The organism is Exiguobacterium sp. s130, assembly GCF_018619055.1.
In the GTDB taxonomy this organism is placed as follows: Bacteria; Bacillota; Bacilli; order Exiguobacteriales; family Exiguobacteriaceae; genus Exiguobacterium_A.
On record NZ_JACSNI010000002.1, the window covers coordinates 624,027 to 681,076 of the forward strand.

A 57,050-nucleotide genomic window follows, 5' to 3' on the forward strand; every position below is an offset into this window, starting at 1 on the left:
GTGATCTTTTGGACGAATCCGAGTGTATCGGACAAGAAGATACCGTTCGGATAGTATCGTTTTGGCTCTTCGATCATCCGGATTCCAGGGAGTTTTAACTTGTCGATCTTCTCTTTTTGATCGAGTGTTAAGTCATTTCCCTTTTTCCCGAATTCGATTTGCGAACGTTCTTTGTTCTCAATCAAATAGGTTTCCAGTTCCTTCGTCGTCATTCCAAGTATCGGCGCAAGACCTTCAGCCGTCTTTTTGAAGTCGACGATCGTCTCATCCGGATCCTTGACGCCACCTAGTCGGTAAATACCAATCAGGTGATACGACGGAACATTAATGGCGATTGGAGAACCGAGACGGTCAAAAATTTCACCGCGTTCTGCCCCAAGCGTCTCCTGGGACTCCCATCGCTTTTTCTCAGCATAGGCAATCATATCTTCCCCATGGAATTGTTTGGTTGTCGCTAAGTATAAAAATCTGCCAATAAACACAAAAAAGAGAGTAGCAAATATCACCATGATAAAGGCTACTCTCCAACGGGATTTTTTCAGTGGATTCATTTAGGAATCACCTTGATGTTCCCTTTACGCATATCAAGACCCTGTTCTTTTGCAATCTTATAAATCCGTTCCGGAGAGCTTAAGTTCGTGACCTCTAGTTGTAAACGTTCATTTTCTTTTTTGAGTGACTGTGTGACTTGGTTTTCTTTCGCTAAGTCACGACTGACATTGTACGCCTCGTTGTGCGTACTGATCGTCGAACTCCCAAATAACACAAGACCACCAATCATCGCACTGTATAAGAATTTTTCAAAGGGATACAAGCGATACTTCGGACGGACGGCGACGCGACGTGCGATATCTTCCGTCTTCCGTGGTTCCTGAACAGGTTGTTGACGAACGGGTTGAACCGTTTGGACCGATTTACGAAGTGGTTCTGCCATTGGAATGCTCCTCTCAAGATTCTTTCATTTTTTCAGCGATTCGTAATTTTGCCGATCGAGCGCGACGATTATCATCCAGCTCTTCGACACCAGCTGTAATCGGCTTGCGTGTGACGAGTCGGAGTTCGGGTTCCATCTCGACCGGTATCATCGGCAATCCCGGTGGAAGCTCCGGTAGTGATGATTTTTCTTTGATCGCCTGTTTACACATACGATCTTCAAGTGAATGGAACGTAATGACACATAAACGTCCACCAACCCGTAACACATCAATTGCTTGGTGTACCGCACGGTCAAAGACGTTCAATTCGTCATTGACGGCGATTCGGATCGCTTGGAACGTCCGTTTCGCAGGGTGACCACCTTTACGTCGTGCTGGTGCTGGAATCGCATCCTTGATCAATTCGACGAGTTCGAACGTCGTCTCAATCGGTTGCTCTTCCCGCGCTTTTTCGATTTTGCGTGCAATTTGTTTTGAGAACTTCTCTTCCCCGTATGTAAAGAAGATACGTACGAGATCATTGTAAGACCATTCATTGACGACTTCGTAGGCAGAAAGTGGAGAAGATTGATCCATACGCATGTCAAGACGTGCATCGTGATTGTAACTAAATCCCCGTTCCCCTTCGTCTAATTGTGGTGAAGAGACACCAAGATCGAATAAGATGCCGTCTACTTTCTCGACGCCATGTGCTGCTAATTGCTCTTTTAGATAAGCAAAATTACTCTTTATTAAAGTAAAGCGACCTTCATACGCCGCGAGACGTTCTGCTGCATGAGCAAGGGCGACATCATCTTGATCAAATGCGTATAGATGACCTGTCGTCAGTTGTTTGACGATCTCTTCGCTATGTCCTGCTCCACCTAATGTACAATCGACGTAAATACCGTCGGGTTTAATCGCGAGTCCTTCGATTGACTCCCATTTCAATACCGTTTCATGCTCAAACATGTCCTGCCTCACCTTTCACTGTCCTTGAAGGACGTTACTCTTTTTCAATGTATCACATTCTCTCATGAAAACGTTACGAAAATGAGACAGTTTCCTTGATTTATTTAACTTTTGTGTAATTTTCGCTAAAAAATCAAAAAAACCTGCTTGTTTCAGCAGGTTTAAAGGAAAATTTTCAGTTGTTCAGCCGCATTTGCCTCATAAGCGTTCCTTAAGTCCCGAACAAAATCAGGACCATGATGATTCAACCACGGTAAGATGGAGTGAATCCTTTCTTGTGGCGCTCCATCCGGTAGCAAATGATAGGCCGTTTCTTTATACTGTCGCGTCTGTCGATCAAATTGACGTCGATCTTCTGCTAACAAACTAGCAATCGATTGTTCGAGTTGTTTCTTGATTTTCTCACTCTTACTCGAAGTTCGCAGTAGCTGATGTTCGAGCGAAAGAAACTCGGAGACGAAGCTATCTTTCAGCATCGCTGCCGTCTGCAGGCGCCCTGTCATCTGCTCTTCCGAATAGACGGGAATCGGAACGCCTGACCGGACGATCTCTTCGAGCGACACGTCGAGTTTCATAAGCCGTTTTTCATCGCTATGACGCACGAGTAATCCGCCCATACGAGGAATCAATAACGGCATCGTCCACTTCAGATGGTGAAACAGTGGGCGTAAGCGCGTCCAGTAAGCTAATTCTCCCGGTCCACCAATGTAGGCAAGCGTCGGGAACAGATAATCCTGCATCAATGGTCGGGTCACGACACTGTTTGAGAATCGTTCCGGACTGGCGTACAGTAACGCGATTAATTCAAGTTCTGTATACTGCTTCCCTTGTTTCGTCTCAAATCCGCTTGCTGTCGGATAAAGCAACTGACGACCGTGATCATCGATGAAAAGATGCGCGGCCTCCTCGTTCAAGAATGTGTCGGGTAATTCTTTCGTCTGTGTTATTCCGTCCGTCAATGCCTGTCTGAATTCCGCATTGTCTTGAATCAATCGTTCAAAAAACGGAATCTCGAGTTCACGGACAGGGTGTGTATCAGCATCAAAGAAGACGATATCGAAATCGATCAATTCGCCGATTAATTGTGAGAAAAACATGCCATACGATCTACATTCTTCAACGAGTTGTTTCAGCCGCGCAACTAATCGTTTCGTGTGGATCGTCTCCGGCATTGCCCGGAACGTTTCTTCAATGATTTCTAGAAGTGCCGGCTGATCAAAAGACAAGCGACTGACCGAGCGGGCAATCGTTTCCGCAGGGGCGACTGCGATTTTTCGCGTTTGAAAATCTGCTGTCGGAACATAAACATGATTGATCTCATCAAAATCGTGATCTTCGGTCGCGAGCCAAAAAATCGGAACGACAGGGCGATCAAGTGTCGCTTCCGCCTGCTGCGCGACCTTAAGACAGGTCAACAGTTTATAGATGGCATATAATGGTCCGCCAAAGATGCCGGTTTGTTGCCCTGTGACCACAGCTTGTGCCTCACCTGTACGAAGTTTCGCGACACGCTCCCGCAATCGCTCCGTCATATTTGGATTTTGGCGTTCGAGTTCGTCCGTTAGCGCCGCAAGATGCGGATAGTGACGCTCTTCAAGTAAGCGGCTTCTCGACGCTAAACCACTCGTTCCGAGGTGATCGACATATGTTAAGAATTCTTCTCGTGAAGCACGATGCATCAGCGAGTTGTCATCATATAAGGCTTCAAATGGTTGTACCTTCAAACAAAATCCCTTCTTTCTTACCTAACTCGTCAGCTGATGAACAGTTGACGTATACCGAGCACGAACAACACGAAATGAACGGGTAACGCTAGCAAGATGATGATCCGCCAACTGTGCCGAATCATTTGTCTTAAATCGACATCAAGTTGCCGAATCCGTTGCCAGAGCGCGTTCAACGCAAACACTACCAACACGACGATGACGATCCATCCTAAGTAATTTGTTCCGGTCAAGGCAATCAATGCGACATGAATGGCATATAGAACAATGAATGTCCCAACGTCGAGTGCGAATCGGACTGCCTTCCCGTGTTTTCGAAACAGAAGTAAAAAGATGAGATACAACGCAAGTAGGCTGAATAAAGGAAAAATGATGAAGACCGTCACTGCGGACCCTCCCTCTGTTTGATCTGTTCATAATAAAAAGATAAACGTGGCGTCGCAGTCGTCGCCTGACGTAACGCGTATCCAAGTATCGGTTCCACTTCTGTTTGGCGTCCTTGCTCAAGATCTCGTAACATCGAAGAACGATTTTTACTCGTGTTCTCCATGATTCGCTCGATTTCGGAATAAGTAATGCTATGATTCGGAAAAATCGTCTGCATTTCGTCAAATAATTGACGTGCTTCTTGTCGATAAGGCATTTCTAACAAGGAGCCATTCTCAACACCGTAATATGCCGTCACTGGATTGATGACGACGTTGATGAACAGTTTCGTCAATAAGACCGCTTCCATATCCGACTCGAATTCAAAACGGAGCTGTATTGACGACAAGTTCGAAATTTCTTGATTTCCGTAGCGGATGCGTCCTTGTCCAGTATGCCTGACTTCAAACGGCGCAGTGCGCATGGCTCCATGTTCGACGACACCGAATAAGACTTGCGGCAATTGCTCTTTCCATTTCAAATGATCCATTCCATTTTGCAGGAACATGACGGGACACGTCAGCCGTTTGAGGAATGGAATCACACTTTTTATATCATACGACTTTGTCGCTACAAACACCAAGTCTTCTGACTCGAGTCGATCAATCTTCCGGATTCGTACAAGTCGACTTGCCTGTCCATCGCGAATGATCGAACGTTCCTCTTCTTGTTCTTGTCGAGTATAGAGCGTGACTGCATGCTCTTCCGATAAATAAGAGGCAAGCAATAAACCGATGGCTCCCGCGCCAATGATTCCAACGTTCATCTTCATCATTTCCCCTTTCATGAAAAAAGCGACCCCAAAACCGATTTCTCGATTCGAAGGTCGCTTTTATACCGATCAATCAGCTTACTTGCTGACGATTTCTTTACCTTTGTACGAGCCACATGCTTTACAAACACGGTGTGAAAGTTTCATTTCACCACAGTTTGGGCACTCGACCATACCTGGTACACGGAGTTTGAAATGAGTACGGCGAAGACGTTTGCGTGTTTTCGACGTTCTGCGGAATGGTACTGCCATCGTTGTCCACCTCCTTGAAAAAATACACTCGCCTTTACTTCAGAAATCAGGAATCCTGATCTTTTTTAAAGAACTGAGCGAGACCCGCGAGTCGCGGATCGATTTTTGGTTCGGTTTCCTCTGGATCCTCTTCAGAAAGAATTGTCCAGCCTTCCCCCTCAACCAACTGATTCTCTTCATCATCCCCATGCACTTGCACTGGCACATGAAGTAAAATCAATTCTTGCACGAGCGGTCGAAGATCGACCGTATTCCCGATCGGCACGTTGATGTCATCTGTTTCGTTCGAAACAGCATCAACCTCGAGCAGGAATGGCTCGATGGATTCAATCTCGAATGGATAAGCGACGTCATTTAGCGTCCGGGCATCCGGAAGCGTCATTTCGCCGGTAATCCGGAGATTGAATATTAATTGATTCGATGTAAACGATGCATTTGCACGAACGTGCACAGGTTGCACCGCCCGGATATCCGGATGGAGGGCGACTAGCTCATTGAGCTCGATCGTCTCGTTAACCTGAAGTTGACCCAGATTGCGCAATTTATTCAATTGCATCAGGGACCATTTCATCCGAATCACCTCAATTGCAACAATATGAATTATAGAGAGGACATCTTGTTTTGTCAATGTTTTTTCTTTACACTGAAATCGCTAGAGAACGAACACTTTTGGACGTCTTTATCCATATTACCGCACTTAATTCGGTTTGCAAAGGAGAAAGTTTTCATGAGGATGACAGCTATCATTTCAGAGTACAATCCGTTTCATAATGGACACTATTATCAAGCGACGACAGCACGACGGGAAACAGATGCCGACGTCATCGTCGCCATCATGAGCGGGACGTTCATGCAACGTGGGGAGCCCGCTTTTACAGACAAATGGACACGTGCTCAAGCAGCAGTCGCAAGTGGTGCCGTTGATCTCGTTCTTGAACTCCCCTTTTATTTTGCCGTCCAACGCGCAGATCGGTTTGCGCTCGGTGGGGTGACGATCGCTGAGACGATCGGTTGTGAGTCGCTTTCGTTCGGAAGCGAATGTGGAGACATCCATCCCTTTTTGCATGCGGCAGCGGAACAAATTGAAGAGATTCCTGCATATAAGCAAGCGTTACGTGACGGATTAACAGCTGGTCTTTCTTCTGCTCATGCTGCTAGTCAAGCGTTCAAGAGTGTCTCACAGACGCTTGATTTGACACAACCGAACAATACACTTGGTTATTATTATGCTCGCGCCGCGAAGACCGTTTCGCTTCATACGACCAAACGAATTGGAAGTGGCTATCATGACCTATCAACCGGAGCTATCATGAGCGCCACTGCGATACGCGCCCATTACCAGACGCACGGTCAGCTGCTCGCACTTCCCGAACAGACGGAGGACGTCCTGACAAACGCCTCTTTCGCTCATTTTTCGCACTATTATCCATGGATTCGACAACGCCTATTGACGACTCCCGTATCTGAGTTGATACGAATCGCCGGAATTGATGCTTCACTAGCTCCTCGTCTCATTGAAAGTGCCAAACAAGCAGAGACGTTCGATTTCTTTTTAAATCACGTCAAAACACGTCGTTATACGCGTACGAGCCTGCAGCGTGCCCTTGTCTATCTGTTGACTTCAACGACAACGGAAGAGATCGCACGGATTGATTATGACCATGTTGATTTCGTTCGCCCCCTCGCTTTTTCAGAACAAGGACGACTGGCACTTAAGAGTATTAAAACGCGTGTCCCTGTTTTAAGTACCTTCACGAGCCATCCTTGGCTAACGAAAGAAAGCCAAGTGACAGCTGCATACGCACTGCCCTTGGCTCGCTACGACGCGTTGCTCGAACACCGTCGTTTTCCTTATTTCGCTGGAAGTTCTTCTAAATAATCAATCGCATCTTCAACTGTCTTGATCGGAACGAGCTTCATGTTCGTTCCGAGTTTTTTAATGGATGGTTTTGCTTCTTTGTAGTTCTCTCCTGCTGGTACGAACATGATTTCAGCTTTTGCCTCGTCAGCAGCGACGACCTTTTGCCACGCTCCACCGATCGGTCCAACTTTACCACCTTCTTCAATCGTCCCTGTACCGGCAATCTTATGTCCTTTCGCCAAATCACCCGGCGTCAATTGATCATAGATTTCAAGCGTGAACATCATCCCGGCAGAAGGACCACCGACATCCTCGATCTGAAACTTAATAGTGGGGTCCGTCGTTACGTTTGAGATCGGTAATGGTTCATAAATACCAAGTCCGACACGTTTGACTTCTTTCGACAACTGATCCACCCGAATCGTCGTCTTCTTGATTTCCGATTTACGCGTGAACTGAATTGGAACAGCTGTTTTTGCTTTTTTCGATTGAATCGTCTTCATGAATCCGTCAAACGACGTAATCGGTTTTCCGTCGACGCCCGTGATTCGGTCCCCAGCCTTTAGTTTTCCTTCGGCTGGACCTCCTGGAATGACACCGGACACGTAAACTCCTTTAAAGTCGATATCGACCTTTTTATCAGCTAATTCATAGGCCTCGATCGTCGCATTATGTTGTGCTTCTTCCATGTATAGTTTCTGACGTGTTTCATACTGTGCGTCTGACTCACCGTCGTACAAATAATCACTTACACTAGATGTTTCAGAAAACGGCAGGAAGAGGCTTTCTACGAGGAAGTAAGGGGTTGCCCGACGTTGGGCGATCGTCAGCATCATCAAATCGCCTGGCTCCTTGTCACCCCCAGACACATCAATCAAATCTTCCGTCGATGTCGCATCACCTGGATAGGAGATGAAATACGGAAGTGGCACGAAAAACACGAGCAAGGCAGCAATGACCGCTGCTAAGGCCGGTTTCCAAGCTTTCATCACAGTTCTCCTCTCGTATATCTCTGACGTAGCGCCTCTTCAACGGATGGCGGTACGAGATCAACGACGGAAGCCCCGTATTTAGCTGCTTCCTTGACGATCGAAGAACTTAAGAAGGAATATTGATTGTTCGTCATCATGAACAGTGTCTCGATTTGATCATTCATCTTTTTGTTGATGGATGCGACCTGCATTTCATATTCAAAGTCCGAGACCGCTCGTAGTCCGCGGACGATTGCAGTTGCGCCGACTTCCTCCGCATAATCGACAAGCAATCCATTGAAGGAATCGACCTTGATATGTGGTAGATGCGACGTCACATCTGCAATCAACTCCATCCGTTCCTCAACAGAAAAGAGCGGTTGCTTCGAAGAATTGTTCAATACGGCAACGATGATCTCATCAAAAATCGGAACAGCCCGCTCAATGATGTCTAAATGTCCGTTCGTGATTGGATCAAAGCTCCCTGGGCAAATGGCGATTCGTTTCATACGTGGTCTTCCTCCGCTTCCATGAATTCATATAACGTGATTGAGATGACAGCGGAATAACGAAGTCGACGAACGACCTCTAGCCGTCCGATTCGGTCCGGTAATACAACAGCAGAGTCATGTTCACACACGATGACACCATTGTCTGTCAGCATGTCGTGTTGCTCTATGTACGTGACGTGTTCCGTCAATCGTTCTTTTGCATAGGGTGGGTCTAAATAAATCAATTTAAACGGCTTTTCGGAGGCTAGTTCCGTCAAGGCGATCGTAACATCTTTTTTCAACACACGTGCTTGATCCGTGTAGTGTGTCGTCCGTAGGTTATCTTGAATGGTCTGGATGGCTTTATGGTGTTGGTCGACGAATACCGCCTCATCGCATCCTCTTGAAAGAGACTCGATGCCGAGACCTCCGCTACCGGCAAACAAATCAAGCGCTCGCCCTCCGTTGAAATAAGGACCGATGACGTTGAATAACGATTCTTTTACTTTATCCGTCGTCGGTCGTGTCTGATCGCCTGGAACAGCCTTTAACCGTGTTCCCTTCCGTTCTCCTGAAATGACTCGCATTTCCTTCATTCCTTTCAACAAAGAAGCGACGAGGATGTCCTCATCGCTCCATGGATTATGCTTCTTCTTGCATTTTTCCTTTTTTGTTCGCGAACGTCTCCGTGATGAACGGTCGTTCTGATCGTTTGATCGATTCGACGAACGGGAGAGTCGAAATGACTTCCATCACCTGTTCATGCTGATCTAAATCGACATACAGATGAACGTATCGTTCACGTTTAGACGTAAAGTAGACGTTCCCGTAACGGCGCAATTGACGGGATGCTTTCATCGCATTGACATAGACGATGAGTCCCACTCGTTCCTTGATCACGCCAGCCTACCCCCTTCATCTTCGTTATCCGCTACAGCTGCAGCTGCCACCGGTTGAACAGCCTCCGGCACATCCTTGATCAAAGAATGGATTCCCCGTTGGTACTTTGATTTGCGGTGATACTTCTCCAGCGAGCTTCAGACTGATTTGCCCGAGTAACGTCTCGAGTTGTTTTTCCGCTTTTTTAAACTGCGCGACTTCTTCTTGTAAATCAAGTCGCCGTTTGACTTCGTGGACCTTTTTCGTGATCGTCTGATAGTCAGGGTGATATCGTCCGAATCGTTGTACGAGTTCGTAGTCTTCCTTGACTTGATGAAAATCGCGAATGACAGCCTGTGCCTCTACTGACTCTTGCTGTGCTTGTTTCGCACATCTATATGCTTGCCCCGTTTCACTTTGAGCGAGAGATCGAATGAGGTCTTCCGCTGCGTTGATGAGGTCAATCGTCTTATCGGTATATATCACAACGAATCTCCTCCTTAACTTTACCATCTTATCATAACATTTCTCTCCCTCCTAGCCCGTTGAATTGTGTATAATTTGTTCAGAAGGAAGGAATGAACTTTATGCAACTGCTCTCTTTTAATATGTTCCGGACGATTGGAATCAAGACGGAACATGCCAAATCAGATTATCACTTTGATTCCTTGAAAAAGATTGAACAGGCGGATGTCGTCTTGTTCCCGGAATACTGGCAAATCCACTCGATCATCTATGGAATGAAGAAGCCGATTTTTCCATCTGCTGCTACGTTCCACCTAGGTCATGACAAGATTGAGATGACTCGGATTTTTCAGACCGTCATTCCGGATAATATCCCTCGAACAGGCATCTACGGGAAAAATGAGTTCACGGTCGATCGAGTCTTACGTGAATTTTCGTTTCCGTTCGTCGCTAAGACAGTCCGTAGCTCGATGGGGCAAGGTGTCCATCTCATCAAAAACGAAGCGGACTGGAAGAAATACACGGATACCCACGAGACGTTCTACATCCAAGAGTACATTCCGAACGAAAAGGATTTACGTGTCGTCGTCGTCGGTGATCAAGTCCTCGCTGCGTATTGGCGCGTCGGTGGTGCACAGTTCTTAAATAACGTTGCTCAAGGTGGCGTCCTTGATTTCGATGATGTGCCACAAGGTGCAATTGATTTCGTGCTCGCGCTTGCGAAACAGCTTGATATCGATCACGCTGGTTTTGATCTTATCATCCGCGACGGACAATGGTACGTTCTCGAGTTCAACGTCTTCTTTGGTGGTGAAGGACTTAATCACCTCGGCATTCATGCACCAGATACGATCCTTGAGTACGTTGAACGAAAATACGGAAGTTCATGAATTCTTCAAAATGACTTCACAACTTTTACGTCATCGTTTCATTCATTATGGTATGATAGTTTGGAAAGACTAGTATCTACTAGCAAACTGGGGTATAGGGGGATTCAAACATGAAGTTTGAACAATATGGCATCGAAGGCAAGGAACTGAAGTTCGGTCTTCTTGAAACAATTATGGATCATCACCGTTTCGTTCGCGAAGGACAATGGGATTACGAACGTGCGATGTACGACATGAAATACGAAAAACAATCAACAGGCGAAGTATTCTATCTCCGTGTTCCTGTCTATGCGATCCAAGGCGAGATTGAAGACCGCCATGCTGTCGTCCGTATGATGACACCACTTCTAGGGAAACACTACTATCCACACGGTGTCGAGTATGATGAGACGTTCCCTCCGGAAATCGTCAAGGACTGCGAACGTCGTTTAGCAGCATTGCTCGAAACACTCGAAAAATAAGATCCACACGTAGAGGTTCCAAATTAAGGAGCCTCTATTTTTTGTTCTTCATTCCAAACAAAAAAGCTAACGACCTCGCATCATCCACGAAATCATTAGCTGTTCTGTCCACCTGATTGTTATTCTTTAATACGCGCGAAACCGCTTTTAACGCGCGACGAATTGTACATAAGATACGACATCGTCTCCGAGCTGAATCCCAAGCTGCTCGCGTACATGAAGATAAAGCGCGTGAAGTGACGTTGCCGGTGCATTGACCTTTACGCTAAATGCAATCTCTTCCCGGTCCATCCGTTTGATCCGGGAGTGATGGATTCCATAATCCTCGATCGCACAAGCAAGTAATTCCTCGATGGCTTGAATAGAGACGGTAACATCTCCTTGCAAGTACTCTTCATAAGTCATCTACCTTCACTCCTTTGCTAATTGTGTGACCGAAGACATGACCTCTTCTAAGTCGACCGGTTCATCCGGCGTCTTCGCCATCGAAGAGATCGCCCGTACTTTATTCTCACGGTCCAAAATGAACATTTGTGTTCCGTGAGTCACTAAGCCACTCTCAGCTTTTGAGTAATAGAAATTCAACTGACGTGTCAGACGATCGATGACGACTGGATCTCCCGTCAATACTTTCCATCCTTTAGCATCCGCTTCAAAGTTCGAAGCATACTTTTTCAGGACTTTCGGTGTATCCACTTTTGGATCAACCGTCACAGCGACGAGTTCGACGTCATTTCCGTATAACTCTTCACTCCGAAGCTTCTTCTCAAGCTTTCGGTAATCATTCAATGTCAGCGGACAAATATCAGGACAGTTCGAGTAGAAGAACGTCAACACTTTGACTTTTCCGTCTTCTGAATTGAATGATTTTCCGTCTACGGCATTCGTTAATTCAAATGGCGTCGGTTCAGCGATGACAGGTAACTTTTCTTTCATGAAGAAATAATAATATCCCCCGGCTGCCGCAACTAAGATGAGGACGACGGCAGCGACCGTCAAGTAACTGTTCTTTTTCAAGTTGGCTCCCCCTTAATGACTCCAGATCGCCCGGAATACGTTCGTCGTCTCACCCGGATCGTAGACGACATATAATAAGCAATACACGATCACACCGGTGATGGCCGTCAAAAACCAAATGATCGAAGCAACTGGTCCGATTTTACGGTGACGTGCAAAGTTCTTCTTATACGCGTGATAGAGTGCCATCAAACCGAGCACCCCACCTGATGTCGCAAGAAGGATGTGGAAGATCAAGAATCCTGTGTAGTAGGCTTTGACAGACTCTGGACCGCCAAAGGCTGTGTTGCCGAGCAGAATCGTCCGCAAGGCATACATGATGAAGAATAATAAAGCGAGTGCAGCTGCAATCGTCATCACGGTTTGGTGAGCTTTCATGTTACGACGCGTTTGGGCGATCAAAAACCAGCCAATCGCTACGAAAATCGCACTGATGACAATCAGCGATACACAAATCAACGGCAAATAAATCATGTTCCAACTTCCTCCAATTTAATCCGCTTTTGGTGTGAAGGACATGCCTTCATCCACGGCAGTACTTTTTGAACGGCGCACCCATGTAAAGAAGGTCAGTCCGAAGAATAGACCATACACGAGTTCTTGACCGAGCTTCATGAGGACACCACCAAAGCGTTGGTCCTCTAATAAGTCATCTGTCGTTCCGAGCAATCGTTCCAGGTTCAATCCGCTTAAATCATTGTTAGGCATACAGTAAGCGAGTACTTTCGCGAACGTCGCCGGATCCTGATACGCTTGATACTGAAAACTTTGACTGAAGATCATGAAGGCACAGGCAGGTGTCAACAACACACCGTTCGCGACGATATAGACCATCTTCTTCAGGTCAGACAAACTATCGTTTTCGTTGACGGGTGCAATGATCGGATACCACATCGTCATGCTCAAGAAAATAAGTGTTCCATGGAACAGACGGTGAACGGTATAGTTCGTCAGGACATAATCAAAAATAAATGGCATATGATAAAACGTAAACAAGGCATTAAAGACGACGAGTGCAATCAACGGCTTGACGAAGAAACGAAGAATCCTCCCAAGATACGGTATATTGAACAAGCGCTTATAAAGCCACTCTGGTAGTGCAATCAACAAGAGCGGCGGTGCGACCATATAGACGAATACCATCTGCAGCATGTGTGCTGAGAACGTGATATGTGCTAGCAGGTCTAACGGACTTCCAAAACCGATGTAAAAAACGATCAATGCCGCGAGCATCGAAAACTTTTGCCCAAGCGTTGTTTCCGGCTCGTCCGGACGACGCAGCTTTTCTGTCACGACAGCATATAGGATATACAATCCAACGAGTATCAACGCATAATACGGACTCCATAAGACAGTCCATTCGAATTGCGAAAGTGCTCCCCTTAAATTGCCTAACATATTTCTTCACCCCGTTCCTTTCTCTTACAAACTAAGATTACCGTTCCCCTATTTCATTGTAAAGGTTTCTCATAAAACGATTCCAAAATAAAAGACCATCCTGCTAAACGTTAGCAGAATGGTCACATTTCTTACCAGATCAACAGACGGAGTGTCGCGACGATCGTCAAGGCGACGAAGATGCCAAGACCCATCATGACTTTGATCCATGTGTTGCCTTTATTGTTCATATGCATGAACATGTAAAGCTGAAGGTAAACCTGAACGATTGCCATGATGATCAGGAAGCCACCAGCTGCCCAGTGCGGCATGAGATCAGCCATGACAGCACCGAAAGCGATGAGCGTCAAGAAAATCATGAGTGCGAAACTGATGAGTTGCAGTTGTGTCTCACGACCACGTTCTGCTTTCAACTCAAGCTCGATTTGATTGCGCGTAAGTTGCGGTTCGTGTTTTTCCATCTTATTTCACCATCCCCATGAGGTAGACGACTGAGAAGATAAAGACCCAGACGACGTCAATGAAGTGCCAGTAAAGACTTGAAACATAGTACTTCGGCGCATTCACGACCGTGATGCCACGGTTCCAGTTGCGGATGAGCAATGTCGAGATCCAAAGAAGACCGAATAAGACGTGCGCACCGTGGAAACCGACGAGAGTGTAGAAGGCAGAACCAAATGCACTCGACGTGAATGTATGACCGATGTGGTAGTAGTGATTGAACTCATAAATCTCACCCGCTAAGAATGCTAGTCCAAGAACAAGTGTGATAATCAACCACATTTTCATCTTCTTGACATCATTACGTTTCATCGCCATCATCGCAAGAACACTTGTCAACGAACTTGTCAAGAGGAGCATCGTCATGATGAAGACGAGACCCATTTCGAAGATGTCATAACTGCGTAGACCTTCTTTAGCACCGGAGTTATGAAGTCCGATGTATGTTCCGAAGAGAGAGGCGAACAAAGTCGTCTCTCCTCCAAGGAAGAACCAGAAGGCTACATATTTATTCTTACCCTCAAGTGTTGCTTTTTCAACATGATCCGGAATACCCGTGATCGGGTTGTTTGGTACTGAATGATGACCCATCTTACTTCGCCTCCTTTTCTGCTTCAAGGCGTAGATCTTCTTCGACGACTGATTTCGGGATGTAGTATCCTTCATCGTCGATCCAAGAACGGAAGAACATCGCGATGAATGTCATCGCAAGACCGATCAAGGCAATGACCAGACCGACAGTACCGTAATCTAGACGAAGAATGAATCCAAGACCTGCAAGGAACAGACCGACTGACATAACGAACGGCAAGATCGAGTTGTTCGGCATGTGGATATCACCGACTTCTTCCGAAACAGAGACTGTTTTGTTACCTGCCATTTTTTCGAGCCAGTACGTATCTAAACCTTTGACGAGTGGAATTTGTGCGAAGTTGTATTCTGGAGTTGGAACAGGAAGTGTCCACTCAAGCGTACGTCCATCGCCCCATACGTCGCGTTTTACATATTCTTTTGACATCAATGCGGCAACGATCGAGATGACGAGAATGATCGTCGACACACCCATGAAGGCTGCACCGATTGAAGAAAGTAAGTTCATTGTTTCCCAGCCTTGGTTTGGCAAGTACGTGAAGACACGACGTGGCATACCTGTAAGACCAAGAATATGTTGTGGGAAGAATGTCAAATGGAAGCCGATGAAGAACAACCAGAATTGAATTTTACCCCAGAACTCGTTGAGTTGTTTCCCGAACATGAGTGGGAACCAGTAGTAAAGACCTGCGAAGAGACCAAAGACGACCCCACCAACGATAACGTAGTGGAAGTGGGCAACGACGAAATAACTGTCGTGGTACTGATAATCGGCAGGTGCTACTGAAAGCATGACCCCTGTCATACCACCAACAAGGAATGATGGAATGAAGGCGACCGAATAAAGCATCGCGACTGGGAACGTCAACTTCCCGCCCCATAGCGTAAAGAGCCAGTTGAAGATCTTGACCCCTGTCGGTACAGCGATCGCCATCGTCGCTACTGCGAAGATCGCGTTCGCAACCGGACCGAGACCGACTGTGAACATGTGGTGAACCCATACCATGAATCCGAGGAAACCGATCAACATCGTCGCAAAGACCATCGTCGTGTATCCGAAGAGACGTTTACGAGCAAAGGTAGGGATGATTTCAGAGAAGATACCGAATGCCGGTAAAATCAAGATGTAAACTTCCGGGTGACCGAAGATCCAGAAGAGGTGTTCCCAGATGACGATGTTCCCGCCCGCTGCCGGGTCAAAGAAATGCGCTCCGAAGAGTCGCTCGAACGTCAAGAGGAACAATCCAACCGTAAGTGGTGGGAATGCGAAAACGATCAAGGCAGAAGCAACGAATGCTGTCCATGTGAAGAGCGGCATCCGCATCAGTTTCATACCTGGTGCACGCATGTTCAAAATCGTAACGAGGAAGTTGATCCCCCCCATGAGTGTACCGAAACCAGAAATCTGTAACCCGAGTGAGTAGAAGTCAACACCGAGCGACTCTGGTACTGTCGAGAGTGGTGCGTAAGCTGTCCACCCTGCGTTTGGCGCAGCGCCGAAGAACCATGAAAGGTTCAGTAAGACTCCACCAAAGAAGAACAACCAAAAACCAAGTGCATTTAAGAATGGGAACGCAACATCGCGTGCTCCGATTTGAAGCGGTACTGCTGCGTTCATGTAACCGATCAACATCGGCATCGCTGCCAAGAAGATCATCGTCGTACCGTGCATCGTGATCAATTGGTTAAAAAGTTCACCGCTGACGAAATCGTTCATCGGTTTAATCAATTGAAAACGAATCATTAGGGCTTCTACGCCACCAACTAGAAGGAAGAACAATCCAGAGATGATGTAGAGAATCCCGATTTTCTTATGGTCGACTGTCGTTAGCCAGTCCATGATGCCGCTTTTTTTCTGCGGCATACCCATAGTATGTGTCCCCACTATGATTCCCCCTTAAAAAATTATTGGAGCTTTTTGTCCAATAGATAATCTGCCAATTCGCTCAATTCTTCATCGCTGATCTTATCTTCAGAGAATCCAGGCATTTTTGTACCTTGTTTCTCTTTTTGTGGATCGCGAATCCATTTTTCGAGGTTTTCTTTATCATGCTTGAGGTAACCCGCGATACGCTGACGATCACCGAAGTTCGTCAAGCTAGGTGCGACTTTCCCGCCGCCATGACAGCTGAGACAATTCTGGGCGTAGACTTGCTCACCAGTCGTCCAGTTCTTTTCATTCTTTTTATCAAGCTGTTTTGTTTCTGCTTCTTTTGCAGATTTCATGTCTTTCAACCATTTGTCGTAGTCATCCTGCTCCATCGCAACGACTTTAAAGTCCATCAATGCGTGAGAAGGACCACACAACTCGGCACATTTACCGTAGTACGTGCCTGCTTCTTTTGCTTGTAACCACATTTCGTTATCAAGACCTGGGTTTGTATCTGTCTTACCAGAAAGAGCCGGTACCCAGAATGAGTGAATGACGTCTTTAGACGTCAAGTTAACCGCAACACGTTTACCGACTGGGATGACAAGTTCTTGTCCTGTCGAAACACCTTTGTCTGGATATTCGAATTCCCACCAGTAAAGGTTCGCTGTAACGTTGATTTGTTCGTTTTTCTTCGCTTCTTTTGCATCCGCAAGTTCAACCGTTGTTTTGATCGTCGGAATTGCAAGAACGATCAAGAGAAGGATCGGAATAACTGTCCAGATGATTTCAAGCGTGTGGTTCCCTTCGACTTGCTTCGGAACCGTGTTATCACCTGATTTACGACGGAATTTCATAAGTACGTAAATATAAATGACGGCTACGATCGCAAGGACGAACAACATGACCCACAAGCTAAGCTTGATGATCTCAAGTTGCATTTCAGCGCCTTCTCCGCGAGGCTGTAGCGCAGACAATTCCGGAATTCCACAACCTGATAACATGAGTGCCATCAAGCCGATTGGAAGAAGCCGGAAGAGCATTTTTACTGATTTTTTCACAACCATCCCCACTTTCTTTGTCCCCAATTTTGTCTTTCGTAATGGTGTACGTGAATTATGTCAAATCGTTTTAGAAAGAAACGAGTACGACCGTCACGATCCAAGCCGTGAAATAAAACAGTGAGAAGAAGAACATCTTCGACGCCCATTTGATTTCGGCTTGTTCATCTTGGATCTTCAGACCTTTCAGTCCCATATAGAGCCAATATCCACCGAGCAATGCCATGACGATCATGTAGATGATGCCATAGTGTGCTAAGAGGAGTGATGATGGAATAAGTACTGCAATCCACCATACAATTTGTCGTTTCGTGATCGCGAATCCGTTTACGACAGGTAACATCGGGATACCTGCTGCCCGATACTCCTCTGTCCGTCGCATCGCGAGTGCGAGGAAATGTGGTGGTTGCCACACGAACATGATGAGGAATAAAATCCACGCATCAATGTGAAGCGTCGGAGTGACTGCCGCAAATCCAATGATTGGTGGCACAGCTCCTGATATACCACCTACGACTGTATTGATCGTGTGTGTTCGCTTTAACCACATCGTATAAATCACGACGTAAACGAATGATCCGATCAATCCGAACACTGCCGCCACATGGTTGACGATCAACAACAATACCGTACCGGTCGCAAGAATCCCGAGTCCTAGCGCGAGTATTCGCTGTCCATCCATCTTCCCAGTAACGCTTGGTCTTCCCATCGTCCGTTCCATCTTATAATCGATGTCCCGGTCAATGTAGTTATTGAGGTAGCAACTTCCGGCAATGACTAATCCACTCCCGAGAAGCGTCCACAGTAACATCCACTTGGTTTGCCATAGATACAATAGGACATCATCCGTTATGTACGATGCCGCCACGACATACCCTGCGAAGACCGTAATCAGATTGGCACGGACGATCCCCATTTTTGCTAGGGTGACATAGTCCTTGAATGTGGGCTGATCCGCCTGCTCGATTGCCATATCCAGTGCCTCTCCAGTAACTTTCGCCATGCTGTTCCCTCCTTTTCACCATCTGCTTCCGTGTAGCACCTAGGCTTCACGTAATTTCTTCACAGAAATAACACAGACATGCCACGAAACGTCCTTTTCTCTATAAAAGATACCACATATTTAGGACCGTGACGTATGAAAATACTTTCGACATAATGAACAAAATGTGAAATCTATGTGATTTTCATCACAGTTCACCATATTTACCTAATACTAGAATAGCGTTGTTCTAAAAGATTGCAAGCGTTTCGAGACTTTTTATGCGATACTAGTCCTATGGAAATCCATGTATTTCGTATTTTTTAGAAAGGTGGTGTCCAAATCTTGAATCGAAAGCTTTCGATGTTTTCAGCCTTCGTCACGTTTACGATGATGATCGTCTTGCTGATGGGTGGGACAGTCACAAAAACGGACTCGGGAGATGGCTGCGGAACAGATTGGCCACTCTGTCATGGGGAACTCATTCCGACGAACCCAAGTGTTGAAACGATGATTGAATATAGTCACCGCGCTGTGACCGGAGTCGTTGGACTCCTAATCATCGCCTTATGTCTCTGGACGCTCGTTGCCTTTAAGGATCGATTAGATACGAAGATTTTTGCATTTCTTGCCTTCATCTTCATGTTGATTCAATCCCTCGTCGGAGCAGGAGCTGTCGTTTGGCAACAATCAGATCTCGTCATGGCGTTACATTTTGGTATCTCCTTGATTTCCTTTGCTGCCTTATTGATTTTAACGATATTGATCATGGAGCGTCCTGGTCAGGAATTCAGGGAATCTGTCCCAGCATTCTTGCGGAAGCTCTTGTACGGTCTGCTCGTCTACACGCTGATCGTCGTCTATACTGGTGCTTACGTTCGCCATGTTGGCGCTACATATGCGTGTGTGGGTTGGCCCGTTTGTTCCCAACCGTCGATGACGTTCGAAGCCTGGGTCCAAATGATTCACCGAATCATGGCTGGGCTATTATTCCTCTACACGTTGTTCGTTCATATTACAGCCATTCGCTTAAAACACCGGACGACGAAAATCGGCATGGCATTCGCGACGTTCTTCATCTCGTGTCAAGTTGCTACAGGTGCTTGGATCGTTCTCGGTGGACATGCAACATATGTACCGTTACTGCACGCCTTCTTGATTACGTGTTATTTCGGTGTCTTATCCTACTTGACGTATCATGCATTCCGAACACGTAAAGCAAATAGCCGTCTTCAATAAGGTCGTAAAAAAAGGATGTTCCTCCGCTGAGGAATATCCTTTTTTCATTACTTGAATCGAGCGATTGCACGCTTTCGCGCTTCATCATGTGCAACGATTGGTTCTGGGTATCCAGAGTCTTCTCGTTGTTGCTGCGTCGGTTCATGAATATATTGCTTCGACAGATCTTTGATTTCCGTGACATACTGCCGAATGAACTCTCCGTCCTTATCGAACTTCTTTGATTGTGTCGTCGGATTGAAGACTCGGAAGTACGGTACGGCATCCGTCCCGACCGATGCCGCCCATTGCCAACCACCGATGTTCGAAGCCGCTTCATAATCGACGAGTTTCTGTTGGAAATAACGTTCCCCTTTTTGCCAATCGATCAATAGATCTTTTGTCAGGAACGACGCGACAATCATCCGCAGACGATTATGCATCCAACCGGTTTGGTTCAATTGACGCATCGCTGCATCGACGATCGGATAGCCGGTTTTCCCTTCACACCAAGCCTTGAATCCGTCCTCGTTTTCTTCCCACTTGATTTCTCGGTACTGGGTGTTGACCGCTTGTCGTTTCGATTCCGGGAAGTGCATTAAAATCATGTAATAGAACTCACGCCAGATGAGTTCGGTGATGAATGTCTGCTTCCCTTTCGATTCTTTTGCATCTTGAATAGCTGCATAGACCGTTCGAATCCCGATCTCACCGGTCCGTAGATAACGTGAGAGTAAACTCGTACCGTCCATCGCTGGAAGATCACGATTCTCTTCGTAGTTTTCAAGCGATTGCTCGATGAATTTCTTTAAGCGTTGTTTCGCTTGCTTCTCACCCGGATGAAATGCCGCATCAGACTGTGCCTTTTTAAAATAGGCATCAATGAAACTATTAGTGTGCTGGCGCTTATGATAATGATCCCGTAGCGTTTGCCACTTCACATCATAGGGTGTTGGAATTTCTTTTTTCATGAACGCATTCTTATACGGCGTGAATACTTTATAGAACTTTCCATCCTGCTTTTTAATGTCATGTGGATGGAGCAGATGCCGGTCTAACAAGCGCTCCGTTTGTCGTTCCTTACGTTTTTTGATGATTCTCTCATCCCGCGCCTTGAATGGTTCGACATATTCCGCATTGAATAACAGAACGTCCGCATCATTGGTTGCATCTAAGAAAGCTTGTTCATCGCCTTCGATGAAGCGAATCGGCATCTCTTTTTCTTTACAATCATCTGAAAACAATTCGAGCGCTTGAAAGAAATATTGTTGCCGCGCTTCATATTCTCCAATGTAATCTGGATTGAGCCAAAAGACGAACTCGACTGTCGCTTTTGGATTTTCCTTCAGTAATTCAATCGCACGTGCCAACATGTGGTTGTCTTGTAATCGAAAATCGCTTCGAATCCAACAAATAATGTTCAACCGTATCCTCTCCCATTACATATTGAATGAAAAACAGGCAGCCCGCCGAGCGTGCGCCTGTTTTTCATTGTGACCTTATACGAATTCAATCAATAAGTCTTGACTCGCAATAGCTTCGCCTTCTTTAACATGGACGGCTTTGATCTCACCGTCTTCTGGTGCTTGGATCGTCGTTTCCATCTTCATCGCTTCCGTAACGAGAAGTTGTTCTCCTTTACGGACACGAGTGCCTGTCTCAACGAGTACCTTCAGCACACTACCCGGCATCGACGCACCGATCTGTTTTGCGTTACTTCGATCTGCTTTTGGACGGCTTGATGAACTTTCCTTAATACTGATGTCCTTGACTTCGACTTCACGAGGAACACCATTCATCTCATAATAGATTGTCCGCATCCCGTGATCGTCTGGCTGACCGATTTGAATCAACTTGAGATATAGTGTCTTCCCTCGTTCAATTTCGACCTCGATCGTTTCGCCTAGGCGCATACCGTGGAAGAATGTATTCGTATCAAGAACCGAGATATCGCCATATCGCGCGACATATGAACTGTAGTCCATGAAGACTTTTGGATAGAGCGCGTAAGCGAGAGCATCAAATTCAGTGACTGGTCGTTCAAGTTTCTCAAACAACTCATTTTTTATTGCATCAAAGTTGAGAGGTTGCATCATCTTACCAGGACGTTCCGTCAACGGAGCAGCTCCCTTCAAGATGGCACGTTGTACTTCTTGCGGGAAACCGTCCGGCGGAGTTCCGAGTTCACCCTTCATCAGTTCAACGACTGAATCCGGGAAGTCAAGTCCACTTGCTCGGTGCAGTACGTCTTCTTCCGTCAGATGATGTTGGACCATGAAGAGCGCCATGTCTCCAACGACTTTCGACGACGGTGTGACTTTAACGATATCGCCAAACAACATGTTGACACGCGCATACATTTCTTTGACTTCAGACCAACGATCCGAAAGCCCGACCGCTTTTGCTTGTTGCTGTAAGTTCGAATATTGTCCACCCGGCATCTCATGATCGTAGACGGTTGGATTTGGTGCGATCATATCAAGTTCGAATGCTTGATACAAATGACGCACGTCCTGCCAATAGTCTGAAATCTGTTCGAACTTCTGTGCTGAGACGAGTGGTTGACGTGGATGACCACTTAGGGCATGAATCAAGCTACCACCCGCTGGCTGACTCGTCAGTCCTGACATACTTGATGCCGCGACGTCAACGACGTCGACCCCGGCATCGATCGCACGCGCATACGTATAAATCCCGTTTCCACTCGCATCATGGGTGTGAAGATGGATTGGTAACGATACTGCATCTTTAAGTGCCGATACAAGCGCATAGGCTGCTTCCGGTTTCAAGAGACCCGCCATATCCTTGATGGCAATGATGTGAGCACCGCTCTCTTCCAGTTGTTTCGCCAGATTGACGTAATACGGCAGATGATATTTCGGACGATTCGCATCGAACAGATCCCCTGTGTAACAGACAGCTGCTTCCGCGATTTTACCTGTTGGCAAGACCGCATCGATGGCGAGTTGAATTGATTCCGGGTTGTTCAAGCTGTCGAAAATCCGGAAGACATCGACTCCCGCTTGCGCCGCTTCCTTGACGAAGGTATGGATGACATTGTCTGGATAGTTCTTGTAACCAACGCCGTTCGCACCACGGAGTAACATTTGAATCAGGACGTTCGGCATCTTTTCACGCAATTTCATCAGACGAACCCATGGATCCTCTGATAAGAATCGATACGCAACATCAAATGTTGCCCCTCCCCATGCCTCGACTGAGAACAATTCAGGAAGCAGTTTCGCTTCCGCCTCTGCGATCGCAACGAGATCCTTCGTCCGCATTCGTGTCGCAAGTAACGATTGATGAGCGTCACGGAATGTCGTATCCGTCAACAAAACGTTGTCTTGTGCTTTCAACCATTTCGCGACAGCTTCCGGACCTTCTGCATCAAGGATCGCTTTTGCGCCTGGCGTGTAGTCTGCCGGAAGATTTTTTGGAATTCGGACGTCACGCGCAAGTGGCTTGTCCAGTTTTCCGATTCCCGGGAATCCATTGACGGAAACCTCTCCGATGTACGTCAACAGCTTCGTTCCCCGGTCTTGACGTTTTGGGAAGATAAATAATTCTTGTGTATCATCGATAAACGATGTATTGTAATCGCCGCTGACGAACGCGTGGTGTTTCAAAACATTGCTCAAGAATGGGATGTTCGTCTTAATACCACGAATCCGGAATTCACTTAAGTTTCGACGCATTTTCGCGACCGCTTGGTCATACGTCAAACCGTGCGTCGAGATTTTAACGAGCAACGAGTCATAATACGGTGAAATTTCTGCTCCGACATAGGCATTCCCACCATCAAGACGTACACCAAATCCGCCTGGTGAACGATACGCTTTAATCTTACCTGTATCCGGCAAGAAGCCGTTTTCTGGGTCCTCTGAAGTAATTCGGCTCTGGATCGCAAAACCAAGCATCTTAATCTCTTCTTGTTGTGGAATGCCGACAAGGTCGCTATGTAACGATTCGCCTTCAGCAACACGGATTTGAGTCTGAACGATGTCAACGCCTGTGATCATCTCCGTAATCGTATGCTCGACTTGTACACGTGGGTTGACTTCGATGAAATAGAACGATTCATCTTGTGTGACGAGAAATTCGACCGTACCCGCATTTTCGTATCCGACATGTTTCATCAACGTGACAGCCGCGTCACAGATCTTTTTACGCCCTTCTTCTGAAAGCGTGACACATGGCGCCACTTCGACGACTTTTTGGTGACGTCGTTGTACGGAACAGTCTCGTTCAAACAAATGAATGATGTTTCCATGTGCATCCCCGATGATTTGGACTTCAATATGTTTTGGTCGTTCGATTAATTTTTCAACGTAAATTTCATCCGAACCGAATGCTTTTAAAGCTTCAGATTTCGCTCGTTCAATCATGTCTGAAAGCTCTTCTTCTGTCCGGACGACACGCATACCACGTCCACCACCACCAAGCGATGCTTTGACCATGAGTGGATAGCCTGCTTCTTTTGCGAACGCATACGCTTCATCAATTGATGAGATCGGACCATCTGTTCCTGGAATGACAGGAAGACCCGCTTCAATTGCAGTCGTCCGTGCCCGTACCTTATCTCCGAACTTATACAGGTGATCTTCTTGCGGCCCGATGAAGATGATTCCTTCTTCGCGGCAACGTTTGGCTAGCTCAATATTCTCAGAGAGGAATCCATAACCAGGATGGATCGCATCACATTCGGCTTTTTTCGCTGTTGCGATGATATCTTCAATGTCGAGGTAGGCTTCGATCGGTTTTTTTCCTTCTCCGATCCGGTACGCTTCATCGGCTTTATAACGATGAAGAGAACCCATGTCCTCTCGTGAATAAATAGCAACGGTACGAATACCGAGTTCCGTCGCTGCACGGAAAACGCGAATCGCGATCTCCCCGCGGTTTGCTACGAGAATCTTCTGGATTTTAGTCAACTGATGCTCCCCCTTTAGTTAATGAGCTCGTGGCACTCATCGAACGTGCAGTTTGCACTTCTTTATGATAAGCCACCCGATATTTGTTTTGCATAGAAATGTTTGCCATTACACCAAGCATCGTACTCATGACGAGTAACGATGACCCACCGTAACTGATGAATGGCAAGGTGACACCTGTACCTGGAAACAGACCAGACATGGCTGCAATATTGATACATGTCTGGATGAAAATAATACCGGAAATCCCAAGTGCGAGCATGCTCGAGTAAAGTGAGACACACCGGTTAGCGATGATCGCCCCTTGAATCATCAGGTAAAACAATAGACCGAGTACGACAAGGACCCCGATGAAGCCGAGTTCTTCCGAGATGATCGACATGATGTAGTCGGTTTCAGGTTCTGGCAGATAACCATACTTTTGAAAACTATTCCCAAGACCCACTCCGAACAATCCCCCATGGGCAATCGATATGACGGAGTTGATGAGCTGATATCCCTTACCTTCTGCGTCAAGAAAGGGATTCAAACTCGCTTGAATCCGTTGCATCTGATTATCGGAAAAATTGTTCCATGCGTACAAGAAGATGATCGGAACGGTAACGACACATAACATGATGTAACCACTCGGTAATCCTACTGCAAATAAAATCATCGCCGTGATGAGTAACAGAATGAATAATCCGCCGTCATCCGGTTGCATACGAATGATGATCGCGTAAGGTGCAAGTAATACGACCATCGGAATCAAGATCCAGTCCGAGAAACTAAGTAAAATCCGTTTTCCGGGGGACGTCGCTGGAATTTGACGATGGATGAAGTGATGGACAATCCCAATCACGCCATCCATCTTTCCTTTGTGCTTTTGATCAAAATAACTGGCAAGCCCGACGACGAGCACGAATTTACAAAGCTCGATTGGTTGAATCAAGAAGATACCGAAGTTCAACCAGGCGCGAGCTCCGTTTAGGGGAACCGAAAATAGTGTTGCCATCAGCATCAACCATGTAATCGCGTACAAGAGTAAACGAATGATTGGTCCACGAAATACTTCATGATTCACTTGCGAAACTAAAAGGAACAGCACGATGGCCATCGCATCGAACATCAACTGCTTCTCAAAGAAGGACGTATTCGCATAATCGCCACCGTTCCACACGCTGGCACTATAGACCATGACTGTACTGATCGCCATGAGGATGAGCATCGTAAAGAAGAGACCGTAGTCAAAAAATGCTCGTTTTTCTTTAAACTTCGCTAACATATGTACACGTCCTTTTTTTCGTTTTCTAAAAAAAAATACCCAAACGCCGCATTTCACGTTTGAGTAGAAAATCAGCACGTCTCCGCATCATGTAAATCAGATAATTGCTGTTCAAGTGATTCGAGCAACTGTTTCCCTTCACCCGCATCAATCAGTTCAAGACGTACCGCAAAATCAATCTGACGGGACAATCCGAACATTTGTGTATCCAATACTTCCTCGTAAAGAGGACATTGTGGCATCGTTAAATTCGCAAGCTGGACCTCGATCAACCGGCGGATTTTTTGTGCATCCGCTTCTAGTAGCTCAAGAGCGCGCTGGCGATGAACTGTCTCGATTTCAGTTGACAATCCAATCCCTCCTCATCAAATGACGCGTTCCTGTTATAGCTAAACTTTACCTTACTTTCGCCAACAATTCAACGTTTCGGTATAATGGATTTGTTGGACTTACACATTTAGGGGGTATAACAATGATTTTTCCGATTAACGGTAAAGTACGGCACCAGTTGACGATTGATCCGACAGTTTGGATCTTTGATGAACGAAAGGTTGCGATTGAGAAGATTGGCCAACCAGCAGATACGAGCGAACAAGAGGCGTACTACGCGAAAATGGGGGCAGCGTGGGATAAAGGCATCATGGAAGGCAGTCGTACGGATCATAATCGTCCGATGACACGCGCTGAAAAAGAAGCCGCGCTTCAAGGGTCATTCGCCATGGCGCTCGCACCGTTCATCCGGAATGCTGAACTCTTACCGGAAGCGACCGCTATTCGTTTCGAAGGTGAAGAAACGGTCGAACTTCCACTTGAGAAACTCGACGAAGTGTACCTGCAGTTCTCACAAGACGGCAAAGTGTTATCAGATGGACCCGTTCACCTGTTGCACGGACAACGGATCGTCAAATCTATTCACACGGTTACCGTCATATAAGGAAAACGTGGTGCGCCTGAATAGACGCACCACGTTTTTTATAATAAGTCGGCTGCGAGGCGCGCCAGATTCGAGCGTTCCCCTTTGACGAGTTTGACGTGTCCCGTCATCTTCTCATTTTTAAGGCGTTCTACGGCGTAGGATAAACCGTTCGAATATTCATCTAAATACGGGTGATCGATCTGTTGCGGATCCCCGACTAACACGATTTTCGAGTTTTCACCGACACGTGTCAAAATCGTCTTGACTTCATGTTTCGTCAAATTCTGCGCTTCATCGATAATGATGAATTGCTCCGGCATGCTCCGTCCTCGAATATATGTCAACGCTTCCAGTTGAATCGTCTTCATTCCCGCGAGAATGTTACCAAGTTCGTCTCCTGATCCCGTATTAAAGAGATGTTCGAGGTTATCATAGATCGGTTGCATCCACGGACGAAGCTTTTCCTCCATCTCACCTGGCAAGTAGCCAATATCATTTCCCATCGGCACGACTGGACGAGCAACGACCAGTTTTTTATATTTATGCTCGTCTTCTACTTGCAGGAGCCCCGCAGCGAGTGCAAGTAATGTCTTTCCGGTACCTGCCTTCCCAACGAGTGTAACGAGCGGTACATCGTCTCGAAGTAATAACTCAAACGCCATCCGTTGTTGAACGTTTCGGGGAATAACACCCCAGACTTGATCAACATCGATCGAAAGTGCCCGGATGATCGGCAAATTCTGATCAACGACAGCAATGGCAGAGGCTTTTGACATATTACTTTTTAGAATGATGAATTCATTCGGTTGCACTTTTTCCGGCAATACATCAACTGAAAGTCGTTTATCCTGATAGAAAGCATCGATATATTCCTGATCGACGGTCACTTCGATGAATCCTGTATAAAGACCAGTCAAGTCAGCGATATGATCCGTCATATAGTCCTCAGCGACTAATCCATACGCATCCGCTTTGACGCGGACTAAGATATCTTTTGAGACGAGAATGACATCTCGTGGGGTCGCTTCAGTTTGTTGTTCCCGATGAATCGACCATGCGAGCTCGATAATCTTGTTATCGTTCGATTCATGCGTAAACGGCGAACCTTCATGAATGGAGTCCCCAATATCGACGCGAAGAATGCCACCGTTTCCGAGTGGCACTCCCGCATGAAGCTGACCAGTTTCCCGTAATTGGTCTAAGATGCGAGCTGTTTCTCGTGCATTACGTCCAACCTCATCCATGTTGCGTTTTTTTCCATCTAGTTCTTCTAGTACGATCGCTGGTATGACGACGTCGTGCTCCTGGAATTGGAAAAGAGAAAGTGGATCATGAAGCATGACATTGGTATCAAGTACGTATATTTTTTTCATTCCATCGTTCGCCCCTTTAGAGTCGAGTTTGTGATGAATGTTACGCTTTTAGGATGCGATGAACGAGTTGATCCAACCGTTCGGCTGCCTGTTCATCGTATGTTTTTTCGATAGTCGGTCGTTGTGTGACAGTTGCTCCGTAAAACAAGATGTCACGCACCTCCTCAACGCGTCCCTCATAAAAAGCGAGTGGCAACGGAAGGTCTTCTTGCGGCGTAAACGCCTTGACGTCCGTACACGTTAAGCTGTACGTCGACTGATCTGCAAAAAAGATCAACGTGAAGACCGGATGTTCTCGTAATGTTTTAACGAGATGAGAATCTGCTTCGATTGCAAAACGAACCGTTTGCGAATCCGTCGCATGTACCCAACTGATTGCATGTGTGATGGGCCAATGTTTGGATTGATCATGCGTAATCAAAAAAACGAGTGGTAATTGCGATAGTGCTTCTAGTTGACCTGAGTTAAGCTGTTGTTCAACTTTATTTGCCATGACATCACCCCCTCTACGACTTAGTGATGATATTTCGAGATATACTTCTCGTTTCCCTTTTTTACATCTGAATAATCTTCTAATATGATATACTAAGAAAAAAAGGGAGGACCTGACATGCGAGTGAAATGTACGATTTGCGATAAGCGTGAAACGATTGATGATTGGTCCTTCACGGCGAAGCGATTACGCAATAAACCTGTTCGTGTCCATATCTGTGATGAGTGTCGATCACGCGTAGAAGAACGGACACTTGAACGCCACGCTTCTGGACAATTCCATTTATACCCGACTTGGGAAACGAAACGAAAACACTGGTAAACAAAAGGTCTGCGGGAAAATTCCCTGACAGACCTTTTATTGTTCATCGATTGATTCGAACCAATCGATCATCATCTGCCGATGGATTCCCTCTTCCGTCCGTATTATTTGTAATATAGTAAATCGATGTCTCGTCAATCCAGACATCGCGAATCCGACCTTGGTTTTCGACAATCGTCTTGACTTGCTTCGTCTCTAGATCGATAGTTTGTAATCGTTGCCCGACAAGTGTTGCAAAATAAAGTGTATTCTCTGCTGTTGCAACTCCACTTGGTGCAACAGATTGTTCTCCTACTTCATACCACGGCGTCACCAGTCCGTCTGCTTGCTCTTTCCCTTCAATCGTCGGCCATCCATAATTCTTTTGTTCGATTCGATTGATCTCATCGTGCCCACTTTGCCCATGTTCGCTTGCATACAGTTGATCATCGACGAAAACAAGTCCTTGTGGATTCCGGTGACCGAGACTGTAGACGTATCCTTTTTGATTCCCCTTGAACGGTTCTCCTTCAGATGTGATGCGTAAAATCTTTCCTGCCAATGAATCAATGTCTTGCGCCAGTTCAGGATTTGCTGCGTCTCCTGCTGTGACGTAGAGTGCACCTTCTGGACCCCACTCAAGTCGTCCTCCGTTGTGAATCGTCGCTCCCGGAATATCGTCGAGTAACACACGCTCTTCGACCCACTGATGGCCTTCTTCTTTGATTGCAATGACACGATTGGTCGCTTGATTTTGTTTTGCATACGTATGATAGACGTATGCCGTCTTATTGTTCTTAAAATCAGGGTCAAGTACCATACCGAGTAATCCACTTTCTCCTTCAGCAATTACATCTTTCTTCAGTTGCAAGCGCATCCTCTCATAATCACCTTGTTTTCCTTTGACGATTGTTCCTTCGCGCTCTGTAATATAAAAAGTCTCTCCTTCGCGAACGATATTCCATGGGGCGTTTAGCTCTTTAAATACGACTCCTTCTTGCGTTTGTGATGATTGCGTATCTTCTTGATTACCTGAATCCTGTTGATTGTTTTTTTGTGTCTTCTGATTGGTTTCCTTTGTTGACGATTCTTCTGACGTTTGTGTACAGCCGATCAGAATACCCGCTAACAGCAGGGGTATGACATACCTTATTTTCACTGTTTTCTCCCCCCTTTTAGTATCCCTGTTCCCGCTACGCTTTAAATCATGCATCTGAATTAGCACAAAAAAAGAACGAACCTCCGAAGAGATTCGTTCTTTTGATTCATGACATGCTTCCGTCAAGAAGCTGTCCGTTCACGTTCACGCTTGACCATCCACATCCGGAAGCGATAAATACCAAGTACGAAGACCATCGCAAGGAGTACTTCAGGAATCGGCCATGTCCAGAAGACAAGCGTCAATGCTGCCGAGAAGACGGCGAGCAAGAGATAGACGATCAGTGATTTCCACCATGCTAGTTCCTTTGCAAATCCTAACTTAAAGACGACAAGCGTCAAGATGACGACAGTGATCATTAAAGGATAAAATCCCGTTTCGATGTTATTCGGATCACTTCCGACACCGAGAAGTTTCGCGATGAACGGAATATCGTATTTCGGAAAATCAGAAGCAACGGCAGCTTGTGCATTCATTGCCAATCCCCCTATTCGTTCAAGACTCAATCTTTACCTAGACGACGACGTTTTTCTTGCTTTTCACGTTCGTTTTTGTTCAAGACTTGTTTACGGAGACGAACCGATTGTGGTGTGATTTCACAGTACTCATCTTCATTCAAGAATGTCAACGACTCTTCAAGTGAGAAGACACGTGGACGTTTAAGAACGTTTGTTGAATCTTTTGCAGATGCACGCATGTTCGTTAATTGTTTTGCTTTAACGACGTTGACAGCGAGATCGACATCACGGTTACATTCGCCGATGATCATACCTTCGTATACTTCAATACCAGGCTCGATGAAGATCGTTCCGCGGTCTTCAAGAGCTGAGATCGCGTAAGCAGTTGCTTTACCTGTTTCGATTGAGACCATAACTCCACTACGACGTCCACCGATATCCGCTTGGATGAACGGACGGTATTCTTCGAATGTGTGGTTCATGATTCCGTATCCGCGTGTAGCAGAAAGGAATTCGTTACGGTAACCGATCAAACCACGTGAAGGAACGATGAATTCCATTTTTGTTTGACCGTTGTCCATTGTTTGCATGTTCGTCAATTCACCTTTGCGGAGACCGATCGATTCCATGACAGAACCTGTGTACTCTTCTGGTGTATCGATGACGACGCGTTCGAATGGCTCGACTTTGACACCTTCTTCTTCTTTGATGATAACTTGCGGTTTAGATACTTGGATTTCGTATCCTTCACGGCGCATGTTCTCGATCAAGATCCCGAGGTGAAGCTCCCCACGACCAGAAACGATCCAGCGGTCCGGTGAGTCTGTGTTTTCGATGCGAAGTGAAACGTCTGTTTCGAGTTCTTTTTCAAGACGCTCTTCGATTTTACGTGAAGTAACGAGATCTCCTTCACGACCAGCGAATGGCGAGTTGTTGACGATGAATGTCATTTGAAGCGTTGGCTCATCGATACGTAATAATGGGAGTGGATCAACGTGTGAAGTCGGGCAAACTGTTTCACCGACGTTGATGTCTTCCATACCAGCGATCGCAATCAAGTCTCCTGCTTTTGCAGTTTCGATTTCGACACGTTTTAGACCGAAGTAACCGAACAACTTCGTGACACGGAAGTTCTTCGTTGAACCGTCAAGTTTTGAAAGTGAAACGCTATCGCCAACTTTGATTTCGCCACGGAAGACACGACCGACACCGATCCGTCCGAGGTAGTTATCATAGTCAAGCATCGTAACTTGGAACTGAAGTGGCTCCATTGTGTTATCGACAGGTGCTGGTGTATGCTCAAGAATTAAATCAAGAACGTTCGTGATTGTATCTTCTTGTTTATCTAATTCAGGTTCAAATGAACTTGAGCCGTTGACTGCCGATGCATAAACGACTGGGAATTCGAGTTGATCTTCGTCAGCGCCGAGGTCGATCAAGAGATCTACGACTTCGTCGACGACTTCAAGAGGACGGACCATCGGTTTGTCGATTTTGTTGACGACGACGATTGGTTGAAGTCCTTGCTCGAGTGCTTTTTTCAAAACGAAACGTGTTTGTGGCATACAGCCTTCACGTGCATCGACAACGAGGATGACGCCGTCCACCATACGCATGATCCGCTCAACTTCTCCACCGAAATCGGCGTGTCCTGGCGTATCAACGATGTTGATGCGTGTGTTTTTGTAGTCGATTGCAGTGTTTTTCGCAAGAATCGTGATTCCACGTTCCCGCTCGATGTCATTTGAGTCCATTGCGCGTTCTTCGACTTGTTCGTTCGTACGGAACGTACCAGACTGTTTTAAAAGCTCATCGACTAATGTTGTTTTACCATGGTCAACGTGAGCGATGATCGCAACGTTGCGTAAATCATTTCGTACTAAAGTTGTCATAGGTGTGTACCTCTTTCTATTCATTTAAATAAATCTTATCATACTTTCGGTCAACTTTAAGAGTATAGCACAGGTAGAGTCCTAATTGGCAATGACTAAGATTCGACATCATCTCGAAAGCCTTTTCATTATTCTTCATTCACGCTACACTGTTAACGTACTCACGGGTAGAGGGGGAAAAAACATGCGTCTACTATTTTTGTTACTTGCCATGCTTGCAGTAGGATCCATGGCAGCCATCGGCATTTTCATCGCGGAACAAAACGTAGCGATGACGATTGCCTCTGTCGTCTTGATGATAGTTGCGATGGGTGCCGGATTCGTTTTAAAGGCACGTTTGCGCAAACAAACATGACTGGGAAGGTTCCTTTCGTTTTTAAACGAAAGGACCTTTTTTCAACCCTCTTGTGTTTGTACGAACGTCAATACATCTTCAACGAATGTCTGGCTCCCTGCTAATACACTCGTTTGCTCGAGAAACGACATCGGCTCTCCGGTAATCGTCCCGACACGTCCACCAAGCTCTTCAATCAATAACTGACCGGCTGCATAATCCCAAGGCATGTTACGCATCGTGATATATCCATCAACGCGTCCGGCAGCCGTCCATGCGAGTTCAAGGGAAGCTGCACCAATCGCTCGTACACCTACTGCGTGTCGCACGAGTGGAGCAAGACGATCCGTGTTAATTCGACGGTTCGGCGTCACCCAGGTAGCATTCATACAGATGATCGCTTCCTTAACGCTCCGTTCTGTCAGTTGAGGTAACCGAATACCGTTTTGATAAGCCCCTTGTCCTTTGATGACATGAAATAGCTCGTCAGCCATGACATCATAAACAAATCCGTACCGTAATTCCCCTTCCATCATGATCGCAATTGAGATGGCGAACATTCGCTTTTGACGGATGAAGTTCATTGTTCCGTCGATCGGATCAACGAACCAAATCGTACCTTCGAGTGTATCGGGTCGAGCGATGCGCCCCTCTTCACCATAAATATGATGATCCGGATAGCGATCTAGAATACCTTTAATCAATAAATCCTCGACGGCTTGATCAATCTCCGTCACTAAATCACTTTTTCCGGTTTTCTGTTCAATGTGATACGACACATCAATCTTTTCGCGAATGTATTTCCCTGCTCGCTTGATCAAGTCTATCGCATCCAACTCGATTTGCATCTTCCTTCACTCCTTCATCATCGTTTCCAGCTTCTTCTATAGTAACAAAAAAAGAAAACCAGCGAACGATTCGCTGGTTGAAGTAGTGATATTTTATTATAAGGTAGAGAAAAGGACGTTGAAATCAAGCTTCAAGACGTACCATCTCTTGACGATATTTTTCGAGGCGCTCTTTACTTGCACCAACAGCTTCTGCGTCACTTGCCACCATCGCATCATGTAATGTAGCAAGCTCATAGTCGATTTCGAGACGCAATACAGGAATGCGTTTTTCTGCATCTTTTCTCTTGTATGCTTCTATCACTTGTTTCACAGTAACCACACTCCTTCGCGGGATAAACAGACGTTTAATTTGTCAGACAATTGCGACTTATCAGTGGATTGAATCAATAATAGTACGATTCAACTTAGATGTAAAGCATCTAATTTTAAAAAATACAGTTTCACATATTTGTAAGGATAACGTCTTGTATGTAGTATATAGCCGCTTCCCTTCCACTTTAAACAAATGATGATCATTTTCCGCACATTTCCAGTCCGTATAAAAGATAAGACTCCTATACGATCGCATAGGAGTCTTATCTTTTATGATGTCATTATTTTTTCATGCGCACGATTGGATCTTCTTGGCGTTTTGCCTGTTGCATCGTCCGATAACTTGAGCAACCTGTCTCTTCCATATAAAACTGATCCCACTGTTTTTCCTCGGATTTCGAGGTGACGATTTGCTTAAATTCCCGATATGCCTCGAGCAAACGTTGTCGTTCTACACCTGATTCATACGCTTGTTCGACTAAATTGAAAAAGTCGATGACTTTCACGATTTCTTCCGTCGACCAATCGGAATTGAGCGGATAACTCAATGCCATCATTCCCACTTCCTTTCTGCACTTTTCTATTTTACACGGAAAAGAAGCATAAAACAGTTGCAACCGTTCGAAAACTTGTTATAGTTAGCTTGTTTGATTGTATTTTTATTCGGTTTTAAGGGGGGAAATCTGGTGCAAACAAAAAGCTTAACACAGCTCGATACACCTTTATTCGATGCGCTACTCGCGCATGCGAAACGTCAACCAATTCAATTTCATATTCCCGGTCATAAAAATGGTCAAGGAATGGATCCAGCCTTTCGATCGTTCATCGGTCAGAATGCGCTCGATATCGATTTAATCAATATCGCTCCCCTTGATGATCTTCATCATCCAAAGGCAATCATTAAGGAAGCTCATCAATTGGCAGCTCAAGCCTTCCATGCCGACGAAACGTTTTTTTCCGTACAAGGAACGTCAACCGCAATCATGGCAATGATCATGAGCGTCGTCGGACCTGATGATAAAATTCTCGTTCCTCGGAATGTTCATAAATCGGTGATGTCAGCTATCGTTCTTTCTGGTGCGCACCCGATTTTCATTCATCCTGAATTCGATGAGACATTTGGTATCGCACACGGTATCACACCAAGCGCGGTAGAACGTGCCCTTGCACTTCATCCTGATACAAAGGCAGTGCTCGTCATCAACCCGACTTATTTCGGCGTTGCTGGCGACTTGGAGAGCATCGTCAAACTTTCCCATAGTAAGGGTATTCCGGTACTCGTCGACGAAGCACACGGCGTCCATATCGCCTTCCACGAAGATATGCCATTATCTGCGATGCAAGCAGGAGCTGATCTCGCAGCAACGAGTGTCCATAAACTCGGTGGGTCACTCACTGGAAGCTCTGTTTTAAACGTTCGCCGGGGTCTTGTCTCTCCAGATAAGGTCCAAGCGGTACTCTCGATGTTGACGACGACTTCAACATCCTATCTACTGCTTGCTTCTCTTGACTGCGCACGGCGCCATCTTGCAATCAACGGTGAAGCAATGAATCGTCGGGCACTCGAGCTCGCGACACGGATGCGTTTCGGATTAGCGAAGCTTCCTTATCTCGCCGTTTTCGGCGAATCCGATCTTCATTCAAGTGCGACGTTCGCTTTTGATCCAACGAAAGTGCTCGTTTCCGTTAAGGGACTTGGTATTTCTGGTCACCTTGTCGAAGAGTTTTTGCGTGAAGAACATCGGATCGAAGTTGAACTTTCTGATTTAAATAATATCCTTGTCATCATCACTTCTGGTGACTCGGAAGAGACAATCGATGCATTCCTACATGCGATGTCTTTACTTGTTGCACGCTATCAGAATAATGGCGCTGAAACGACTGATCACTCAATCGTCCTTCCAGACATTCCAGCGCTCGCTCTCAGCCCACGTGATGCTTTCTATGAAGAAACAGAGACAATTCCGTTAGTCGATGCGGTCGGACGGATTTCAGCTGAATTCATGATGGTGTACCCTCCTGGTATTCCCATCTTTATTCCTGGCGAAATGATCACGGCAGACAATCTTGCCTATATTAAAGAAAACATTGAAGCTGGTCTTCCGGTTCAAGGTCTTGAGGATCATTCGCTCGAGACGATCAAAGTCATTCAGCAATCGAATGCAATTCGGTGAAGACAAAACAAAGCAGTAATCCTTACTAGATGAGGATTACTGCTTTTTTAATTGGATCGTTTCATTCTGCATATTCATCGTTTGGCGAACAAGGAATGAATGCCGCTAATGCTTCACCAATTAATGCAACATCCTCTTGCTCAATTGCAAAAGTACGAACTAAAACTTCTCCATTCAACACATCCTGTTGATCAAGTAACGCTGACTGACCACCGGTTAAACTAACGACGAGTACTTTCCCAAAAAATTGTCCTGTACAGATGACAGCGAAATCATAGCGAGCGAATGCGGTCGTCCAGCCTACAAAGCGAACCTTATCCATCTCTGATACGTAATACAGCTCCTCTAAGGCAGTCACGGATTCCATATGCGTCCACCCTCTCCATTTTTTACTCTTTTCCTTTTTTGAATCAAGACAAAACAAAAAAACACCTCATACACGGTCGGCTCCCCGTGTATGAGGTGTTTCGAAATTATTTAATGATGTGAATTGGGCTACCGATTGCAACTTCAGCAGTTTCCATTGCGATTTCACCGAGTGATGGGTGCGCGTGGATTGTGAGTGCGATATCTTCAGCTGTCATACCAGACTCGATTGCGAGTCCCATTTCAGCGATCATATCAGATGCGCCTGTACCAGCGATTTGCGCGCCGATCAAGAGACCATCTGATTTACGAGTGATCATTTTCAAGAAGCCGTCTGGCTCGTTGAGTGCAAGTGCACGACCATTCGCAGCGTAAGGGAATTTAGACGCGATGTAGTCGAGTCCTTCTTCTTTCGCTTGTGCTTCAGTGTAACCGACAGTAGCGAGTTCTGGGTCTGTGAAGACGACTGCTGGAATCGCGCTGTAGTCGAGGTATGCAGGGTGTCCTGCAGCTGCTTCAGCAGCAATTTTAGCTTCGAATGAAGCTTTGTGTGCAAGTGGTGGTCCTGGAACGATATCACCGATTGCGTAGATGTTTTCGTTTGAAGTACGGCACTGATCGTCGATTTCGACAAGACCACGGTCGCTGACTTTGACTTCTGCCATTTCAAGACCAAGATCACCAGTGTTCGGACGGCGACCGACAGTGACGAGGACGTAGTCCGCTTCAACTGTTTGTGCTTCACCGTTGACTTCGAATGTTACTTTAACGCCATCTTCCGACTCTTCCACACTTTGAGCAAGTGCTTCGTTGTGGATCGTGATGTTACCTTTTTGTTTGAGCTTTTTCTTAACGACTTGCGTCATAGCAGGCTCGAAACCAGAAAGGATGTCTTTTGTTCCTTCAAGAATGACGACTTCTGTATCGAAGTTCGCATACGCTGTACCAAGCTCCATCCCGATGTATCCGCCACCGATGACGATGAGTTTTTTCGGGATTTCAGGAAGGTTCAATGCGCCTGTTGAAGAAAGAACGCGTTTTGACCATTTGAAAGCTGGAAGTTCGATTGGAGTCGAACCTGTCGCGATGATACATTTCTTGAATTTGTAAGGAGTCGAAGAATCTTCGTTGATGATACGGACTGTATCTTCTGATTGGAAGTAAGCTTCCCCAACGACAGTCTCGACTTTGTTCCCTTTAAGAAGACCACTAACGCCGCCAGTCAATTTATTGACGACAGATTGTTTCCAAGATTGAACTTTCGAGAAATCGACAGTTGCATTCTCAGAAGTGATCCCCATATCGCTTGAACCTTTAGCGTGCTGGAAGTTATGTCCTGCAGTGATCAAGGCTTTTGATGGGATACATCCTACGTTTAAGCAGACGCCACCGACGTTTTCACGTTCAACGATTGTTACTTTCATACCAAGTTGCGCGCCGCGGATTGCAGCAACGTAACCACCAGGGCCAGCCCCGATTACGAGTAAATCTGTTTCTTGTGCGAATTCACCTACTACCATTGCTTATCCCTCCATGATGAGAAGTTGTGGGTCGTTCAATAGGCGTTTAACTAAGTTAAGCGCGTTTTGTGCAGTTGCACCATCGATGAGACGGTGGTCGAAGCTGAATGAAAGTGCAAGAACTGGTGCAGCAACGATTTCGCCGTTTTTAACGACCGCTTTTTCAGCGATACGACCGATACCGAGGATTGCAACTTCTGGGTGGTTGATGACTGGTGTGAACCATTGACCGCCAGCAGAACCGATGTTAGTGATCGTGATTGATCCGCCTTTCATCTCGTCGCCAGAAAGTTTTCCGTCACGCGCTTTACCAGCAAGGTCATTGATGTTGTCAGCAAGTGCGAAGATCGATTTACGATCTGCATCTTTAACGACTGGTACGACAAGACCGTTGTCTGTATCAGCAGCAATGCCGATGTTGAAGTAGTTTTTGTAGACGATTTCTTCGTTTACATCGTCGATTGATGCGTTGATTGCCGGGTATTTTTTAGCAGCAGCAGTCAATGCTTTTACGACGAACGGAAGGTAAGTCAATTTCGTACCTTGAGCAGCCGCAACTTCTTTGAAGTTTTTACGGAGTGCAACGAGGTTCGTAACATCCACTTCGTCCATGAGTGTTACGTGTGGAGCTGTATGTTTCGAGTTAACCATTGCTTTCGAAATCGCTTTACGGATTCCTTTGATTTTCTCGCGTGTTTCAAGTTCAGGTTGAGCAGCAACGTATGGCTTCACTTCTGTTTTTGGTGCAGAAGCAGCTGGTGCTTTTTCTTCTGTTGCTGGTGCATCAGAAGTTTGTCCACCGTTTGCGAATGCATCGATGTCTTCTTTAACGACACGACCGTTGTCTCCAGAACCTTGGACTTCACGGATGTCGACACCTTTTTCACGTGCATATTTACGGACAGATGGCATCGCGATGACACGTTCTGATTTATGGATTTGAACCTCATTTGGTTTGTCTTCCACTTTTTGATCCGTATCTTGAACGTCTTTCGCATTTTCTTCAGCTTTTGGTTGCTCTGCTTCTTCAGAAGGAGCAGAACCTTCGCCTTCGACTTCGAAAGTGATGAGGACGTCGCCAACGACAGCTACGACACCTTCGTCAACTTTTACTTCTTTAACAGTACCATCAACTGGCGATGGAATTTCAACGACTGCTTTATCGTTTTGTACTTCAAGAAGAACATCATCTTCTTTGACAGTGTCGCCCGCTTTTACGAACCACTTTACGATTTCACCTTCATGAATACCCTCACCGATATCCGGCAATTTGAATTCAAATAAACCCATTTGAATATGCCTCCTTTTAGTTCACTCTTCTAGTCGATTGTTATCTGTAAAAACGGAAGCAAGGAGAGAATGCACCCCTCTCCATATTTTCCGAAATGCTCTTAGAAATTGTAGACAGTCTTGACTTTTTCGACGATATCTTTGTGATCCGGAATCCAGACGTCTTCACCTTGTGCGAATGGGAAGATCGTATCTGGAGCAGCAACACGAAGAATTGGCGCTTCGAGGTCAAGGATTGCACGTTCTTGGATTTCAGTTGCAACCATTGCAGCGATACCCGCTTGTTTTTGTGCTTCTTGAACGACGACGACACGGTTTGTTTTCTTGACAGAAGCAAGAATCGTATCGATATCGATCGGGCTGATCGTCATCAAGTCGATGATTTCGACGCTGATGTTTTCTTTTTCGAGCTCTTCTGCTGCTTTAAGTGAAGCGTGCACCATCGCACCGTAAGTGACGATTGTTACATCTGTACCTTCACGTTTTACATCAGCTTTTCCGAGTTCGATCGTGTAATCGCCCTCTGGCACTTCACCGCGGAATGAACGGTAGAGTTTCATGTGCTCGAGGAATACGACTGGATCGTTATCACGGATTGACGCGATCAAGAGACCTTTTGCATCGTATGGTGTTGAAGGAATGACAACTTTAAGTCCTGGTGACTGAGCCATGAGTCCTTCGAGGTTATCTGCGTGAAGTTCCGGTGTTTTAACACCGCCACCGAATGGTGAACGGATTGTTACAGGCGCATTGTATGTGCCACCTGAACGGTAACGGAGACGCGCTAGTTGTGCTGCAACTGAATCGAATACTTCGAATACGAATCCGAAGAATTGGATTTCCATGATTGGACGGAATCCTGTCAGACTGAATCCGACAGCAAGACCACCAATACCTGATTCCGCAAGTGGTGTATCGAAGACACGGTCTTCGCCGAGTTCATCTTGAAGACCTTCTGTCGCACGGAATACCCCACCGTTTTTACCGACGTCTTCACCGAACAAGAGAACTTGTTCGTCGCGTTTCATCTCGACGCGCATTGCGTCAGTGATCGCTTGGATCATCGTCATTTGTGCCATGGGTTATTTCGACTCCTTTGCTGTATACTCATCAAGCTGCTCTTGCAGGTTTAGTGGAAGCTTTTCAGCCATCACGTTGATGAAATCTGTAACTTTTTGTTTTGGTTCTTTGTCAGCTTGTGCAAGTGCTTCCTTAACGTCAGCTTTAGCTTGCTCGATGACTTCGTTCTCTTTATCTTCGTTCCAAAGACCTTTTGCTTCCATGAAAGCACGGAAACGGACGAGTGGATCTTGTGCTTGATACTCATCATCCATGTCTTTTGTACGGTAACGTGTTGGATCATCACCAGCGAGTGTGTGTGGTCCATAACGGTAAGTCAATGTTTCGATCAATGTCGGAACACCGTTAAGTGCTTCTACGCGTGCTTGTTTCGTAGCAGCGTATACAGCAAGAACGTCCATACCGTCGACTTGGATACCATTGATACCAGCAGCAACAGCTTTTTGAGCGATAGTTTTCGCCATTGATTGTTTTTCGACAGGTGTCGAGATTGCGAAACGGTTGTTTTGAACGACGAAGATTGCAGGTGCTTTGAAAGCTCCAGCAAAGTTCATTCCTTCATAGAAGTCCCCTTGTGAAGAACCACCATCACCTGTGTAAGTGATCGCTACTTGTTCTTTACCGCTTTTCTTAAGACCGAGAGCAACACCAGCCGCTTGAACGATCTGCGCACCGATGATGATTTGTGGCATTAAGACGTTAACACCCTCAGGAATCTGACCGCCTGTGATGTGACCGCGTGAGAACAAGAATGCTTTGTAAAGTGGGAAGCCATGGAAGACCATTTGTGGAATATCACGGTATCCAGGAAGAATCCAGTCATCTTTATCCAAAGCGAATTGCGTACCGATCATTGACGCTTCTTGTCCAGCTACTGGAGCATAGAAACCAAGGCGTCCTTGACGGTTAAGTGAGATTGCACGTTGGTCCCAGATACGTGTGTATACGAGACGGCGCATTAATTCCGTAAGCTCTTCATCCGAGAGGTCTGGCATAGCGTCTTTATTGACGACTTCACCTTTCTCGTCAAGAATGCGGAACGTTTCAAAGTTTTCTTCCACGTTTTTAAACATGTTTACGTTCATCTTTTCACCTCATCCTTTCACTGCGTTCAGCGAAATATTCCTCTGACTGATTTGCCCACATGACAATAGTGTCCAAAAAACGAAGTCCCGTGTGACTATCCTTTGAACATGTGTCTGTGTACCTATTCAGTTGAGTAAACTGTATTATCATGAATCGACACGTTATAGTGTCTTGTTCATTACGTTACAAGTATAAATCTGTAACACCTTAAAATCAAAGGAAATGTTTTATTTTTTTCGCGATTCACATTGTGAATTCAATCACAAAACTAGAATATTCCATCTTCTGTATCATTCGATATTTTCCTACTGTGTTAGTTGTCATCATTCCCCACTTTCCTATGCTATACTTTTTGTAGATGAAAGGAGTGTTGTTCATGATCACCATGAATGAAATCGTACGCGAAGACGTTCCTGCTCTTCACGAACGGTCAGTAGAAGTGACCTTCCCTCTCAGCGATGAGGATAAGGAAACGATGCGACTCATGCGCGAGTTCCTCGCTAATAGTCAAGATGATGAAATTGCGAAGAAATATGACCTACGAAGCGGCATTGGACTTGCAGCACCACAAATCGGTGTCAACAAGCGTATGTTCGCAATCCGCTTACCGGATGGTGACGATTTATTGGAATTCGGTATTTATAATCCAAAAATCATCAGTCATTCCGTCGAGCAGACGTATTTAACAGGCGGCGAAGGATGTTTGTCCGTCGACCGTGAAGTCGAAGGACATGTACCGCGCTATATGCGTATTACCCTAACTGGCATCGATCATAACGGAAATCCGGTAAAATTACGTTTAAAAGGTATGAAAGCAATCGTCTGTCAACACGAATATGATCATTTAGATGGCGTCATGTTCTATGATCGGATCGATAAAAAAGAACCATTCAAGGAATATGGTTCTGCCACATAATATAAAAATCCTCGTTTCCGTTTCCGGAAACGAGGATTTTTTCGAATCAGACTTCCATGATGATCGGCATGACCATCGGATGACGTTGTGTTTTTTCAGTTAAATACGGTGTGAGCGTATCATTGATGACTTGTTTGATGTCCGTCCATTTCGTGTTACGGTTCGCAAGCGATTGATCAAGCGAGCGCTTGAGTAGACGTTCAGCATCTTTAATCAAATTACCTGACTCACGCATGTAGACGAAACCGCGCGAGATGATATCCGGTCCTGAGACGAGACGATTCGTTTTAGAGTCAAGCGTCACGACAACGACGACAAGTCCCTCTTCTGAGAGAATACGGCGGTCTCGTAAGACGATGTTACCGATATCACCGATTCCTTTTCCGTCAACATAAACGGCGTTCGCTTGAATCTTCCCAGTGATAGCGGCTGCATTTGCATCTAATGCCAGCACTTCACCGTTATCCATGACGAAACAGTTTTCTTCCGGTACACCAGCATCCATTGCTAGCGACATATGCTTCTTCAGCATCCGGTATTCTCCGTGAATCGGCATGAAGTATTTCGGATTCAATAGACGCAACATGAGCAACTGCTCTTGTTGACTACCATGACCTGATGTATGGATGTCATTTAATTTACCGTACATGACATCCGCGCCAGCTTTGTACAACTGGTTGATCGTCTTTCCGACTGAGACGACGTTCCCCGGGATAGGTGACGAAGAGAAGATGACGAGATCATCTGGAATGATTGAGATTTGACGGTGTGTTCCGTTTGCGATACGGCTAAGGGCCGCCATCGGTTCTCCTTGTGAACCGGTACAAAGGATCGTCAACTCGTTTGATTTATAACGCTTCATCTCGTTCGGCTCGATGATCGTACCCTTCGGCGCCTTGATGAAGTCAAGTTCTTGACCAATCATCATGACCTTATCCATGCTACGTCCGAAAACGACGATTTTTCGTCCTGCTTCAACAGAAGCATTGACGACTTGTTGGAGACGATAGATATTCGATGCGAATGTCGCGAAAATGATCCGTCCTTCCGCCTTACGGAAGATGTCTGAAATCGTTTCCCCAACGACACGTTCGCTCATCGTAAAACCTTCCACTTCAGCGTTCGTAGAATCCGATAAGAGGCACAAGACGCCTTCCTTACCAAGTTCAGCCATTTTCGCTAAATCAGCAGGTTCTCCGACCGGTGTGAAATCGAACTTAAAGTCCCCTGTATGCACGATATTGCCTTGTGGTGTCTTGACGACGACACCGAACGAGTTCGGAATCGAGTGTGTCGTACGGAAGAACGAGATACTCGTCTTCCGAAACTTGATGATCGAATCTTCATCGATTTCATGAAGTTCTGCATTCCGAAGCAAACCGTGTTCTTCTAGTTTGACTTTAATGAGACCCATTGCAATTTTTCCAGCGTAAATCGGTAAGTTTACTTGTTTAAGCAAGAAAGGAAGACCGCCAATATGGTCTTCGTGACCATGCGTGATGAAGACCCCTTTGACCTTATCTTTGTTCTTGATCAAATAAGTGTAATCCGGAATGACATAGTCGATTCCGAGTAATTCATCCTCAGGGAACATGACACCCGCGTCGATGACGATGATTTCATCTTGGAATTGAACGACATACGTGTTCTTTCCGATTTCCCCGAGTCCACCGAGTGCGAAGACGGCGGCTTGATGGTTTTTGACGAACTTCATTCGAACGTCGCAACCTTGAAGTCAGGATGTTGTTGTTCGTATGTCAAAAATTCTCCACTAACTTCGCGGATGAACTCAATGTTGATCTCTTTGAGGTGGTCAATCGTTGATCGCACGTCACGAATGCTTTCCCCTTCTACATACATCGTTTCTGTCCGTTCACGAACAGGTGCTTCCGAACGAAGCGGTTGGTAAAATACTTTAAAAATCATGTCTAGCAACTCCTTATCAGTACATTGTTTTTTGTCCTTAGTACAGTATACACGATACATGGACTATTTTTCATCCTTATTCCGCATGTTCCCTTCCGGCAACACGCTTTTGGTTATGCTATACTTTCACATGAACAGGTCATTTCGACCAATTAAAAAGAGAAGGTGAAACCATGGCAAATCAGAAAGTCGTCTTTTTCGATATCGACGGAACCTTATTGCATGATGGTCATTTCGTTCCGGAATCAACAAAACAGGCAATTCGTCAACTTCAAGAAAACGGTGTGTATGTAGCACTCGCGACTGGACGCGGTCCCGCAATGTTATCTGGGATTCGTGAGTTGCTCAACATTGATACGATCATCGGTTACAACGGGCAAATTGTGGTTCATCAAAACGAAATCATCTACAAACGTCCACAACCTAAAGTCGATCTGACACATTTGACGCAACAAGCAAAGGAAAACGGACATACGCTTGTCTATCTTGGCGAAACAAAAGGTTTTACAACGAAATCAAATGATTTTCATGTCGTTGATTCGCTCGGTGATCTCGACATGCCGTTACCGCTTCACGATGAAGAAGCCTTCTTGTCTCACGATGTGTTCCAAACGCTTGTCTACTGTACGGCAGAAGAAGAAACAGATTACATCAAACGTTACGATGCTTTTGATTTCATTCGCTGGCATCCCCATGCGATGGATGTCATCAACGTCGGTTCCTCGAAAGCAGAAGGCATCAAACAGTTCTTGAAATTGACAAACATTCGCCGCGAGGATACCTTTGCTTTTGGAGATGCTCTCAATGACCTTGAAATGCTACGCTATGTCGGGACTGGTATTGCAATGGGCAACGGACTTCCGGAAACAAAAGCCGCTGCCGATTATGTCACGAAACCTATTCTTGAAGACGGTATCGCACATGGACTTAAAGAATTCCAACTCATCTAATAGATAGATGTAAAGCTGAGGCATGCCTCAGCTTTTTTTAATTCTTTACTTTATGAATCGCGCGTTCTAAGCGATCAAGATCTTCATTCTCACCAATGACGACGAGATAATCGCCTTTTTCAATGACTTCATCTGCCTGCAAGGAGATCATGACATTTTCACCCCGTTTGATGGCGACAACGTTTGCTCCATATTTACTTCGTAAGTCGAGATCAATTAAGGTTTGTTTTGCCATCTGATCACTGACTTTAATCTCAACGATTGAAAATTCTTGTGATAAGTCTAAGTAATCAAGGATATTCGAACTCATCAATCCGTTCGCAATCCGAACCCCCATATCCCGCTCAGGGTGAACGATGAAATCCGCTCCGATTTTTCGCAATACTTTTTCATGGTAATCATTCGTTGCTTTGACGGTGATCGATTGTACACCAAGCTCTTTTAAGATCAACGTCGTCAAGATAGACGCTTGAATGTTCTCCCCAATAGCGACGATGACATGATCAAAGTTTCGAATCCCCAAACTTTTTAAAACGTTCTCATCGGTCGTATCGGCAATGACAGAATGTGTCGCAATCCCCATGAATTCGTTGACACGTTCCTCATCGGAATCAATTGCCAAGACATCATAGCCGTTTTTCGATAATTCGCGGACAATCGAGCCACCAAAACGCCCTAGTCCGATTACTGCAAACTCTCCATTCATTTTCACAACTCTCCTTCACAATCGCTCTTCCTTAGTAGTGTACCCGATTCAATTTAAAAATACTATAAACGCCTCTGCGAATCGCAGAGGCGTTTATCCATTCATTATTTTGATGATTTTCCACGTACATAATCGTTATCGAACAAGAAGAGCCGTAAAATCAAATACAACGCCGGAATTAAGAGTAAAAGTCCGAAGATGAAAACGACGACGAGTGCGGAAGCCATCGTTTCGTTTACGACTGCTTTGTTGATATCGATATATGGATACAAGATATACGGCAAGTGTGTATATCCGTAACCAAACCACGCGACTGCATATTGTAGCATGACCGCGACGAACGCGATGCCATAGTTTTTCTTCATATAGACGAGTGTCACGGCAATGAGGAAAAATAAGAAACTAGCAGCGAACCACCACCAGTTGCCGTTTAGGATATTTTCATAATGCCATGCTGCTTGGTTCTTCAGTCCAAAGAAGACGAGCGCACAGACGAGGATTGTTGGTCCACTCCAGAAGAGTGCCCATTTCCGAATAAGCGGCGTAGCTCCCTCATCTTTCGCTTTATCCGCGTAGAATAAGAGGAACATCGCGCTGATGTATAAGACAGATACGATAGCGAGCGCTACGACCGTCCACGAGTAAAAGTTCGAAAATAATTTCGTTCCTAAAAACTCAACTGTATCATTCGTTTTGCGGATGAAACCACCTTGACTGATCGTCAATGTCGTCGACATCGCAGCAGGAATCAGCAACCCTGTCGCTCCATATAAAAATGTGTAGAACATGCTGTCATTTGATCCATAATTGGCGAACGCATAAAAACTACCACGAATCGCAATCAAGACAAGAACAATTGACGCTGGTACGAGTAGTGCCGTACCGAAATAGTAAGCGGAGTCTGGGAAGAACCCAACTAGTCCTACGAAGAAGAATACGAAGAAGACATTCGTTACCTCCCAAACAGGAGAGAGGTAACGAAGAATCAATCGATTCGTCAGATGATCCCGCTTCGTATATTTTGAATAAAAGGCGTAAAATCCAGCACCGAAGTCAATTGAGGCAACGATGAGATATCCGTACAGGAAAGTCCAAAGGACCGTGATCCCTAGTGTTTGAACGTCCAAATCGTTCCCTCCTTACTTGTTATCATCCACGAACATTGCTTCACCGCGTGCATGGTGGTTTTCAGCAAGTTCTTGAAGTTCTTTTCCAACCGTGTTTTTCTTAAACATCCGTAATAAGACGACCGTACAAATCGTGCCAAGCAACAAGTACAATGCACTGAATAAAATGAGCATCGGACCAACCGCTGTTGAAGTCGTCGCCGCGTCCGCTGTTCGCATGATACCGTAAAGCGTCCAAGGTTGACGACCAATCTCAGCGTACATCCATCCCGCTTCGATTGAAATCATCGCTAACGGACCACCGATGAACACCCCTCGTAAAATCCACTTATTATATGGATTCAATTTTTTCAATCGGAATGCCAAGATGAACAAAGCAGAGATAGCAGTCAAGTACATCCCAATCGATACCATGATATCAAAGAAATAGTGGACGATCAGTGGTGCTTGATCTTCTTTTGCGAATTCGTTTAAACCGATGACTTCCGTATTCGGAGCCCCACCTGCAAGAATTGAGAGCGCATATGGGATTTTGACGGCTCCTTTGATTTCATAACTGCCGTCTTCTTGCTGATCAAGTATCCCACCAAAAATCAATTCTGCTTCATTTGTCGTATCAAAATGCCATTCCGCAGCTGCTAGTTTTTCTGGCTGGTATTTCGCTAAATATTTCCCTGAGAAGTCACCGACAAGTGCTGTCGAGAACGCGAAAATCAGACCAGCCATGACAGTGAGACGAAGAGCTTTCTTATGATATGCCGTCTCTGCTGCTGAGAGTGTCTTTTTGCGAAGCAAATGGAACGCCGCGATTGCTGCCAAGATAAAGGCAACAGTCAAGTAAGCTGAAACGATGACGTGTGTCGCCTTCGTCGGTGTCGCTGTATTAAACATTGCTTTTAATGGTTCGATTTGCGTCAACGTACCATTAACGATCTTAAATCCTTCTGGTGAGTTCATGAAGGAGTTGACTGTCGTGATGAAGAACGCTGATGCTGTCGCACCAATGACGACTGGAATCCCAATCAACCAGTGCAACCACGGATTTTTGAACCGGTCCCACGTATACAAGTAAATACCAAGGAAAATCGCTTCAAAGAAGAACGCGAACGTCTCCATAAATAGTGGCAGAGCAATTGTTTGACCCGCTACTTGCATGAGTGACGGCCAAAGTAATGATAGTTGCAAGCCGATTGCCGTCCCTGTTACGACACCGACCGCTACGGTAACGACGTATCCACGCGTCCACCGTCTTGCTAATAAGATATAATCTGGATCTTTGCGTTTCAGACCGATGAATTCAGCTGCCAGTACCATGAGCGGTACTCCGACACCAATCGTCGCGAAAATAATATGAAACGCTAGTGTGAGCCCTGTCAACAATCGACTGAGCACTACGGGATCATTGAACATGTATTTAGCCCCCTCTTCCTAAAACATACTTCTCTATATGGTCTATAACCGTATCATAGAGAACATAACCCTTTGTGTCTGTTTATAATGTTTGATGTAACAAATTGTTCACATATACACGTGATTTTTTTCACAAAATGTTCGAAAACTCTTATTCCTACATATATTAAAAACTTTCCCATTCCTGAATTCGAAAGGGAAAGCTTTATATCCTTTATTATTTCATAAAAACTTTTAAACATACTCTCGGAAATAATGGTCAAGTAAATCAATGACAAAAGAAATGGCTGATTCATCCGGGTTTAATGTTGGTTGATGCAAACCAGATGTCGGATTATCGACGCCGAGCCAGAACATCATCCCTGGGATCTCTTTCAGCATGAAACCAAAATCTTCCCCTGTCATCGCCGCGTCACATTCGATATAGTTGGCATTCATCTTGACGAATGATGAGAATTTATCCACGATTTGCCGGTCGTTGACGACTTCATAATAGCGATTACCGAATTGCAGATCGATTTTAACACCAAACGAAGCTTCGATTCCTCGAATGATGTCACGGACACGACGTTCGAGTTTTTCCATGTCTTCGCCGTTTAGCGCACGCATCGTTCCGTCAAGAACCGCTCTACCAGCAATGACATTCTCACGAATACCTGCATCCACTTTCCCAATCGTGATGACACTACAATTCATCGGATTAATGGATCGACTGACGATCGTTTGCAATTGCATGATCAAGGCTGCTTGCGCAACAACTGTATCAATCGTCAAATGAGGAAAAGCCGCATGACCACTTTGACCATAGATCGTGATATGAACTTCTCGAGCACTCGCGAACAGTACGCCTGGACGACTAGCAATCGTACCGACTGGATATTCCGGTGCAACGTGAAGACCATACATCTCACTCGGACGATATTTTTCAAATAACGGACTTTTAATCATCGGCTCCGCCCCGCCCGGTCCTTCTTCTGCCGGTTGGAATAAAAAGACGACATCATCCATGACTGGTAGTTCAACGATCCGTTTCATCAACCCTAAAGCAATCGAGGCATGCATGTCATGACCACATGCATGCATGAACCCTGGGTGTTCTGAGCAATACGGAAGCCCTGTCGCTTCTTCAATCGGTAACCCATCAATATCTGCGCGATACCCGATCGTTCGGTTTCCAGTCAATCCTTTCACTCGAACGAAAACACCCGTTTCGAACGTGTCATATGTGACACGATCTGGCGGATATGCACGAATTTGTTCCAATATAAAAGCTTGCGTCTTAAATTCCTTGAACCCGGGTTCCGGTATTTTATGAAGCGCGCGCCGCATTTCAATGGCGTATTCCATCTGACTGACTTCCTCCTTCTTCTTTTACGATGTCCCAAAAAGCTTGGACTTGTTTTAATTCAAGCATCGACTCCGTGGACAAGATCCAAGTATCTCGCTTCAGTACTTTTCCGGATGATGTCTTCAACGGAAGCTGCATGACTTCATTCGATTGCTGAATCGTCGACTCAGGTAAGATCGCAAAACCGATGCCATGTAACGCCATCTGTTTGCATGTCTCGATTTGGTCGACGACCAGTGTCCGAGATGGGGGACTTGCGAACCGATCTTGCCACCACTCTAAAATTTCTTGATAGTACGTCGAATCACTTTTGAACTGGATGAACGGGCGATCCGTCACACGCAATTGTTCAATCGACGTCAACTCACTATCAACTAGATAGAGCGGGTCTGAAAAAAGGCGCTCTTTAACACCTTTCCAGTCCGGGTTTCCACGAATGATCCCGATATGAAAGTGTTCCTCTAACATATGACGCATCATCTCACTTGACCATCCGGTGACCAACTGGACACGCACATGCGGATAACGCTCGACGAATCGTTTTAAGACACGGGGAAGCCAATATTGCCCCATGATGGAGGCGACAGCAATTCGAAGTGTTCCATACACGGCTCCCTCTTCTGCTGTCAATTCACTTTTTAGTTCCAGTTCCTTCCGATTCATCTCTTTTGCGAGACCAATCACTTTTTCTCCTTGCGGTGTGATGCTTAAGCCACGCGATGAACGAATGAATAGTTTGGTTCCCCAGCGTCTCTCAATCGCAACAAGACGTTGACTAAGCGCAGGTTGTGAAACGAATAATCGTTCAGCAGCTCGCCTCATATTCAATTCTTCCGATAAAGTGATCAACATTTCCATTTCCGACACTTGCAATGTGAGATTCGACTCCTCATGATATAAGATGGCATTAGTTTAACACGTTAGAAAGGACGATACATATGACACGCTATCATTTTATGTTCATCATCTCAACGATTGCAACGCTTGGCAGTCTCTATTTTAGTGAAATTCGTGGATTCATCCCTTGCCCTCTCTGTTGGTGGCAACGACTATTCATGTATACGACAGCCTTTTATTTACTTATTTCCTTATTCCGGTCGAAAACGATCGATCCACTCTTTGTACGCCTATATGTGCTTGCCGGCTTTGGTGTCGCCTTGTACCATGTCATCCTTGAGCGTTTACCCGATGGCGAAGCGTTATGTTCGAGTGGCTGTCTCATCAAATGGGTCAACTATTTCGGTTTCTTGACGATTCCGATGATGAGTCTCATTGCCTTTACATTACTATTAATTCTGGCGTTCTATCCAGCACGTTCGAACAATGAAGCGTAAGATATGAATCTTTGGTCAATACAAAGAAGGAGAAGTCAATTCGGCTTCTCCTTCTTTCGTCATTTTACATCACGTCCATCGATTGAAAACACTTACGGCGCTTGAGAACGCAAGCTCTGAGAGTTGTCCCGTCCCTTCACACCAGTCTCCGACGAAAGCGACACCTGCATGTCCCGGAATTTGAGTCGCAAGAGGACCTTGCCCCATTTTCCATTTGATTTCTTGTACGACTGCTCGTTTAATCGTTCGTTCTGCAACGATACGTTCTCTCCAGTCTGTGAAATGAACGTCAAGCATCTGTTCGATTCCCTTTCGAACATGTCCGATATAATCAGGATCCTCAAGTCGATCGTGTTCAAGATAAGCGATTGCTTGAAGGACTTGACCATCCTTTGGTGCGAGGCTTGCATCATAATGCGATAAATCCGTGATGAACGCTCGATGCGAACGGTCGTAGATGTATGAATACGGTGTTTGGATATAAGGCTGAAGTCCGAGATCATACACGAAAACTTCGACGGGTTCATGACTCGCATGCGGTGTCACGAATTTTTGGATCGTCGTTGGAGTCGCCATTTTTAAGATTTCACGTGGTGGTACGGCAAAGATGATCCGTTCCACATTCCATTCTTGTTTTTTTCGATCACGTACCAAGAATCCTGTCGTAGTCAATTCGACTGCTGTTATTTTTGTTTTTTTCAAGATCTCTCCGCGGTTCTCTAGGATGATCCGTTCCAATTCCTGTACTAACCCTTGCCAACCCCCTTCGATGTATGAGACAGGCTTTCGCGTCCGAAAAAGCTTTTGATAATACTCGAAATAGACATCTGATGGAATTTTTTCTGGTTCTGCCGTAAAAAAATTCGTTGATGCCAAATCAAGCATCAACTGTGCCACTTGTTCATCGACGCGTTCTGTTTTTAACCATTGCCCGATGGATTGTTGCGGATTCCCTCGTTCGACTCGTAAAATCGTTTTAATAATCTCCCATGTAAAACGTACTTTGTTCGTTCCTTCGATGACTTCTGTTTTCAGTAGTCCCCAGGCATTCGCAGGAACAGCCGTCAAATGACCTGAAAATTCATATTTCGCACGACTCGCTGAAAAATCAAGCCACGTCACTTCGATACCGAGTTGTTTCGTTAATTTGCGAAGAATTGATTGATCGCGTCCATAAATCGCATGGGCACCGTAATTAAATGTAAAGCCCTTTACGGTTTGAGAGGTGGCACGTCCTCCGAGTAATCCAGCATCCCAGAGCGTGACCGGTGTTCCTTGTTTTGCAAATAATGCCGCTGCTGTCAATCCGGATAACCCTCCACCTATGATCCCAATCGTCATACTCTCGCCTCCTCAACCATCGTTTCTCTTCTTTTCCCATAACGACCGGAGAAGAATCGAAGAACATGAAAAAAGACATGATTTCAATCATGAAATCATATCTTCTTATTTTTGATTATGCTTTCCACCATTCATCAAGTGGTGAGACGGGCATATGATGCTTATGTCCAACACGTTTATACTGCGTCTCTAACTTTTCTTGACTTGCTTCTGAAATCGACTTACCTTCCAAATAATCATCAATTTCTTCGTATGTCATTCCGAGTGCCACTTCGTCTGGTAGTGCCGGACGATTTTCTTCAAGGTCTGCTGTCGGAACTTTTTCAATCAAGACTTCTGGGGCGTTCAAGTAACGTAAGAGTTGTTTCCCTTGCCGTTTATTCAGTCCCGTTAATGGCGTTAAATCACATGCACCATCCCCATGTTTCGTGTAGAATCCCGTCACGAATTCGGCTGCATGATCCGTTCCAACGACTAAACAGCCATAATGAGCAGCTAAATCATATTGACTCTTCATTCGTTCTCGCGCTTTCGTATTTCCTTTGCTAAAGTCTGAAAGTTCTGCACCTGTCGCCTCTTCGAATGCCCGCATCGATGCTTCGACCGCTGGTTTGATATTCACACGAAGCGAATGATCCGGTTGAATAAAAGTCAAGGCTGCCTGTGCGTCTGCTTCATCTTGTTGTTCACCGTAAGGCAAGCGGACCGCATAAAATGAGACATCTTGTCCCTCTTCTTTTCGCAACTCTTCAACTGCCAGTTGGCATAGACGACCTGCGAGCGTTGAATCTTGTCCCCCGGAGATGCCTAATACGAATCCCTTCGCCCCTGTATGCTTGAGATACGCCTTCAAGAAGGCTACCCGCTCGTTTACTTCTTGGGCTGGATCAATGATAGGTTTAACGCCTGTTACTTGGATGATTTCTTGTTGCATGAATAAATTCACTCCTTCACATCGTTTTGATCGTCATTTTGAATCAATCATTTGTTGATCCGTCGTTTGTTTTGCATTTGCTCCTTTGAACTGGCGGATTGTCGATACGCGAATTTCCTTGCTATCACCTAAAGAGGAGATCGGTAATTCCACCGTGTACTGTTTCGTTTCGCGTTTTGTGAACGTATCCTTTTCAATCGCTTGCGTGAATACTTGTTCTTTCTCAAAATCATACGTTACGTGTTGTTTCGCATCAATCAATTGAGCCTGAAATCGTTGTGAGGAAGGGTATGTCACGTTTACACTGTGATCATTTGGATTTGTTAAGGAAATGTCTAATTGCATCATACTGTCTTGCTTTGTCGTTTTGACTGCAATCTGAATCGGTTCGTTCATGGTTTTTGTTGCCTGTTGTTTCTTTTCTTGGCAACCTGCTAAACAAACAGTAAGCAGCAACAGAATGAAAACGAGACGTTTCATTTCATCCCTCCTTTTATCTAATCAATTTTATCACAAAAAAAAGCGAGAGAGGATTTCCTCTCTCGCACATTTCATCTCTTATGCTACAGGTAAAGTAGATGGATTCATCTTGAATGAAAACAATTGCTCTAAACCTGTCGCAAACAGTTCGTCACAGATATCTTCTGCCGCGTTTGCTGGTGCAACCAATGTAATCGTACGACTGTCCATTGTTTCGATCGTGACATATACCCCTGTTGTTGTCCGTTCCTTGTATCCTACTGCTAAATCAGTTTCAGCGAAAAGTAACATATCCCCGATTCTCCCCTTTTCTCATTCATATGCCAAGCCAAAAGATGACCTACATGCTTCGAATTCGTTGTTGTAGGTTTACTGTATCAAAGAGATGAAAAAAGAAGAGAATAGTCATTCGACATTTCATTTCAAAACAATATTTCAGTTCAAACAGGGATATTTTGGAATAATCTACATAGTTGTTGCATGCAAGCGTTTTTACGAGCGTTTCCAACACATTTCATTTCGATTTCAAAAAGATGACAACATAATTTTGATTATTTTACCATCATTTTTAGATAACAGGGAAAATATACCTAGACAATCGATGGCTCATTTTGTCGAATGATTCTTTCACACAATATTATTTTGAGTTCTCATGAACTTTCATCTATCATTCGATTCATTTGTTGCCAGACCGTCCCTAGTGCTTCTTCCCCACTTTCGATTCGAGTCAAGGCGAGTTCCGCCTGTAAAGCGACTTCATATTCTCGGTCTCGGCTCGCTTCACGCAGTCTTGGAATCGACTGTTCTGTTCCAACATCGAACAGGAATCGAGCAGCCCGCCAACGTACTAGTTTATTTTTATCCGTCAAAGCCTCCATCATCATTGGTTCAGCCTCTGGCATCGCCCAATCCGAAATCGTATCACCTGCTGTTCGTCGTACGATACCTGATGGATCATGGAGTGCACTTGTCAGATACTCTAGTAATTCTTCCCGATGTTCTTCGAACATCCCAAGCTTTACGATTGCTTGACGACGAATTTGCATTTTTTCATCCTGTAATAATCGTGCATACGCCGGAACCCATTCCATTTCAACAGGCAGTTCATCGAGCGCCGCGAATCGTTCTTTCCAATCAGACGAACGAATAGCTTGACCACTAAAGGCAATATCTTCCCCTGCTGCGAGCGACTTGAGACGTTCGATACGTTCGACTGGATATGCGATCTCAATCTCATTCGCTACTTCACGCAAACTTTCGTCAAGGTCACCGTATCGAGGTGCTTGTTCCACCCAGCGTCGATCGCTAATGACATTCTGAACGAACGGTTGGACGAATAGCGCTGCTTCTCGGAATCGTTCTGGCAACCCTTCTCGTTTTTCTTCTAAGCCTTTCACACCTTTGATTTGCATTGGTACGCCTAAAATGAACTGTACAAATAAATGGACTGGCTCATACTCAGCATCTGTCTCGTGCTGTTCAACGTCATTTAACGTTTCACCGAACGCACGTCGTATATCGATGACAAGCGAACGCCAATCATATTTCGGATAACGCTCGATCGATAAAAAGTCACTGACCTGATAAACAAACTTAACGCCAGGTATTTCAAGTAATCGCTGAATGTGTTCCGGTGCGCCAAAGGCATGCTCGAATGTCTGCCCCTTTTCCGAAAAGATCTCATCAACGATGACTTTCATGTTATTTGGACTTGGTGTTGGTTCAATCGCTACGATTTTCATGTGTATCCCCTCCACTTCTATCATTTCAGATATCTAATCTGAAATGCAAAGCAAATGCCCTACAGACATGACCGTAGGGCAAAAACTTACTTGAATGCTTCTTCGATAATTGCAACGAAGGCATCCGGTGTCTCAAGCATCCCCATGTGTCCACTGTCTGTTGACCGATGTATGAGATGATCATTTGTTGGTGCAAACGCACTTTCCTCTGAGATCAATGGATCCTTCGTACCATGAATGATGACACCTTTTACGTTTGCTTTCGTTAAAGCTTTCGTCATATCCCGACGATCTCGCATCGCAGAGAGTGCACGGATGGCTCCTTCGACGGTCATCATATACCCAATTTCAAGTGCTTCAGCAACAGCGAATTCATCGGCTCCTTCCGCAAATAAGGACGGAACAAGACCATTGACAAATTCTCTTACTCCAACTTCTTCGACGCGCGTGATATTTTGATTTCGTTTTTGTTTCGCTTGTTCATCATCTGCTTTCGCCGTTGAGTAAACGAGACCATATCCACTGATTTGGTCGGCATACCTTTCCACGATTGCAGCCGTGATGTACCCGCCAAAAGAGTGACCAACGATGATTGGCTTTTCAACACCACGTCGCTCTAGATCATCCATGACCCATTCTGCGAACCCCTCAATCGTATCAGGTCCGACATCCAGTCCTTCATGTCCTGGTAAACTCAACGGTAAAACTTCAAAAGAATGTCGTAAATTTGCCTCTACCCGATTAAAATAATCTGTCCCTCCTGTAAATCCATGTAGGAGTACAAGTGTTTGTTTTTCCATTGACTACCTCATCCCTTCCACTCAGATGCGAGCATACGGTACATCGTCAAGTTCATGAAACGACCATGACTATATGCATAATCTTCTAATAATCCTTCTGCTTGAAACCCTAATTTTTGAACCAATGCATTGGAAGCAAGATTCTCAGGTGCTACGAGAGCACTGATACGATGGAGAGCGAATTCCTCAAATCCGTAAGTCAGAACAGCTCGAGCCGCTTCGGAAGCCACCCCGCGTTGCCAATACTCTTGACTGACTTCAAAGCCAATTTCAGCTCGATGGTATTGGGAAAGCCAGTTATGAAAACCAATCGTACCGATCAATTGATTCGTTTCTGCATCAGCAATTGCCCAGCGAATCGCTTTACCTTGTGTAAACTGTTCCTTGAAGTAACTGATGACATTTTTTGCTTCATAGACTGTCACAAGCGGATCTGATCCGTAATAGTACATGACTTCATCATCTGATAGGATTTTAAACAATTCACGTGCGTCACGGTTTTCGAGCTCACGTAATAC

At 45.4% G+C, this 57,050-nt stretch carries 64 protein-coding genes (2 of these 64 cut by a window edge); 11 read left to right on the top strand and 53 right to left on the bottom strand.

The window, feature by feature from the left end; all coding sequences use genetic code 11:
* The 8 genes from HZS85_RS07140 to HZS85_RS07175 all read right to left on the bottom strand — a co-directional run.
* Positions 1-425, bottom strand: partial view of a penicillin-binding protein gene (locus HZS85_RS07140; protein ID WP_231496838.1) — the 5' portion only. Its footprint begins 1,588 nt before the window's first position; only the first 425 of its 2,013 coding nucleotides appear in the window; the start codon lies at positions 423-425; the stop codon falls past the left edge of the window.
* Between the two features lie 122 nt (positions 426-547).
* Positions 548-934, bottom strand: coding sequence for a cell division protein FtsL (ftsL, locus tag HZS85_RS07145; protein WP_214854612.1), 387 nt, complete (start codon positions 932-934; stop codon positions 548-550).
* 13 nt (positions 935-947) lie between these two features.
* Positions 948-1,886, bottom strand: coding sequence for a 16S rRNA (cytosine(1402)-N(4))-methyltransferase RsmH (rsmH, locus tag HZS85_RS07150; RefSeq protein WP_056062348.1), 939 nt, complete (start codon positions 1,884-1,886; stop codon positions 948-950).
* A 161-nt stretch (positions 1,887-2,047) separates the two neighbouring features.
* Positions 2,048-3,610 (bottom strand): bacillithiol biosynthesis cysteine-adding enzyme BshC, encoded by a 1,563-nt coding sequence (bshC, locus tag HZS85_RS07155; RefSeq protein ID WP_214854615.1) that lies wholly within the window; start codon positions 3,608-3,610, stop codon positions 2,048-2,050.
* 29 nt (positions 3,611-3,639) lie between these two features.
* Complete coding sequence (locus HZS85_RS07160) at positions 3,640-3,996, bottom strand: DUF3397 family protein (protein ID WP_035406782.1); 357 nt, start codon at positions 3,994-3,996, stop codon at positions 3,640-3,642.
* Positions 3,993-4,802, bottom strand: a complete 810-nt coding sequence (locus HZS85_RS07165; protein WP_035409503.1) for a ketopantoate reductase family protein — start codon at positions 4,800-4,802, stop codon at positions 3,993-3,995. The genes HZS85_RS07160 and HZS85_RS07165 overlap by 4 nt, the downstream gene beginning before the upstream one ends.
* Before the next feature lie 84 nt (positions 4,803-4,886).
* The gene (gene rpmF, locus HZS85_RS07170) at positions 4,887-5,060 is read right to left on the bottom strand and encodes a 50S ribosomal protein L32 (RefSeq protein ID WP_012370841.1); all 174 of its coding nucleotides are present in this window, start codon (positions 5,058-5,060) and stop codon (positions 4,887-4,889) included.
* A gap of 46 nt (positions 5,061-5,106) precedes the next feature.
* On the bottom strand, positions 5,107-5,631 hold the full coding sequence (locus tag HZS85_RS07175) for a YceD family protein (protein ID WP_214854618.1): 525 nt from the start codon (positions 5,629-5,631) through the stop codon (positions 5,107-5,109).
* 156 nt (positions 5,632-5,787) lie between these two features.
* Here HZS85_RS07175 and HZS85_RS07180 point away from each other — a divergent pair, with 156 nt between their 5' ends.
* A complete protein-coding gene (locus tag HZS85_RS07180; protein WP_214854621.1) occupies positions 5,788-6,939 on the top strand; it encodes a tRNA(Met) cytidine acetate ligase in 1,152 nt (383 codons plus the stop codon).
* Here HZS85_RS07180 and HZS85_RS07185 read toward each other — a convergent pair.
* The 5 genes from HZS85_RS07185 to HZS85_RS07205 are packed head-to-tail and all read right to left on the bottom strand — an operon-like array spanning position 6,912 to position 9,748.
* Positions 6,912-7,910, bottom strand: coding sequence for a SepM family pheromone-processing serine protease (locus HZS85_RS07185; protein ID WP_214854623.1), 999 nt, complete (start codon positions 7,908-7,910; stop codon positions 6,912-6,914). The two genes, HZS85_RS07180 and HZS85_RS07185, sit on opposite strands and share 28 nt — an antisense overlap.
* The gene (coaD, locus tag HZS85_RS07190) at positions 7,910-8,401 is read right to left on the bottom strand and encodes a pantetheine-phosphate adenylyltransferase (RefSeq protein ID WP_214854625.1); all 492 of its coding nucleotides are present in this window, start codon (positions 8,399-8,401) and stop codon (positions 7,910-7,912) included. Before coaD ends, HZS85_RS07185 begins: the two co-directional genes overlap by 1 nt.
* Entirely contained in the window at positions 8,398-8,979 is a 582-nt protein-coding gene (gene rsmD / locus HZS85_RS07195) for a 16S rRNA (guanine(966)-N(2))-methyltransferase RsmD (RefSeq protein ID WP_214854627.1), read from the bottom strand. Before rsmD ends, coaD begins: the two co-directional genes overlap by 4 nt.
* A 46-nt stretch (positions 8,980-9,025) precedes the next feature.
* The gene (locus HZS85_RS07200) at positions 9,026-9,283 is read right to left on the bottom strand and encodes a YlbG family protein (RefSeq protein WP_035406768.1); all 258 of its coding nucleotides are present in this window, start codon (positions 9,281-9,283) and stop codon (positions 9,026-9,028) included.
* A gap of 24 nt (positions 9,284-9,307) precedes the next feature.
* Positions 9,308-9,748 carry a YlbF/YmcA family competence regulator gene (locus tag HZS85_RS07205; protein ID WP_029342155.1) on the bottom strand — a complete coding sequence of 147 codons (441 nt, stop codon included), beginning with the start codon at positions 9,746-9,748 and terminating at the stop codon, positions 9,308-9,310.
* A gap of 92 nt (positions 9,749-9,840) precedes the next feature.
* Here HZS85_RS07205 and HZS85_RS07210 point away from each other — a divergent pair, with 92 nt between their 5' ends.
* Positions 9,841-10,617: an ATP-grasp domain-containing protein gene (locus HZS85_RS07210; RefSeq protein ID WP_035406763.1), complete on the top strand. Its 777-nt coding sequence runs from the start codon at positions 9,841-9,843 to the stop codon at positions 10,615-10,617.
* Positions 10,618-10,727: 110 nt separating this feature from the next.
* Complete coding sequence (locus tag HZS85_RS07215; RefSeq protein WP_035406760.1) at positions 10,728-11,078, top strand: YugN family protein; 351 nt, start codon at positions 10,728-10,730, stop codon at positions 11,076-11,078.
* 147 nt (positions 11,079-11,225) lie between these two features.
* Here HZS85_RS07215 and HZS85_RS07220 read toward each other — a convergent pair whose 3' ends face one another.
* From HZS85_RS07220 to cyoE, 9 genes are all read right to left on the bottom strand, one after another.
* A complete protein-coding gene (locus HZS85_RS07220; protein WP_214854629.1) occupies positions 11,226-11,483 on the bottom strand; it encodes a hypothetical protein in 258 nt (85 codons plus the stop codon).
* 6 nt (positions 11,484-11,489) lie between these two features.
* Complete coding sequence (locus HZS85_RS07225; protein ID WP_050677540.1) at positions 11,490-12,095, bottom strand: SCO family protein; 606 nt, start codon at positions 12,093-12,095, stop codon at positions 11,490-11,492.
* Positions 12,096-12,107: 12 nt separating this feature from the next.
* Positions 12,108-12,569 (bottom strand): DUF420 domain-containing protein, encoded by a 462-nt coding sequence (locus tag HZS85_RS07230; protein WP_214854631.1) that lies wholly within the window; start codon positions 12,567-12,569, stop codon positions 12,108-12,110.
* Positions 12,570-12,587: 18 nt separating this feature from the next.
* Entirely contained in the window at positions 12,588-13,493 is a 906-nt protein-coding gene (gene ctaG / locus HZS85_RS07235; RefSeq protein ID WP_214854632.1) for a cytochrome c oxidase assembly factor CtaG, read from the bottom strand.
* Positions 13,494-13,624: 131 nt separating this feature from the next.
* Positions 13,625-13,954 (bottom strand): cytochrome C oxidase subunit IV family protein, encoded by a 330-nt coding sequence (locus HZS85_RS07240; protein WP_214854634.1) that lies wholly within the window; start codon positions 13,952-13,954, stop codon positions 13,625-13,627.
* 1 nt (position 13,955) lies between these two features.
* On the bottom strand, positions 13,956-14,585 hold the full coding sequence (locus tag HZS85_RS07245) for a cytochrome (ubi)quinol oxidase subunit III (RefSeq protein WP_029342161.1): 630 nt from the start codon (positions 14,583-14,585) through the stop codon (positions 13,956-13,958).
* Position 14,586: 1 nt separating this feature from the next.
* Complete coding sequence (gene ctaD, locus HZS85_RS07250) at positions 14,587-16,455, bottom strand: cytochrome c oxidase subunit I (protein WP_052018991.1); 1,869 nt, start codon at positions 16,453-16,455, stop codon at positions 14,587-14,589.
* A gap of 35 nt (positions 16,456-16,490) precedes the next feature.
* A complete protein-coding gene (gene coxB, locus HZS85_RS07255; RefSeq protein ID WP_081780348.1) occupies positions 16,491-17,522 on the bottom strand; it encodes a cytochrome c oxidase subunit II in 1,032 nt (343 codons plus the stop codon).
* Between the two features lie 64 nt (positions 17,523-17,586).
* A complete protein-coding gene (gene cyoE / locus HZS85_RS07260) occupies positions 17,587-18,519 on the bottom strand; it encodes a heme o synthase (protein ID WP_214854635.1) in 933 nt (310 codons plus the stop codon).
* A gap of 324 nt (positions 18,520-18,843) precedes the next feature.
* Between cyoE and HZS85_RS07265 the strand changes: the two genes are divergently transcribed.
* Entirely contained in the window at positions 18,844-19,737 is an 894-nt protein-coding gene (locus HZS85_RS07265) for a COX15/CtaA family protein (protein WP_214854636.1), read from the top strand.
* A 47-nt stretch (positions 19,738-19,784) separates the two neighbouring features.
* Here the strand turns inward: HZS85_RS07265 and HZS85_RS07270 are convergent, their stop codons facing one another.
* The 4 genes from HZS85_RS07270 to HZS85_RS07285 all read right to left on the bottom strand — a co-directional run bounded on the left by HZS85_RS07270 (position 19,785) and on the right by HZS85_RS07285 (position 26,264).
* Positions 19,785-21,140 (bottom strand): cryptochrome/photolyase family protein, encoded by a 1,356-nt coding sequence (locus tag HZS85_RS07270; protein WP_214854637.1) that lies wholly within the window; start codon positions 21,138-21,140, stop codon positions 19,785-19,787.
* Between the two features lie 75 nt (positions 21,141-21,215).
* Positions 21,216-24,650 carry a pyruvate carboxylase gene (locus HZS85_RS07275; RefSeq protein WP_214854639.1) on the bottom strand — a complete coding sequence of 1,145 codons (3,435 nt, stop codon included), beginning with the start codon at positions 24,648-24,650 and terminating at the stop codon, positions 21,216-21,218.
* Positions 24,643-25,914 carry an FtsW/RodA/SpoVE family cell cycle protein gene (locus HZS85_RS07280; protein ID WP_214854641.1) on the bottom strand — a complete coding sequence of 424 codons (1,272 nt, stop codon included), beginning with the start codon at positions 25,912-25,914 and terminating at the stop codon, positions 24,643-24,645. Before HZS85_RS07280 ends, HZS85_RS07275 begins: the two co-directional genes overlap by 8 nt.
* A 71-nt stretch (positions 25,915-25,985) precedes the next feature.
* Positions 25,986-26,264, bottom strand: a complete 279-nt coding sequence (locus HZS85_RS07285; protein ID WP_023468835.1) for an Fpa/YlaN family protein — start codon at positions 26,262-26,264, stop codon at positions 25,986-25,988.
* 122 nt (positions 26,265-26,386) lie between these two features.
* Between HZS85_RS07285 and HZS85_RS07290 the strand changes: the two genes are divergently transcribed.
* Positions 26,387-26,848 carry a hypothetical protein gene (locus HZS85_RS07290; protein ID WP_214854644.1) on the top strand — a complete coding sequence of 154 codons (462 nt, stop codon included), beginning with the start codon at positions 26,387-26,389 and terminating at the stop codon, positions 26,846-26,848.
* A 38-nt stretch (positions 26,849-26,886) separates the two neighbouring features.
* Here HZS85_RS07290 and HZS85_RS07295 read toward each other — a convergent pair whose 3' ends face one another.
* The gene (locus tag HZS85_RS07295; protein WP_214854645.1) at positions 26,887-28,203 is read right to left on the bottom strand and encodes a PhoH family protein; all 1,317 of its coding nucleotides are present in this window, start codon (positions 28,201-28,203) and stop codon (positions 26,887-26,889) included.
* A 40-nt stretch (positions 28,204-28,243) separates the two neighbouring features.
* Positions 28,244-28,696 carry a PNPOx family protein gene (locus HZS85_RS07300; RefSeq protein ID WP_214854646.1) on the bottom strand — a complete coding sequence of 151 codons (453 nt, stop codon included), beginning with the start codon at positions 28,694-28,696 and terminating at the stop codon, positions 28,244-28,246.
* Between the two features lie 117 nt (positions 28,697-28,813).
* Here HZS85_RS07300 and HZS85_RS07305 point away from each other — a divergent pair, with 117 nt between their 5' ends.
* Positions 28,814-29,017, top strand: coding sequence for a YlaI family protein (locus HZS85_RS07305; RefSeq protein ID WP_029342171.1), 204 nt, complete (start codon positions 28,814-28,816; stop codon positions 29,015-29,017).
* A 43-nt stretch (positions 29,018-29,060) separates the two neighbouring features.
* Here HZS85_RS07305 and HZS85_RS07310 read toward each other — a convergent pair whose 3' ends face one another.
* The 3 genes from HZS85_RS07310 to typA all read right to left on the bottom strand — a co-directional run bounded on the left by HZS85_RS07310 (position 29,061) and on the right by typA (position 32,505).
* A complete protein-coding gene (locus tag HZS85_RS07310) occupies positions 29,061-30,155 on the bottom strand; it encodes a PQQ-dependent sugar dehydrogenase (RefSeq protein ID WP_290759410.1) in 1,095 nt (364 codons plus the stop codon).
* Between the two features lie 122 nt (positions 30,156-30,277).
* Complete coding sequence (locus HZS85_RS07315) at positions 30,278-30,631, bottom strand: YlaH-like family protein (protein WP_058264776.1); 354 nt, start codon at positions 30,629-30,631, stop codon at positions 30,278-30,280.
* Positions 30,632-30,657: 26 nt separating this feature from the next.
* Positions 30,658-32,505 carry a translational GTPase TypA gene (typA, locus tag HZS85_RS07320; protein ID WP_035406711.1) on the bottom strand — a complete coding sequence of 616 codons (1,848 nt, stop codon included), beginning with the start codon at positions 32,503-32,505 and terminating at the stop codon, positions 30,658-30,660.
* Positions 32,506-32,689: 184 nt separating this feature from the next.
* Here typA and HZS85_RS07325 point away from each other — a divergent pair, with 184 nt between their 5' ends.
* Positions 32,690-32,860 carry a DUF5325 family protein gene (locus HZS85_RS07325; protein WP_214854647.1) on the top strand — a complete coding sequence of 57 codons (171 nt, stop codon included), beginning with the start codon at positions 32,690-32,692 and terminating at the stop codon, positions 32,858-32,860.
* A 41-nt stretch (positions 32,861-32,901) separates the two neighbouring features.
* Here HZS85_RS07325 and HZS85_RS07330 read toward each other — a convergent pair whose 3' ends face one another.
* From HZS85_RS07330 to HZS85_RS07340, 3 genes are all read right to left on the bottom strand, one after another.
* The gene (locus HZS85_RS07330; protein WP_214854648.1) at positions 32,902-33,687 is read right to left on the bottom strand and encodes an inositol monophosphatase family protein; all 786 of its coding nucleotides are present in this window, start codon (positions 33,685-33,687) and stop codon (positions 32,902-32,904) included.
* 124 nt (positions 33,688-33,811) lie between these two features.
* Positions 33,812-34,000 (bottom strand): hypothetical protein, encoded by a 189-nt coding sequence (locus HZS85_RS07335; RefSeq protein WP_023468845.1) that lies wholly within the window; start codon positions 33,998-34,000, stop codon positions 33,812-33,814.
* A 283-nt stretch (positions 34,001-34,283) separates the two neighbouring features.
* Positions 34,284-34,556 carry a UPF0223 family protein gene (locus tag HZS85_RS07340; RefSeq protein WP_214854650.1) on the bottom strand — a complete coding sequence of 91 codons (273 nt, stop codon included), beginning with the start codon at positions 34,554-34,556 and terminating at the stop codon, positions 34,284-34,286.
* A 132-nt stretch (positions 34,557-34,688) separates the two neighbouring features.
* Between HZS85_RS07340 and HZS85_RS07345 the strand changes: the two genes are divergently transcribed.
* Positions 34,689-36,176 carry an aminotransferase class I/II-fold pyridoxal phosphate-dependent enzyme gene (locus HZS85_RS07345; RefSeq protein WP_035406702.1) on the top strand — a complete coding sequence of 496 codons (1,488 nt, stop codon included), beginning with the start codon at positions 34,689-34,691 and terminating at the stop codon, positions 36,174-36,176.
* A gap of 61 nt (positions 36,177-36,237) precedes the next feature.
* Here the strand turns inward: HZS85_RS07345 and HZS85_RS07350 are convergent, their stop codons facing one another.
* The 5 genes from HZS85_RS07350 to pdhA form a co-directional block, all read right to left on the bottom strand.
* Positions 36,238-36,543, bottom strand: coding sequence for an SAV0927 family protein (locus HZS85_RS07350; protein ID WP_214854652.1), 306 nt, complete (start codon positions 36,541-36,543; stop codon positions 36,238-36,240).
* 106 nt (positions 36,544-36,649) lie between these two features.
* Positions 36,650-38,062 (bottom strand): dihydrolipoyl dehydrogenase, encoded by a 1,413-nt coding sequence (gene lpdA, locus HZS85_RS07355; RefSeq protein ID WP_029342176.1) that lies wholly within the window; start codon positions 38,060-38,062, stop codon positions 36,650-36,652.
* Positions 38,063-38,065: 3 nt separating this feature from the next.
* The gene (locus tag HZS85_RS07360; RefSeq protein ID WP_035406694.1) at positions 38,066-39,352 is read right to left on the bottom strand and encodes a dihydrolipoamide acetyltransferase family protein; all 1,287 of its coding nucleotides are present in this window, start codon (positions 39,350-39,352) and stop codon (positions 38,066-38,068) included.
* A 101-nt stretch (positions 39,353-39,453) separates the two neighbouring features.
* Complete coding sequence (locus HZS85_RS07365) at positions 39,454-40,431, bottom strand: alpha-ketoacid dehydrogenase subunit beta (protein ID WP_035406692.1); 978 nt, start codon at positions 40,429-40,431, stop codon at positions 39,454-39,456.
* 3 nt (positions 40,432-40,434) lie between these two features.
* Positions 40,435-41,517 (bottom strand): pyruvate dehydrogenase (acetyl-transferring) E1 component subunit alpha, encoded by a 1,083-nt coding sequence (pdhA, locus tag HZS85_RS07370; RefSeq protein ID WP_035406689.1) that lies wholly within the window; start codon positions 41,515-41,517, stop codon positions 40,435-40,437.
* 377 nt (positions 41,518-41,894) lie between these two features.
* Here pdhA and def point away from each other — a divergent pair, with 377 nt between their 5' ends.
* Positions 41,895-42,434, top strand: coding sequence for a peptide deformylase (gene def, locus HZS85_RS07375; protein WP_214854653.1), 540 nt, complete (start codon positions 41,895-41,897; stop codon positions 42,432-42,434).
* A gap of 46 nt (positions 42,435-42,480) precedes the next feature.
* Here def and rnjA read toward each other — a convergent pair whose 3' ends face one another.
* Positions 42,481-44,148 carry a ribonuclease J1 gene (rnjA, locus tag HZS85_RS07380; RefSeq protein ID WP_035406688.1) on the bottom strand — a complete coding sequence of 556 codons (1,668 nt, stop codon included), beginning with the start codon at positions 44,146-44,148 and terminating at the stop codon, positions 42,481-42,483.
* Positions 44,145-44,360 (bottom strand): DNA-dependent RNA polymerase subunit epsilon, encoded by a 216-nt coding sequence (locus HZS85_RS07385; protein ID WP_029342182.1) that lies wholly within the window; start codon positions 44,358-44,360, stop codon positions 44,145-44,147. The genes rnjA and HZS85_RS07385 overlap by 4 nt, the downstream gene beginning before the upstream one ends.
* Before the next feature lie 173 nt (positions 44,361-44,533).
* On the opposite strand from HZS85_RS07385, the gene HZS85_RS07390 reads away from it, so the two are divergent.
* Positions 44,534-45,310: a Cof-type HAD-IIB family hydrolase gene (locus HZS85_RS07390; protein ID WP_214854654.1), complete on the top strand. Its 777-nt coding sequence runs from the start codon at positions 44,534-44,536 to the stop codon at positions 45,308-45,310.
* Positions 45,311-45,347: 37 nt separating this feature from the next.
* Here HZS85_RS07390 and HZS85_RS07395 read toward each other — a convergent pair whose 3' ends face one another.
* The 5 genes from HZS85_RS07395 to HZS85_RS07415 form a co-directional block, all read right to left on the bottom strand.
* A complete protein-coding gene (locus tag HZS85_RS07395) occupies positions 45,348-46,016 on the bottom strand; it encodes a potassium channel family protein (RefSeq protein ID WP_214854655.1) in 669 nt (222 codons plus the stop codon).
* A gap of 104 nt (positions 46,017-46,120) precedes the next feature.
* Entirely contained in the window at positions 46,121-47,143 is a 1,023-nt protein-coding gene (locus tag HZS85_RS07400; protein WP_035406681.1) for a cytochrome d ubiquinol oxidase subunit II, read from the bottom strand.
* Positions 47,144-47,155: 12 nt separating this feature from the next.
* On the bottom strand, positions 47,156-48,553 hold the full coding sequence (locus tag HZS85_RS07405) for a cytochrome ubiquinol oxidase subunit I (RefSeq protein WP_035406678.1): 1,398 nt from the start codon (positions 48,551-48,553) through the stop codon (positions 47,156-47,158).
* A gap of 234 nt (positions 48,554-48,787) precedes the next feature.
* Positions 48,788-49,900, bottom strand: a complete 1,113-nt coding sequence (locus HZS85_RS07410; protein WP_214854656.1) for an N-acetyldiaminopimelate deacetylase — start codon at positions 49,898-49,900, stop codon at positions 48,788-48,790.
* Complete coding sequence (locus tag HZS85_RS07415) at positions 49,884-50,774, bottom strand: transcriptional regulator CcpC (RefSeq protein ID WP_023468861.1); 891 nt, start codon at positions 50,772-50,774, stop codon at positions 49,884-49,886. Before HZS85_RS07415 ends, HZS85_RS07410 begins: the two co-directional genes overlap by 17 nt.
* Before the next feature lie 65 nt (positions 50,775-50,839).
* Between HZS85_RS07415 and HZS85_RS07420 the strand changes: the two genes are divergently transcribed.
* Positions 50,840-51,235 (top strand): disulfide bond formation protein B, encoded by a 396-nt coding sequence (locus HZS85_RS07420; protein ID WP_035406674.1) that lies wholly within the window; start codon positions 50,840-50,842, stop codon positions 51,233-51,235.
* Positions 51,236-51,304: 69 nt separating this feature from the next.
* Here the strand turns inward: HZS85_RS07420 and HZS85_RS07425 are convergent, their stop codons facing one another.
* The 7 genes from HZS85_RS07425 to HZS85_RS07455 form a co-directional block, all read right to left on the bottom strand.
* Positions 51,305-52,576 (bottom strand): FAD-dependent oxidoreductase, encoded by a 1,272-nt coding sequence (locus tag HZS85_RS07425; protein ID WP_214854658.1) that lies wholly within the window; start codon positions 52,574-52,576, stop codon positions 51,305-51,307.
* Positions 52,577-52,691: 115 nt separating this feature from the next.
* Positions 52,692-53,510, bottom strand: coding sequence for an ammonia-dependent NAD(+) synthetase (nadE, locus tag HZS85_RS07430; protein WP_035406669.1), 819 nt, complete (start codon positions 53,508-53,510; stop codon positions 52,692-52,694).
* A 33-nt stretch (positions 53,511-53,543) separates the two neighbouring features.
* Positions 53,544-53,990 carry a BsuPI-related putative proteinase inhibitor gene (locus HZS85_RS07435; protein ID WP_214854660.1) on the bottom strand — a complete coding sequence of 149 codons (447 nt, stop codon included), beginning with the start codon at positions 53,988-53,990 and terminating at the stop codon, positions 53,544-53,546.
* Positions 53,991-54,068: 78 nt separating this feature from the next.
* Positions 54,069-54,281, bottom strand: a complete 213-nt coding sequence (locus HZS85_RS07440) for a hypothetical protein (RefSeq protein ID WP_214854661.1) — start codon at positions 54,279-54,281, stop codon at positions 54,069-54,071.
* A 359-nt stretch (positions 54,282-54,640) separates the two neighbouring features.
* Entirely contained in the window at positions 54,641-55,732 is a 1,092-nt protein-coding gene (locus tag HZS85_RS07445; RefSeq protein WP_214854662.1) for a conserved virulence factor C family protein, read from the bottom strand.
* Between the two features lie 86 nt (positions 55,733-55,818).
* Entirely contained in the window at positions 55,819-56,532 is a 714-nt protein-coding gene (locus HZS85_RS07450) for an alpha/beta fold hydrolase (RefSeq protein ID WP_214854664.1), read from the bottom strand.
* An 8-nt stretch (positions 56,533-56,540) separates the two neighbouring features.
* Positions 56,541-57,050: the 3' portion of a GNAT family N-acetyltransferase gene (locus tag HZS85_RS07455; protein ID WP_035406655.1), read on the bottom strand. It continues 48 nt past the right edge of the window; 510 of the gene's 558 nt are visible here — the last part of the coding sequence; its start codon lies off the right edge, out of view; its stop codon occupies positions 56,541-56,543.

Excerpts from the sequence above, each read along its gene's own strand:
- HZS85_RS07420 (WP_035406674.1), top strand. The coding sequence starts at position 50,840 with ATGACACGCTATCATTTTATGTTCATCATCTCAACGATTGCAACGCTT.
- HZS85_RS07395 (WP_214854655.1), bottom strand. The coding sequence starts at position 46,016 with ATGAATGGAGAGTTTGCAGTAATCGGACTAGGGCGTTTTGGTGGCTCG.
- HZS85_RS07390 (WP_214854654.1), top strand. The coding sequence starts at position 44,534 with ATGGCAAATCAGAAAGTCGTCTTTTTCGATATCGACGGAACCTTATTG.
- HZS85_RS07445 (WP_214854662.1), bottom strand. The coding sequence starts at position 55,732 with ATGAAAATCGTAGCGATTGAACCAACACCAAGTCCAAATAACATGAAA.
- HZS85_RS07240 (WP_214854634.1), bottom strand. The coding sequence starts at position 13,954 with ATGGAAAAACACGAACCGCAACTTACGCGCAATCAAATCGAGCTTGAG.
- HZS85_RS07305 (WP_029342171.1), top strand. The coding sequence starts at position 28,814 with ATGCGAGTGAAATGTACGATTTGCGATAAGCGTGAAACGATTGATGAT.
- HZS85_RS07330 (WP_214854648.1), bottom strand. The coding sequence starts at position 33,687 with ATGCAAATCGAGTTGGATGCGATAGACTTGATCAAGCGAGCAGGGAAA.
- typA (WP_035406711.1), bottom strand. The coding sequence starts at position 32,505 with ATGACAACTTTAGTACGAAATGATTTACGCAACGTTGCGATCATCGCT.
- HZS85_RS07450 (WP_214854664.1), bottom strand. The coding sequence starts at position 56,532 with ATGGAAAAACAAACACTTGTACTCCTACATGGATTTACAGGAGGGACA.
- HZS85_RS07165 (WP_035409503.1), bottom strand. The coding sequence starts at position 4,802 with ATGAACGTTGGAATCATTGGCGCGGGAGCCATCGGTTTATTGCTTGCC.
- HZS85_RS07410 (WP_214854656.1), bottom strand. The coding sequence starts at position 49,900 with ATGGAATACGCCATTGAAATGCGGCGCGCGCTTCATAAAATACCGGAA.
- HZS85_RS07405 (WP_035406678.1), bottom strand. The coding sequence starts at position 48,553 with ATGTTCAATGATCCCGTAGTGCTCAGTCGATTGTTGACAGGGCTCACA.
- rsmD (WP_214854627.1), bottom strand. The coding sequence starts at position 8,979 with ATGAAGGAAATGCGAGTCATTTCAGGAGAACGGAAGGGAACACGGTTA.
- nadE (WP_035406669.1), bottom strand. The coding sequence starts at position 53,510 with ATGCAACAAGAAATCATCCAAGTAACAGGCGTTAAACCTATCATTGAT.
- coxB (WP_081780348.1), bottom strand. The coding sequence starts at position 17,522 with ATGGTTGTGAAAAAATCAGTAAAAATGCTCTTCCGGCTTCTTCCAATC.
- rsmH (WP_056062348.1), bottom strand. The coding sequence starts at position 1,886 with ATGTTTGAGCATGAAACGGTATTGAAATGGGAGTCAATCGAAGGACTC.
- HZS85_RS07220 (WP_214854629.1), bottom strand. The coding sequence starts at position 11,483 with ATGACTTATGAAGAGTACTTGCAAGGAGATGTTACCGTCTCTATTCAA.
- HZS85_RS07360 (WP_035406694.1), bottom strand. The coding sequence starts at position 39,352 with ATGGGTTTATTTGAATTCAAATTGCCGGATATCGGTGAGGGTATTCAT.
- HZS85_RS07230 (WP_214854631.1), bottom strand. The coding sequence starts at position 12,569 with ATGATTTATTTGCCGTTGATTTGTGTATCGCTGATTGTCATCAGTGCG.
- HZS85_RS07425 (WP_214854658.1), bottom strand. The coding sequence starts at position 52,576 with ATGACGATTGGGATCATAGGTGGAGGGTTATCCGGATTGACAGCAGCG.
- rnjA (WP_035406688.1), bottom strand. The coding sequence starts at position 44,148 with ATGAAGTTCGTCAAAAACCATCAAGCCGCCGTCTTCGCACTCGGTGGA.
- HZS85_RS07215 (WP_035406760.1), top strand. The coding sequence starts at position 10,728 with ATGAAGTTTGAACAATATGGCATCGAAGGCAAGGAACTGAAGTTCGGT.
- HZS85_RS07350 (WP_214854652.1), bottom strand. The coding sequence starts at position 36,543 with ATGGAATCCGTGACTGCCTTAGAGGAGCTGTATTACGTATCAGAGATG.
- ftsL (WP_214854612.1), bottom strand. The coding sequence starts at position 934 with ATGGCAGAACCACTTCGTAAATCGGTCCAAACGGTTCAACCCGTTCGT.
- HZS85_RS07365 (WP_035406692.1), bottom strand. The coding sequence starts at position 40,431 with ATGGCACAAATGACGATGATCCAAGCGATCACTGACGCAATGCGCGTC.
- rpmF (WP_012370841.1), bottom strand. The coding sequence starts at position 5,060 with ATGGCAGTACCATTCCGCAGAACGTCGAAAACACGCAAACGTCTTCGC.
- lpdA (WP_029342176.1), bottom strand. The coding sequence starts at position 38,062 with ATGGTAGTAGGTGAATTCGCACAAGAAACAGATTTACTCGTAATCGGG.
- HZS85_RS07315 (WP_058264776.1), bottom strand. The coding sequence starts at position 30,631 with ATGAATGCACAAGCTGCCGTTGCTTCTGATTTTCCGAAATACGATATT.
- cyoE (WP_214854635.1), bottom strand. The coding sequence starts at position 18,519 with ATGGCGAAAGTTACTGGAGAGGCACTGGATATGGCAATCGAGCAGGCG.
- HZS85_RS07180 (WP_214854621.1), top strand. The coding sequence starts at position 5,788 with ATGAGGATGACAGCTATCATTTCAGAGTACAATCCGTTTCATAATGGA.
- HZS85_RS07440 (WP_214854661.1), bottom strand. The coding sequence starts at position 54,281 with ATGTTACTTTTCGCTGAAACTGATTTAGCAGTAGGATACAAGGAACGG.
- HZS85_RS07385 (WP_029342182.1), bottom strand. The coding sequence starts at position 44,360 with ATGATTTTTAAAGTATTTTACCAACCGCTTCGTTCGGAAGCACCTGTT.
- HZS85_RS07185 (WP_214854623.1), bottom strand. The coding sequence starts at position 7,910 with ATGAAAGCTTGGAAACCGGCCTTAGCAGCGGTCATTGCTGCCTTGCTC.
- HZS85_RS07280 (WP_214854641.1), bottom strand. The coding sequence starts at position 25,914 with ATGTTAGCGAAGTTTAAAGAAAAACGAGCATTTTTTGACTACGGTCTC.
- HZS85_RS07245 (WP_029342161.1), bottom strand. The coding sequence starts at position 14,585 with ATGGGTCATCATTCAGTACCAAACAACCCGATCACGGGTATTCCGGAT.
- HZS85_RS07435 (WP_214854660.1), bottom strand. The coding sequence starts at position 53,990 with ATGAAACGTCTCGTTTTCATTCTGTTGCTGCTTACTGTTTGTTTAGCA.
- HZS85_RS07300 (WP_214854646.1), bottom strand. The coding sequence starts at position 28,696 with ATGGCAAATAAAGTTGAACAACAGCTTAACTCAGGTCAACTAGAAGCA.
- pdhA (WP_035406689.1), bottom strand. The coding sequence starts at position 41,517 with ATGAACGTAAACATGTTTAAAAACGTGGAAGAAAACTTTGAAACGTTC.
- HZS85_RS07290 (WP_214854644.1), top strand. The coding sequence starts at position 26,387 with ATGATTTTTCCGATTAACGGTAAAGTACGGCACCAGTTGACGATTGAT.
- ctaD (WP_052018991.1), bottom strand. The coding sequence starts at position 16,455 with ATGGGTATGCCGCAGAAAAAAAGCGGCATCATGGACTGGCTAACGACA.
- ctaG (WP_214854632.1), bottom strand. The coding sequence starts at position 13,493 with ATGTTAGGCAATTTAAGGGGAGCACTTTCGCAATTCGAATGGACTGTC.
- HZS85_RS07340 (WP_214854650.1), bottom strand. The coding sequence starts at position 34,556 with ATGGCATTGAGTTATCCGCTCAATTCCGATTGGTCGACGGAAGAAATC.
- HZS85_RS07325 (WP_214854647.1), top strand. The coding sequence starts at position 32,690 with ATGCGTCTACTATTTTTGTTACTTGCCATGCTTGCAGTAGGATCCATG.
- def (WP_214854653.1), top strand. The coding sequence starts at position 41,895 with ATGATCACCATGAATGAAATCGTACGCGAAGACGTTCCTGCTCTTCAC.
- coaD (WP_214854625.1), bottom strand. The coding sequence starts at position 8,401 with ATGAAACGAATCGCCATTTGCCCAGGGAGCTTTGATCCAATCACGAAC.
- HZS85_RS07175 (WP_214854618.1), bottom strand. The coding sequence starts at position 5,631 with ATGAAATGGTCCCTGATGCAATTGAATAAATTGCGCAATCTGGGTCAA.
- HZS85_RS07210 (WP_035406763.1), top strand. The coding sequence starts at position 9,841 with ATGAACTTTATGCAACTGCTCTCTTTTAATATGTTCCGGACGATTGGA.
- HZS85_RS07295 (WP_214854645.1), bottom strand. The coding sequence starts at position 28,203 with ATGAAAAAAATATACGTACTTGATACCAATGTCATGCTTCATGATCCA.